The sequence below is a fragment of the Halomonas elongata genome (assembly GCF_029081005.1).
GTDB lineage: Bacteria > Pseudomonadota > Gammaproteobacteria > Pseudomonadales > Halomonadaceae > Halomonas > Halomonas elongata_B.
Genome location: NZ_JAJQTQ010000001.1, coordinates 114,601 through 171,213 on the forward strand (window position 1 = coordinate 114,601; position 56,613 = coordinate 171,213).

Annotated in this window: 50 protein-coding genes, 1 pseudogene and 1 riboswitch (2 of these 52 cut by a window edge); of the genes and pseudogenes, 19 read left to right on the forward strand and 32 right to left on the reverse strand. The window is 65.6% G+C overall.

The window, feature by feature from the left end; translation table 11 throughout:
- Window positions 1-400 carry the final stretch of a YeiH family protein gene (locus tag LU493_RS00495; protein WP_275285819.1) on the forward strand. The gene continues 593 nt to the left of window position 1, outside the view, so the window shows 400 of its 993 coding nt (coding positions 594-993); its start codon lies beyond the left edge, outside the window; its stop codon occupies window positions 398-400.
- 66 nt (window positions 401-466) lie between these two features.
- Here the strand turns inward: LU493_RS00495 and LU493_RS00500 are convergent, their stop codons facing one another.
- Together LU493_RS00500 and purE are read right to left on the reverse strand one after the other, a co-directional pair.
- Entirely contained in the window at window positions 467-1,579 is a 1,113-nt protein-coding gene (locus tag LU493_RS00500) for a 5-(carboxyamino)imidazole ribonucleotide synthase (RefSeq protein WP_275285820.1), read from the reverse strand.
- Window positions 1,580-1,587: 8 nt separating this feature from the next.
- Window positions 1,588-2,097: a 5-(carboxyamino)imidazole ribonucleotide mutase gene (purE, locus tag LU493_RS00505; RefSeq protein WP_275285821.1), complete on the reverse strand. Its 510-nt coding sequence runs from the start codon at window positions 2,095-2,097 to the stop codon at window positions 1,588-1,590.
- 286 nt (window positions 2,098-2,383) lie between these two features.
- Between purE and LU493_RS00510 the strand changes: the two genes are divergently transcribed.
- On the forward strand, window positions 2,384-3,043 hold the full coding sequence (locus LU493_RS00510; RefSeq protein WP_275285822.1) for a YbaY family lipoprotein: 660 nt from the start codon (window positions 2,384-2,386) through the stop codon (window positions 3,041-3,043).
- Between the two features lie 63 nt (window positions 3,044-3,106).
- Here the strand turns inward: LU493_RS00510 and LU493_RS00515 are convergent, their stop codons facing one another.
- The 6 genes from LU493_RS00515 to LU493_RS00540 all read right to left on the reverse strand — a co-directional run bounded on the left by LU493_RS00515 (window position 3,107) and on the right by LU493_RS00540 (window position 10,797).
- Window positions 3,107-5,113 (reverse strand): TRAP transporter permease, encoded by a 2,007-nt coding sequence (locus tag LU493_RS00515; protein WP_275285823.1) that lies wholly within the window; start codon window positions 5,111-5,113, stop codon window positions 3,107-3,109.
- A 62-nt stretch (window positions 5,114-5,175) separates the two neighbouring features.
- Window positions 5,176-5,769, reverse strand: coding sequence for a DUF1850 domain-containing protein (locus LU493_RS00520; RefSeq protein WP_275286011.1), 594 nt, complete (start codon window positions 5,767-5,769; stop codon window positions 5,176-5,178).
- Window positions 5,769-6,731 carry a TAXI family TRAP transporter solute-binding subunit gene (locus LU493_RS00525; RefSeq protein ID WP_275285824.1) on the reverse strand — a complete coding sequence of 321 codons (963 nt, stop codon included), beginning with the start codon at window positions 6,729-6,731 and terminating at the stop codon, window positions 5,769-5,771. The genes LU493_RS00520 and LU493_RS00525 overlap by 1 nt, the downstream gene beginning before the upstream one ends.
- 214 nt (window positions 6,732-6,945) lie before the next feature.
- A complete protein-coding gene (gene lhgO, locus LU493_RS00530) occupies window positions 6,946-8,142 on the reverse strand; it encodes an L-2-hydroxyglutarate oxidase (protein WP_275285825.1) in 1,197 nt (398 codons plus the stop codon).
- 105 nt (window positions 8,143-8,247) lie between these two features.
- Complete coding sequence (glaH, locus tag LU493_RS00535) at window positions 8,248-9,219, reverse strand: glutarate dioxygenase GlaH (RefSeq protein WP_275285826.1); 972 nt, start codon at window positions 9,217-9,219, stop codon at window positions 8,248-8,250.
- A 156-nt stretch (window positions 9,220-9,375) separates the two neighbouring features.
- Window positions 9,376-10,797 carry an APC family permease gene (locus LU493_RS00540; RefSeq protein ID WP_275286012.1) on the reverse strand — a complete coding sequence of 474 codons (1,422 nt, stop codon included), beginning with the start codon at window positions 10,795-10,797 and terminating at the stop codon, window positions 9,376-9,378.
- A gap of 266 nt (window positions 10,798-11,063) precedes the next feature.
- Here LU493_RS00540 and LU493_RS00545 point away from each other — a divergent pair, with 266 nt between their 5' ends.
- Together LU493_RS00545 and LU493_RS00550 are read left to right on the forward strand one after the other, a co-directional pair.
- The gene (locus LU493_RS00545; RefSeq protein ID WP_275285827.1) at window positions 11,064-11,342 is read left to right on the forward strand and encodes an XRE family transcriptional regulator; all 279 of its coding nucleotides are present in this window, start codon (window positions 11,064-11,066) and stop codon (window positions 11,340-11,342) included.
- A 115-nt stretch (window positions 11,343-11,457) separates the two neighbouring features.
- Window positions 11,458-12,141 carry a hypothetical protein gene (locus LU493_RS00550; protein ID WP_275285828.1) on the forward strand — a complete coding sequence of 228 codons (684 nt, stop codon included), beginning with the start codon at window positions 11,458-11,460 and terminating at the stop codon, window positions 12,139-12,141.
- Window positions 12,142-12,147: 6 nt separating this feature from the next.
- On the opposite strand, the gene ilvD is transcribed toward LU493_RS00550, so the two are convergent.
- The 4 genes from ilvD to LU493_RS00570 form a co-directional block, all read right to left on the reverse strand.
- Entirely contained in the window at window positions 12,148-13,836 is a 1,689-nt protein-coding gene (ilvD, locus tag LU493_RS00555; RefSeq protein ID WP_275285829.1) for a dihydroxy-acid dehydratase, read from the reverse strand.
- Window positions 13,837-13,922: 86 nt separating this feature from the next.
- A complete protein-coding gene (locus LU493_RS00560; protein ID WP_275285830.1) occupies window positions 13,923-14,627 on the reverse strand; it encodes a TenA family protein in 705 nt (234 codons plus the stop codon).
- Window positions 14,624-16,030, reverse strand: coding sequence for a sodium:solute symporter family transporter (locus LU493_RS00565; protein WP_275285831.1), 1,407 nt, complete (start codon window positions 16,028-16,030; stop codon window positions 14,624-14,626). The genes LU493_RS00560 and LU493_RS00565 overlap by 4 nt, the downstream gene beginning before the upstream one ends.
- A riboswitch (TPP riboswitch) is annotated at window positions 16,020-16,129 on the reverse strand. Its footprint overlaps the gene before it by 11 nt.
- A gap of 159 nt (window positions 16,130-16,288) precedes the next feature.
- Entirely contained in the window at window positions 16,289-17,500 is a 1,212-nt protein-coding gene (locus LU493_RS00570) for an amino acid deaminase (RefSeq protein WP_275285832.1), read from the reverse strand.
- Window positions 17,501-17,816: 316 nt separating this feature from the next.
- On the opposite strand from LU493_RS00570, the gene LU493_RS00575 reads away from it, so the two are divergent.
- From LU493_RS00575 to LU493_RS00590, 4 genes are all read left to right on the forward strand, one after another.
- Window positions 17,817-18,680, forward strand: coding sequence for a MurR/RpiR family transcriptional regulator (locus LU493_RS00575; protein WP_275285833.1), 864 nt, complete (start codon window positions 17,817-17,819; stop codon window positions 18,678-18,680).
- 2 nt (window positions 18,681-18,682) lie between these two features.
- Window positions 18,683-20,164, forward strand: a complete 1,482-nt coding sequence (locus LU493_RS00580) for an N-acyl-D-amino-acid deacylase family protein (protein WP_275285834.1) — start codon at window positions 18,683-18,685, stop codon at window positions 20,162-20,164.
- On the forward strand, window positions 20,161-20,553 hold the full coding sequence (locus LU493_RS00585; RefSeq protein WP_275285835.1) for a RidA family protein: 393 nt from the start codon (window positions 20,161-20,163) through the stop codon (window positions 20,551-20,553). The genes LU493_RS00580 and LU493_RS00585 overlap by 4 nt, the downstream gene beginning before the upstream one ends.
- 179 nt (window positions 20,554-20,732) lie before the next feature.
- The gene (locus tag LU493_RS00590; protein WP_275285836.1) at window positions 20,733-22,229 is read left to right on the forward strand and encodes a sodium:solute symporter family protein; all 1,497 of its coding nucleotides are present in this window, start codon (window positions 20,733-20,735) and stop codon (window positions 22,227-22,229) included.
- An 80-nt stretch (window positions 22,230-22,309) separates the two neighbouring features.
- On the opposite strand, the gene LU493_RS00595 is transcribed toward LU493_RS00590, so the two are convergent.
- Window positions 22,310-23,809, reverse strand: coding sequence for a CoA-acylating methylmalonate-semialdehyde dehydrogenase (locus LU493_RS00595; protein WP_275285837.1), 1,500 nt, complete (start codon window positions 23,807-23,809; stop codon window positions 22,310-22,312).
- A 159-nt stretch (window positions 23,810-23,968) separates the two neighbouring features.
- Between LU493_RS00595 and LU493_RS00600 the strand changes: the two genes are divergently transcribed.
- Window positions 23,969-24,916 carry a LysR family transcriptional regulator gene (locus LU493_RS00600; protein WP_275285838.1) on the forward strand — a complete coding sequence of 316 codons (948 nt, stop codon included), beginning with the start codon at window positions 23,969-23,971 and terminating at the stop codon, window positions 24,914-24,916.
- Between the two features lie 223 nt (window positions 24,917-25,139).
- On the forward strand, window positions 25,140-27,359 hold the full coding sequence (gene katG / locus LU493_RS00605) for a catalase/peroxidase HPI (RefSeq protein WP_275285839.1): 2,220 nt from the start codon (window positions 25,140-25,142) through the stop codon (window positions 27,357-27,359).
- Window positions 27,360-27,496: 137 nt separating this feature from the next.
- Here katG and LU493_RS00610 read toward each other — a convergent pair whose 3' ends face one another.
- The 6 genes from LU493_RS00610 to kynU all read right to left on the reverse strand — a co-directional run bounded on the left by LU493_RS00610 (window position 27,497) and on the right by kynU (window position 35,144).
- A complete protein-coding gene (locus LU493_RS00610; RefSeq protein ID WP_275285840.1) occupies window positions 27,497-28,366 on the reverse strand; it encodes an MBL fold metallo-hydrolase in 870 nt (289 codons plus the stop codon).
- A gap of 86 nt (window positions 28,367-28,452) precedes the next feature.
- Complete coding sequence (locus tag LU493_RS00615; RefSeq protein ID WP_275285841.1) at window positions 28,453-29,931, reverse strand: protein adenylyltransferase SelO; 1,479 nt, start codon at window positions 29,929-29,931, stop codon at window positions 28,453-28,455.
- Window positions 29,932-30,298: 367 nt separating this feature from the next.
- Entirely contained in the window at window positions 30,299-31,636 is a 1,338-nt protein-coding gene (locus LU493_RS00620) for a DUF2252 domain-containing protein (protein WP_275285842.1), read from the reverse strand.
- Between the two features lie 83 nt (window positions 31,637-31,719).
- The gene (locus tag LU493_RS00625; RefSeq protein ID WP_275285843.1) at window positions 31,720-33,069 is read right to left on the reverse strand and encodes a sodium-dependent transporter; all 1,350 of its coding nucleotides are present in this window, start codon (window positions 33,067-33,069) and stop codon (window positions 31,720-31,722) included.
- Window positions 33,070-33,137: 68 nt separating this feature from the next.
- Window positions 33,138-33,899: an alpha/beta hydrolase gene (locus LU493_RS00630; RefSeq protein WP_275285844.1), complete on the reverse strand. Its 762-nt coding sequence runs from the start codon at window positions 33,897-33,899 to the stop codon at window positions 33,138-33,140.
- Window positions 33,900-33,914: 15 nt separating this feature from the next.
- Window positions 33,915-35,144, reverse strand: a complete 1,230-nt coding sequence (gene kynU / locus LU493_RS00635) for a kynureninase (RefSeq protein WP_275285845.1) — start codon at window positions 35,142-35,144, stop codon at window positions 33,915-33,917.
- A 136-nt stretch (window positions 35,145-35,280) separates the two neighbouring features.
- On the opposite strand from kynU, the gene LU493_RS00640 reads away from it, so the two are divergent.
- Complete coding sequence (locus tag LU493_RS00640) at window positions 35,281-35,751, forward strand: Lrp/AsnC family transcriptional regulator (RefSeq protein WP_275285846.1); 471 nt, start codon at window positions 35,281-35,283, stop codon at window positions 35,749-35,751.
- Between the two features lie 27 nt (window positions 35,752-35,778).
- Here the strand turns inward: LU493_RS00640 and LU493_RS00645 are convergent, their stop codons facing one another.
- The 10 genes from LU493_RS00645 to antA all read right to left on the reverse strand — a co-directional run bounded on the left by LU493_RS00645 (window position 35,779) and on the right by antA (window position 45,361).
- The gene (locus LU493_RS00645; protein ID WP_275285847.1) at window positions 35,779-36,948 is read right to left on the reverse strand and encodes an alpha/beta hydrolase; all 1,170 of its coding nucleotides are present in this window, start codon (window positions 36,946-36,948) and stop codon (window positions 35,779-35,781) included.
- Window positions 36,949-36,953: 5 nt separating this feature from the next.
- The gene (locus LU493_RS00650) at window positions 36,954-38,216 is read right to left on the reverse strand and encodes a TRAP transporter large permease (RefSeq protein ID WP_275285848.1); all 1,263 of its coding nucleotides are present in this window, start codon (window positions 38,214-38,216) and stop codon (window positions 36,954-36,956) included.
- Entirely contained in the window at window positions 38,213-38,761 is a 549-nt protein-coding gene (locus LU493_RS00655) for a TRAP transporter small permease (RefSeq protein ID WP_275285849.1), read from the reverse strand. The genes LU493_RS00650 and LU493_RS00655 overlap by 4 nt, the downstream gene beginning before the upstream one ends.
- A 56-nt stretch (window positions 38,762-38,817) precedes the next feature.
- Window positions 38,818-39,801 (reverse strand): TRAP transporter substrate-binding protein, encoded by a 984-nt coding sequence (locus tag LU493_RS00660; RefSeq protein ID WP_275285850.1) that lies wholly within the window; start codon window positions 39,799-39,801, stop codon window positions 38,818-38,820.
- 73 nt (window positions 39,802-39,874) lie between these two features.
- Window positions 39,875-40,849 (reverse strand): catechol 1,2-dioxygenase, encoded by a 975-nt coding sequence (gene catA / locus LU493_RS00665; RefSeq protein ID WP_275285851.1) that lies wholly within the window; start codon window positions 40,847-40,849, stop codon window positions 39,875-39,877.
- Between the two features lie 65 nt (window positions 40,850-40,914).
- Window positions 40,915-41,205, reverse strand: coding sequence for a muconolactone Delta-isomerase (catC, locus tag LU493_RS00670; RefSeq protein ID WP_275285852.1), 291 nt, complete (start codon window positions 41,203-41,205; stop codon window positions 40,915-40,917).
- A 28-nt stretch (window positions 41,206-41,233) separates the two neighbouring features.
- Entirely contained in the window at window positions 41,234-42,358 is a 1,125-nt protein-coding gene (locus tag LU493_RS00675) for a muconate/chloromuconate family cycloisomerase (RefSeq protein ID WP_275285853.1), read from the reverse strand.
- 88 nt (window positions 42,359-42,446) lie between these two features.
- Complete coding sequence (gene antC, locus LU493_RS00680; RefSeq protein ID WP_275285854.1) at window positions 42,447-43,463, reverse strand: anthranilate 1,2-dioxygenase electron transfer component AntC; 1,017 nt, start codon at window positions 43,461-43,463, stop codon at window positions 42,447-42,449.
- A gap of 20 nt (window positions 43,464-43,483) precedes the next feature.
- Entirely contained in the window at window positions 43,484-43,969 is a 486-nt protein-coding gene (gene antB / locus LU493_RS00685; protein ID WP_275285855.1) for an anthranilate 1,2-dioxygenase small subunit, read from the reverse strand.
- 3 nt (window positions 43,970-43,972) lie between these two features.
- Window positions 43,973-45,361: an anthranilate 1,2-dioxygenase large subunit gene (antA, locus tag LU493_RS00690; protein WP_275285856.1), complete on the reverse strand. Its 1,389-nt coding sequence runs from the start codon at window positions 45,359-45,361 to the stop codon at window positions 43,973-43,975.
- A 352-nt stretch (window positions 45,362-45,713) separates the two neighbouring features.
- Between antA and LU493_RS00695 the strand changes: the two genes are divergently transcribed.
- From LU493_RS00695 to LU493_RS00705, 3 genes are all read left to right on the forward strand, one after another.
- Window positions 45,714-46,712: an AraC family transcriptional regulator gene (locus LU493_RS00695; RefSeq protein WP_275285857.1), complete on the forward strand. Its 999-nt coding sequence runs from the start codon at window positions 45,714-45,716 to the stop codon at window positions 46,710-46,712.
- Between the two features lie 117 nt (window positions 46,713-46,829).
- Window positions 46,830-48,233, forward strand: coding sequence for an AlkA N-terminal domain-containing protein (locus LU493_RS00700; RefSeq protein WP_275285858.1), 1,404 nt, complete (start codon window positions 46,830-46,832; stop codon window positions 48,231-48,233).
- Window positions 48,230-48,718, forward strand: a complete 489-nt coding sequence (locus LU493_RS00705; protein WP_275285859.1) for a methylated-DNA--[protein]-cysteine S-methyltransferase — start codon at window positions 48,230-48,232, stop codon at window positions 48,716-48,718. The genes LU493_RS00700 and LU493_RS00705 overlap by 4 nt, the downstream gene beginning before the upstream one ends.
- A gap of 236 nt (window positions 48,719-48,954) precedes the next feature.
- Here LU493_RS00705 and LU493_RS00710 read toward each other — a convergent pair whose 3' ends face one another.
- Window positions 48,955-49,629 (reverse strand): GntR family transcriptional regulator, encoded by a 675-nt coding sequence (locus LU493_RS00710; RefSeq protein ID WP_275285860.1) that lies wholly within the window; start codon window positions 49,627-49,629, stop codon window positions 48,955-48,957.
- 145 nt (window positions 49,630-49,774) lie between these two features.
- On the opposite strand from LU493_RS00710, the pseudogene dctP reads away from it, so the two are divergent.
- The 5 genes and pseudogenes from dctP (at window position 49,775) to LU493_RS00735 (ending at window position 55,586) form a co-directional block, all read left to right on the forward strand.
- Window positions 49,775-50,779 (forward strand): annotated as a pseudogene (dctP, locus tag LU493_RS00715) (TRAP transporter substrate-binding protein DctP).
- Between the two features lie 66 nt (window positions 50,780-50,845).
- Window positions 50,846-51,367, forward strand: coding sequence for a TRAP transporter small permease subunit (locus LU493_RS00720; RefSeq protein WP_275285861.1), 522 nt, complete (start codon window positions 50,846-50,848; stop codon window positions 51,365-51,367).
- A gap of 1 nt (window position 51,368) precedes the next feature.
- The gene (locus LU493_RS00725) at window positions 51,369-52,703 is read left to right on the forward strand and encodes a TRAP transporter large permease (protein WP_275285862.1); all 1,335 of its coding nucleotides are present in this window, start codon (window positions 51,369-51,371) and stop codon (window positions 52,701-52,703) included.
- 13 nt (window positions 52,704-52,716) lie between these two features.
- On the forward strand, window positions 52,717-54,072 hold the full coding sequence (locus LU493_RS00730; protein ID WP_275285863.1) for a malonyl-CoA decarboxylase: 1,356 nt from the start codon (window positions 52,717-52,719) through the stop codon (window positions 54,070-54,072).
- Entirely contained in the window at window positions 54,069-55,586 is a 1,518-nt protein-coding gene (locus tag LU493_RS00735; RefSeq protein ID WP_275285864.1) for a malonate--CoA ligase, read from the forward strand. The genes LU493_RS00730 and LU493_RS00735 overlap by 4 nt, the downstream gene beginning before the upstream one ends.
- Before the next feature lie 73 nt (window positions 55,587-55,659).
- Here the strand turns inward: LU493_RS00735 and LU493_RS00740 are convergent, their stop codons facing one another.
- A complete protein-coding gene (locus LU493_RS00740; protein WP_275285865.1) occupies window positions 55,660-56,148 on the reverse strand; it encodes a metallophosphoesterase family protein in 489 nt (162 codons plus the stop codon).
- 57 nt (window positions 56,149-56,205) lie between these two features.
- Window positions 56,206-56,613, reverse strand: partial view of a TetR/AcrR family transcriptional regulator gene (locus LU493_RS00745; RefSeq protein ID WP_275285866.1) — the 3' portion only. Its footprint extends 183 nt past the window's final position; 408 of the gene's 591 nt are visible here — the last part of the coding sequence; the start codon falls outside the window, past its right edge; its stop codon occupies window positions 56,206-56,208.

A 56,613-nucleotide genomic window follows, 5' to 3' on the forward strand; every position in this document is an offset into this window, starting at 1 on the left:
CGAAGCGGTGGGTCCCGAGGCACTGGCCAATGCGGTGATCGTCAAGCTGGTGAGAGTCATGCTGCTGGTGCCCTTCCTGCTGATCGTCGGTCAGTGGTGGCTGCGCCGCCACGCACCCGCCGAGGGCAAGATAGGCGGTGGCCTGGTCATTCCCTGGTTTGCCTTCGGCTTCATGGCCATGGTGGTGTTCAACAGCCTGGTCACCCTGCCTCCGCTTCTGCACGACACCCTGGTGCTGGCCGGCCAGGTCGCGCTGACCATGGCCATGGCCGCCCTGGGCTTCGAGACGCGGCTGGAGAAGCTGCGCGCCCTGGGTGTCCGCCCCTTCATCCTGGCACTGACCCTGTTCTTGCTGTTGATCGGAGGGGGGTGGCTGGCCAGCAATCTGGTCATGCGTTGAAGTATCTAGGTTAGAAGTGGGCTTACCCCCTGCGCCCACTTCCATTGAAAGCTTGAAAATGCTCTCTTACTCGAAACTGAAACGCGGCGTCGGTGCTTCGGGGAGCAGAGCCGCGCAGGCCCGTACCTTGTCCAGCAAGGCCTCGTGGGTCGGCGCCACCAGGTTGACGTGCCCCAGCTTGCGACCGGGGCGCTCGCTCTTGTCGTAACGATGCAGGTGAGCATCCTCGATCTCGAGCAGCCGCGCCGGCTCGCCTTCCTGGCCGATGACGTTGACCATGCAGGAGGGCATCCGGGCGGCGGTGTCACCAAGCGGCAGTCCCTGGATGGCGCGCAGGTGATTCTCGAACTGGCTGGTCACCGCGCCATCCATGGTCCAGTGGCCGGAGTTGTGCACCCGGGGCGCCATCTCGTTGGCCAGCAGCCCGCCGTCGGGCATCTGAAAGAGTTCCAGGGTCAGCACGCCGACGTAATCGAGCTCATCGAGCAGCGCCCGGATATAGCCATCGGCGGTGTCCTGAATGGCGGCGTCGAGATCCGGCATGGGCGCCAGCGAATAGCGCAGGATGCCGTCCACGTGCAGGTTCTCGGCCATCGGATAGAAGACCACCTGACCGTCGCGCCCCCGCACGGCGATGATCGATACCTCACGCACGAAGTCGACGAAGGCCTCGACGATCAACCGCGGATGATGGATGGATCGCCAGGCCTCGGCCGCATCGGCCGGGTCCTTGATCACCGCCTGGCCCTTGCCGTCGTAGCCTTCGGTAACCGACTTGGCGACGACCGGCGCTCCCAGCTCGCGTACCGCATCTTCCAGTTCCTCGGCGCTCTCCACCAGACGATAGGCCGGAGTGGGAATCGCCAGGCGGTCGAACAACGCCTTCTCCTCAGCGCGATGCTGGCAGATTCGGATCGCCTCGCTGGAGGGATGAACCGGCTTGTGCTCCTCGATGGCCTGGACCAGCGGCACCGGCAGATGCTCGAACTCATAGGTGACCAGGTCGACCTTGGCCAGGAAGTCGGCCAGATGTTTCTGGTCGGTATCCACCATGACATCACCGATGCCCGCGCTGGGATGGCCGGTGGTGTCGAGGAAAGTAAAACGATTGGCCAGCGGATACCCCGCCAGGGCCAGCATCCGGCCCAGTTGGCCGGCTCCCAGTACACCGATATTCATGGTTTGCCTCACTGTGAGTCGGGACGCGGATCGGGGTTATCCAGCACCTTGCGAGTCTGTTCGGCGCGGAAAGCCTCTACTGCCTCGCGCACCGAAGCCTCCTGCAAGCCGACGATCTGTGCGGCCATCAGCCCCGCATTGGTGGCGCCGGCCTTGCCGATCGCCAGGGTGCCCACGGAAACACCCCCGGGCATCTGCACGATCGACAACAGCGAATCCAGCCCCTTCAGCGACTTGGACTCCACCGGCACGCCCAGCACCGGTAACGCCGTCTGGGAGGCCACCATGCCCGGCAGATGGGCCGCACCTCCGGCACCGGCGATGATCACCTGAAGGCCACGCTCGGCGGCGGACTTGGCGTAATCGAACAGCAGATCGGGGGTACGATGGGCCGAGACCACTCGGGTCTCGCAGGCCACCCCCAGGCGCTCGAGCATCTCGACGGCATGTTCCATGACGGGCCAGTCGGACTGCGACCCCATGATCACGCCGACACGCGGCGACTCGTTTGCTGGCATCCAGGGCTCCTCGCTAAAGGACATTCGCAAAAGGGCTTTCACAAACCCTCTTCACAAAACAATGACACGCCGAATGGCGAAGCCATTCGACACATGGAAAAGTGGAAGCTAACCATTCTAACAGAGCCGCACCGCGCCTACCTCTCCCCGTTTCGTCGGGTACTGGGAAGCGGCGTTGTCACCACGGAGCGACAGCGGATTTCACGCTGCATGCGAACTTGATTGTTAATATCAAGTCACAAAGTCGGCCCCAGCAACCCATTTTTCCCCGTTACGGAGCATACCCATGAAACGTCCCCTGCTATTGATCGCCGCCCTGACAGGGACCCTGATCCTGGCCGGTTGCGACGACGCCAAGGAGGCCGAGCAGGATAACGCCGAGAACGCCCAGGCCGAACAGGCCGATGCCTCGAACCAGGAGGCCCAGAGCGAGGCGTCCGCCACCCGTACCCTCGAGGGCGTGCTGGAGTTCTCCGCGACCGACGTGCCGCTCCCCGACGGGGCCGACGTCATGATCAGCCTGCGCGACATCTCCCGGGCCGATGCCCCGGCGACCACCATCGCCGAGACCAGCGTCACACCCGGCAACGAGGATCCGGTAGAGTTCCGTCTCGACTACGACACTGCCGATGTGGCCCCCGGACACACTCATGGCCTGCGCGCGGCGCTGCATGGCGACGAGGGCGAATTGCTCTGGACCACGACCTCCCGTCACACCGTCGAGGTCGGCCCCGACGCCAAGCAGGGACCGATCACCCTGGTCCTGGAGCCGGTGAACACCACCCCGGATGGCGCCAGCCTGCAGGAAGCCCAGCAGGACATGCTGCAGGAGGAAGCGGAAAATGCCGATGCCCAGGGCGGCACCGCCGATTCACTGAACGAGGTCAACGAACAGGCCACCGACATGCAGGAACCGGCCCCCGAGGGCGAGTCCGGCACGCCGTGACCAACGCTCATGCAAGGCCCCCGCTCGAGCGGGGCCTTGTCATTCTCGGAGCACCGAAAACCGCTACCCTGTGACGGCCGCCTGGCGTCGACTGGCCAGCCAGTTGCCGATGATCGCCACGACCATCACCGCCGCCCCGATGACCTCGGCCATCAGGTTCGGGTAGAAGACGGCGACCATCGCCGGCAGCAGCACCAGGCGCACCGGCACCGACATGCGCGTGAACAGGAAACCTTCCAGCGCCGCGGCGAAGGCGCCCAGTGCCAGGAAGCCGGTCAGCGCCGTCCATACCAGCAACGGCAGCGGCCCGCCCATGATGATCTCCGGGTTGTAGACCATGAATAGCGGGATCAGATAGAGCCCCTTGGCGAACTTCCAGGCCTGAAAGCCCGTATCCATGGGCTTGCTGCCCGCGATCGCCGCCCCGGCGAAGCCGGCCAGGGCGATGGGCGGCGTGACGTTGGAATCCTGGGAGTACCAGAACACCACCAGGTGAGCGATCAGCAGCGGCACACCGAACTCGGCGGTCAATGCCGGTCCCACCAGCACGATCAGCACGATGTAGCTGGCGGTCACCGGCAGTCCCATGCCCAGCACCAAGCTGGCCAGCAGCACCATGACCAGCGCCAGCAACAAGTGGCCGTTGGAGAAGGCCATCATCATCGCCGAGAACTTCAGGCCCAGACCGGTGAGCCCTACCACGCCGACGATGATCCCGGCCACGGCACAGGCCATGGACACTGCCACGGCATTGCGCGCGCCTAGCTCGAGCCCCTCGAGTACCTTGAGTGCTCCGTTGCGCACGGCGAGCTTCAGGGCGCTCGCCGTGACCGGCTGCCCCTTCTTCGGCGCCACGAAGACCATCCAGATGACAAAGCGCAGGGCCGCCACTGTCAGCATGGTCAGGATGGCGTAATAGCCGACCCGCATTGGCGACAGATTCATCACCAGCAGCCACACCAGAACCGCCAGCGGCAGCAGGAAGTGCCACCCGGCCCCCATCACGTCGCGCATCTGCGGCAGCTCGTCCTTGCTCATGCCCTGCATGCCCTGTTTCAAGGCGATGATGTGCACGAACAGATAGACGGTGGCGAAATACATGATCGCCGGCAGGATGCTGACCTTGACCACATCCAGATAGGGCATGCGGGTATATTCGGCGATCAGGAAAGCCCCCGCCCCCATCAGCGGCGGCATGATCTGTCCGCCGGTGGACGCCGCCGCCTCGATGCCACCGGCCTGATGCGGTCGGTAGCCCAGACGCTTCATCAGCGGGATGGTGAAAGCGCCAGTGGTGACCACATTGGCGATAGCGCTGCCCGATATCGAGCCCATGCCGGCCGAGGCGATGACCGCCGCCTTGGCCGGGCCGCCGCGCTGCCGACCGGTGGCGGCATAGGCCAGATCGATGAAGAACTTGCCGGCACCGGTGATCTCGAGAAAGGCACCGAACAGTACGAAGATGAAGATGTAGGTGGCCGCCACTCCCATGGGCAGGCCGAAGATACCCTCCTGCCCCAGGTAGAGCTGTCCGACCAGGCGGTCCAGGCTGTAGCCACGGTGCTCGAGAATGCCGGGCAACCACTCGCCGAGCCAGGGCAGTTCGCCACGCGACCCGGCGAAGGCGTAGAGAATGGCGATCATGCCGATCACCGTCATGCCGAGCCCCACCGCACGACGACTCGCCTCGAGCACGGTAATGGTGGTGATGCAGCCGACCATGATATCGGTCTGGGTCCAGAACCCGGCCCGATTGATGATCTCATCGAGATACAGCACCAGGTATCCCCCGGTGATCACCGCACCGGCGAAGAAGGCCAGGTCGATCAGTCCCCCGACCACGCCTCTGGGCCGTTTCGCGCCGAACACGGGGAACATCAGGAAGGCCAGCATCATGATCAGCGCCAGGTGAATGCTGCGCTGGTAGAAGAGCCCCAGCGGTTCGATACCGGCGGAGTAGAGCTGGAACAGCGACAGCACCACGGCCACCAGGCTGATCAGCCAGAGCACGGGCCGCGAGTGCCTGGCCTGGCTGCCGGGAATGACGGGAGAATTACCCGAATCGCTCATGAAAGAGTCTCTCGCAACGACAGATGATGCATCGCCCGATCCCGCAGAGCGATGCGATGGTGTCACGGGTTGGTCGTCAGGCCGATGGTCACGCGCTCGTTGGCGGCGAGTTCGCTGAGGCTGATCACTACCGGACCCTCTCCGGCAGGGATGTCGCCATCGATGTCGCAACCCCGCCCCCGTGAGCGCTCGACCAGGGTACGCAGGCTCGGCTCTCCATGGTGCACCAGCCGATGATCGACACGCCTGGAACCGACGCGCAGTCGGTAGCGATCGCCGGGAACCGGCTCATCGATGTCCTCGATCCAGTAACCGCCCCGGCCGTCGGAGACCTGGCGCCCGCGCCCGGGGATGTGATCGAGCCCGGCGGCGAAGTCCGGCAGATGACTGCGCTCCAGCACCATATGACCACCATCATTGCGGTAGCAATCGTGCACGGCGAAGCCTTCCACCGAATGCTTCCAGGCCAGGCACCAGCCGGCCCCTTCCGGCATCGGCAGGTTCACCAGTGCCCGTCCATCGGCGTCGGTTACCCGCAACCCATGGTCCGGGCAACCGGCCAGCGCCGGCAACGGCACCAGCATCCATGCCAGCCACAGCAACAGGGCGGACCCTCGAGCCCGCCCCAATATCAAGCGCAACGATCGAGACGTCATCACGGACGTTGACGATCCTCGATCTCGACCCCTTGCTCCTCGTAGTAGCGCAATGCACCCGGATGGAAGGCAATGGGCGTGGAGTCGACGCTGAATTTCACGGTGGTGTCATTGGCCGCCGGATGGATGGCGATCAACTGATCGGTGTGCTCGAACAGCGTCTTGGTGACCTGGTAGGCCAGTTCCTCGTCCATTTCGGCATTGGTCGCCAGAATGTTGGGAATGCCGATCGTCTGCACCGGCTCCTCCATGCCTTCGTAGAGATCGGCGCGCAGTTCATAGGGCGCGAACACCGGGACCTCTTCCCGGGCGTTGGCGACTTGCTCGTCGCTCAGGCCGATCAGGCGGATGTCGCGAGTGGTGGCCAGGTTCATGATCGAACTGGTAGGAGGCCCCACGCTCCAGAAGCCGGCATCGATATCGCCGTCGCGGATGGCATCGGCGGTCTCGTTGAAGTTGAGGCGGCGCGCTTCGAAATCGTCGTAACTGATGCCGTTGGACTCCAGCACGGCCCGGGCATTGAGCTCGGTGCCACTTCCCGGCGCTCCCACCGAGACGATCTTGCCCTCGAGATCCGCCAGGGACTCGATGCCGGAATCCGCCATGGTCACGATCTGCACGGCATTGGGATACACGGAGGCCAGGGCCCGAATGTTCTCGAGCTGGCGATCCTCGAAATCCCCGGTTCCGGTATAGGCCTGATAGACGGTATCGGCCAGGGCCAGGGCCATGTCGGAATCGCCACGCCAGACCAGTCCCATGTTTTCTACCGAGGCGCCCGTCACCTCAGCCACGGCATCATAGCCATCGACATGTTCCTTGATCAGCTCGGCCAGGCCACCGCCGTAGGGATAATAAGTGCCGCCGGTACCGCCGGTGGCAATGGACAGCTGCTGCTGGGCGACTGCGGCGGGCGCGGCCACCAGCAGCGAAGCCGCCAGAGCATACTTGAGAGCGCGCATGAATAACCTCCGTTGCGATTCGAACATCGTTGTCGTTATCGACGGCATCGGCCGCCTCGGAAAACGCTCAGGTCTTGTGCGAAACGTCGACGAGCACAGGGACTTTTCGTACAGACCCTAGCAGCCCCCCGGCAGAGGGGCTAGCCACCATTTCCACGCTTCTGCGGCCAGCAGGCAAGTCTTCCAAGGTCGTAGTCGCACGCTCGCCACTCGCTCAGCCCGTCACCTGCTCCTTGAGTTTCTCGACAATATGGCCGCCGATGGGCAGCGCCGAGGTGGCCGCCGGCGACGGGGCATTGCCCACATTGAGCGTGCGCGGCGTACTGACGAACAGGAAGTCGTCGACCAGCTTGCCGTCCCGGGACACCGCCTGGGCCCGCACGCCGGCCGGATACGGCCCCAGATCGTCCAGGGTCAGGCTCGGACAGTACTTGCGCACGAGCTCCAGATACCCGCGCTTGTGCAGCGAATTCTTCATCTCGGCGAGTCCCGGCCACAGGTTCCTGCCCAGTACCCTGAGGATACCGGGATCGGCGGCCATGCCAGCGAGATCGCGCAGCGAGACGTCCCGCCGACGATAGCCCTCGCGCTTGAAGGCCAGCACGGCATTGGGCCCCACGGTGACCGAGCCGTCGATCATGCGGGTCAGGTGCACGCCGAGAAACGGCATGGAAGGGTCGGGAATCGGATAGATCAGATGGTTGACGATGTCATTGTGGCGTTCGGGGAGTCGGTAGTACTCGCCGCGGAAGGGGCAGATGGTGAAGCCCGGGTCCTGGCCCAGCATGCGGATCACGCGATCGGCCATCAGCCCCGAGCAGGTCACCAGGTAGCGACCGGTGAACGCGCCCTGCGAGGTCGTCACCACCACTTCCCGGCGTCGCTCCTCCAGGGCGGTCACCTCGGCATCATAGCGAATCTCGCCGCCCAGCCGCTCGAACTCGGCGGCCATGGCACGCGTTACGGCGGCGTAGTCGACGATACCGCTGGATGGCACGAAGATGCCGCCGATGCCGGTGATATTGGGTTCTCGCTCGCGCAGCGCCTCGCCGCTCAGCCACTCGCGCTCCAGCCCATTGGCCGCGGTGCGTTCCCAGAGCGCCTCCATGCGCTGCTTTTCCAGCTCGCTGGTGGCCACCAGCAGCTTGCCGCAGATGTCGTACTCGACGCCGTGGACGTCGCAGAATTCCCGGGTGGCCCGATTGCCCGCCAGGCAGAAACGCGCCTTGAGGCTGCCCGGTGTGTAATAGACGCCGGCATGGATCACGCCGCTGTTGTGGCCAGTCTGGTGACGCGCCGGCGCTTCTTCCTTCTCCACGAGCAGCATGCGCCGATCCGGATAGGCCTGCTTGAGCTGCATGGCGGTGGACATGCCGAGGATGCCGCCGCCGAGGATGATGAAGTCGTGCATCGCCTGCCTCATGCGTTGAAGGTGCGAATGCCACGCCGGGACCGGCGTGGCATCAGGATCGGCCCGCTCGCCGTATGGTCGAGCGGTCACATGCCGTGCGGCCCCTCAGGCCTCGCGCGCCGTGGCGGCATGGGTGAAGTAGCCACGCTGGCGCATCAGTTCGCGACGCAACTCGGGGTGTGGCGTGAAGCGGTCCCGCCCATGCAGCCAGAAGTGATTGTTGATCAACAGGAAGCTACCGACCGGATTGGGCACGGACAAGGTGCCGGCACTGCTCTCCAGCGATTCGGACATGTCGGCTAGCCAATTGCCCTCCTCGAAGTCCCGGGGCTGCACGAACTGATCGATGTAGGACATGATCGGCCTCCCCTCGCGGTCCGTGTCGAACACCGCATGATGGACGTCCCTGGCGATATTCTTGCTGGGCGGCGCGGCCCAGCGCATCCGACGGTGAGCCAGCGGATGCCGGTAGAATCGCTCGAGGTCTTCCCAGTCATCCAGGTGCAGCAGCAGGGAGTCGCCGCCCGCCATGTTGCGTTCGTCGATCTTCATCATCAGCACATAATCGGTGTTCTGCTCGACGAAGGTGCCATCGTTGTGCAGTTCCATCACCCGATGCGGCTGACGCAGGTAGCTGTCCGACTCATCGACGTTCTTTACCACGAAGCGAGCATAGAACTGGCCGCTCATGGCATCGAAGTTGGAGCGCCCCATCAGGTGCGCCACGGCGGTGGCGAACTTGACCATGTCATCGGCCTGTTCGACGTCATCGAGCCCCTCGGGCACGACCTGCAGGCCACCGGTCGCACGATCGACCAGGGTGTTCACCAGTACCGGCTGCAGGGTATTTCCGCACAGGTCGTCCAGGATCTTCGCCACCCGGAAACGCAGCATGGACTTGTACTCCAGTGCCTGCATCGGCCACTCGGCCACCGCTTCGACGAAGGCCTCCACTACCTCGCGAGAGAAGGTCATGCTCAGCAGGCGCGGCGACGGCGAGGAAGGAGACAGGGTGAAACCCTGGATATCGGTGGGCAACGGCATGGCGGTAGCAGGAATCCGGGTGAGTGCGGTCATCGTCATCTCCATGGTCTCGAGCATTGATGACGAAAAAATATCTACATTTTTTATTTTTGTCAAAATTATTCCGCTCTCACAGAGTTCACCTTCCGGGGATACAACGCAAGACCCCGGCCGATGGCCGGGGTCGAGAAGAAAGGGATGAGGTGCACATCAGGTCGACGACTCGCCATCCAGTTCGCGGCGCATCATGGTGTCGCTGTACGCCACGCCATAGCGACGTCGCGACCAGGCATACAAGGCCAGCCCAAGCAGCGTCCAGACGGCGAAGATACCCCATTCCACCATCGACAGTGCCGACGGACTGCCGGGCAGGTAGAGCCCGATCAACGCGATGGAGAGCAACACCGAGAGAGCACCGACGGTCTTGCCCCGGCGCACACGAAATGGACGCTCCAATTCGGGTTCTCGACGGCGCAGCACGACGAAGGACAGCGCGACGAACAGGTAGGCGATGACGATGCCCAGACCACCGGCTACTACCAGCCAGACCAGCGCCGGCCGACCGAAGAAGGGAGCGATGGCCGACAGCAGCCCCATGACCAGGATAGCGTTGGTCGGTGTACGGTGCCTGGGATGCAGCTTGGCGAGAAACGCCGGCAGCATGCCGGCGTGCGCCAGAGCATAGATAGCTCGAGACCCCCCGATATAGAAGGCGTTCCAACTGGTGATGATGCCGGCGATCCCCGCCAGGATCATGAGGTTCCCCGCCCAGGGGGCCTGAAAGACCGCCTGCATGGCATCGGGTACCGCCAGCGAGCTCTCGGCCAGTGCCGGGGAATCGAGCATCAAGGCAGTCCCGAGGATGATGAGGGCATACCAGAAGACGGCCAGGATCACCGAGATCATCAGCACGCGACCGATCTCCCGAAATGGCAGGTTGATCTCTTCAGCAGCCTGGGGGATCACGTCAAAGCCGACGAACATGAACGGCACCATGATGATCACCGCCATGATGCCGCCGATCACGCCCTCCTCCACGTTGAACAGCGGGTCCATAGTGGCGGCGTTACCTTCGAACAGGGCTCCAGTGATGAACATGATACCCACTACCAGGATCAGCAGCGTCACGACCTTCTGTACCAGGGCCGCCGTACGTACACCGATATAGTTGATCCATGTCATCACCACCGAGCCGGCTACACCAACCGCCACCCAGGTCGCGTTGACGTCCCAACCAGCGATGGTCCACATCCGCCCCACCGCATAATTCGGGAAGAGATGCTCCACCACGGTCGGCAAGGCCACGGCTTCGAAGGAGACGACGCTGACATAGCCCAGTGTGATCGCCCAGGTACAAAGAAAGGACGCGAAGTGGCCCAAGGCCCGATAACTGTAGACATGCTCTCCCCCCACCTGAGGCATCGCCGAAGCCAGTTCTGCATAAGTCAGCCCCACCAGGACGATCACGGCGCCCCCCAGCAGGAAGGCGACGATGGCCCCCAGGCTACCGGCCGACTGGATCCAGTTTCCGGTCATCACGATCCAGCCCCAGCCGATCATCGCGCCGAACGCCAGAGCCAGCACATCCTTGCGTGCCAATACCCGTGTCAGTCGTGTCGTGTCATCATGCATACGTCGATTGTCCATCTTGTTGTCGGCTGTTCGTATCGTTCACTTTATAAATCGCCGTAAAAAATAAACAACATTCACGCCTGGCACAAGACAACACGGGCCGTCGTTTCCTCCCTCTTTTGTCGTAGAAGCTTGCCGCCGTATCCCCCCTTCGCCCTGTCGGCCGACTTCCCCTCGGTGACCTTCCAAATCGGGCTTGCGAGACACTGGCGAAAGTGGGAAAAAGGTTGCATCCTGTAGCGGTCGACCCGTCCCACTGGAGCATCATGAGCACGGCAAGCCATACCTTCGAGACGGATCCCAGCGATCCTCCTCCACGAAGATGCCCTGACCTCGACGTCAGGGACCTTGAACAACGCACGCGCCTCATGCGCATCATTACTCGGCTGATCGCCGTATCGGACCTCGGCAGCCGCGATATCGCCCGCCGCGCCGGCCTGCCAATGCAGAAGATCAGCGACCTCCTCGCCGGGCGCCTGGAGCAGCTGACGCTCGACGAGCTGCAAAGCCTGCGGCGGACCATCGACCCCGAACTCACGTCCTGACGACGCATGCGCGGCGGCGGCCTTGTTGTGCCACCGCCGCCCGCTTTCGCAATCCCCACAACCAGGCTGTCCCAGACAACCAGCCTGCAACGATCAGCGATACAGGGAGTGCCCCATGCGATACCTCGCTACCGGCCTGCTGGCCACCGGGCTTGTCATGGCCGCTTCGTCCCCCGCGATGGCCGATGGCAGTGCCAAGCTGGAAGCCCAATCGGACCAGGGCGGCGTCACCATGGACGTCCGCTGGGCCGGCGATAACCTGCGGATGGATTTCCCCGACCAGTCACAGGCCGGATTCATGCTGCTGCGCGACGGCAAGGGCTATATGGTCAGCCAGATGCAGGGGCAGACCATGATCATGGACATGGCCAAGCTGAAGGACATGGCCGAAAACATGGGCGGGGGTGAGGTCGAGACCATGACCGGCCAGCAGGCCAGCCAGGTGGACGCCCTCGAATCCACGGGCGACAGCGAATCCATCGCCGGCCTCGAGGGCGAGGTCTACCGGCTCCAGTGGACCGACAAGAGCGGCACTGCGCACGACGACGAGATCGTGCTCAGCGATGATGGCCAGGTGCGGGAACTGATGTCGGCCTTCCACGACTATCAGCGCACCATGACCGGTGAGCCCGACCCCATCGCCACGACGCTGGAAGAACGCGGACTTGGCATGCTGCGCTTCGGTGACCGCTTCCGGCTGGCCGAGCTATCCGACGCCTCCCCGGCGCCGGATATCTTCGAGTTGCCCGAGAACGCCAAGACCTTCGAGGACATGATGCGCTCGGCCGTCTCGGAATAACGCGGTTCACTCCAGTCGGTCGGTCACCGCGCCCATCGAGGCCGAACTGACGACCCGGGCATACTTGGCCAGGGCACCACGGGTATAACGTGGCTCGGGACGCTGCCAGGCGGCGCGACGACGCGCCAGCTCATCATCGTCCAGGGCCACGTCGATGGTGTTGGCCTCGGCATCGATGGTGATGCGGTCGCCATCCTCCAGCAGCGCCAGCGGGCCACCGTCGAAGGCCTCGGGCGTGACGTGGCCGACCACGAAACCGTGGCTGCCGCCGGAGAAGCGCCCATCGGTGATCAAGGCCACCTGATCGCCGAGGCCCCGCCCCATGATCGCCGAGGTCGGCGTCAGCATCTCGCGCATGCCCGGCCCGCCGCGTGGCCCTTCATAACGAATGACCACCACGTCGCCGGCCACCACGACGCCATCGTTGATACGCGCCTGGGCTTCTTCTTCCGAACCGAATACCCGCGCCGTGCCGGTGAAGTGCGTCCCCTCCTTGCCGGTGATCTTGGCCACCGCGCCTTCCGGCGCCAGATTGCCGTAGAGAATGCGCAGGTGGCTCTCGTCCTTGAGCGGGGCCTCCAGCGGGGCAATGATCGACTGTCCATCGGGATAGGGCGCCACCTCGGCCAGGTTCTCGGCCAGCGTCTTGCCCGTCACCGTCAGGCAGTCGCCATGCAGCAGGCCGGCATCGAGCAAGGTCTTCATCAACGGCAGGATACCGCCGATGGCGACCAGCTCGCTCATCATGTAATGGCCGCTGGGACGCAGGTCGGCGAGCACCGGCACCCGACGGCCGATGGCGGTGAAGTCATCGAGGCTCAACGACACGCCGATGGTGTCCGCCATGGCAATCAGGTGCAGCACGGCATTGGTCGAGCCGCCCAGCGCGATCACCACCGTGATGGCATTCTCGAAGGCCTCGCGGGTCATGATGTCCGAAGGCTTGATGTCGTGCTCGAGCAGCTTGAGCACGGCCTCTCCCGCCGCCTGGCTATCGCCGCGCTTCTCGTCCGACACGGCGTTCTGGGCGGAGCTGCCCGGCAGGCTCATGCCCAGCGCCTCGATGGCCGAAGCCATGGTGTTGGCGGTGTACATGCCGCCGCAGGCGCCAGGGCCGGGAATCGCCGTTTCCTCGATGCGCTTCACGTCGATGAGGTCGAGATCGCCACGGCTGTGGGCCCCCATGGCCTCGAACACCGAGACCAGATCGGTATGGTCGGCGCCGGGCATGATGGTCCCGCCATAGACGAAGACGCTGGGACGATTCAGTCGGGCCAGCCCCATCAGGCATCCCGGCATGTTCTTGTCGCAGCCGCCCAGCGCCACCAGGCCGTCGAAGCCCTCGCAGCCGGCCACCGTCTCGATGGAGTCGGCGATCACCTCCCGCGACACCAGCGAATACTTCATGCCCTCGGTACCGTTGGCGATGCCATCGGAAATGGTGATGGTATTGAAGACCACCCCCTTGCCACCGGCCGCATCGGCGCCGGCACTGGCCCGGTCGGCCAGCTCGGCGAGATGGCTGTTGCAGGGCGTGACCTGGCTCCAGGTCGAGGCGATGCCCACCTGCGGCTTGCTGAAGTCGTCATCGGAAAAACCGACCGCGCGCAACATGGCGCGGCTGGCCGACTTGCCGATGCCATCCACCACCGGGGCGGAATATCGGCGACGTGAGTCACTTGGTGTATCGCTCATGCGGGCTCTCCTCGGGTCGCTAGTCTGACCTTCAGAGGGTGGCTGGCCGCGCCCGCCATGACAACCCGGTCGAGCCGACGCCCGGTTCAGCGACGAGGATGGACGGCGTCGTGGAACGCCAGCTCCTTGGCCACCGTCTCGCGGAAGCGCTCGGCCATCCGCAAGAAGTCGGCGTCATCGAGTCCGGCCGCCTCTTCGTCCAGGCGACGGCGCAGCCAGTCGACGAAGGCCTGGAAATCCGGGTTGTCGTGCAGGTCGATCCACTCGTTCATCAACGGATGCAGGCCCTCGGCGCGGGAGACTCGGGTCGCCCAATCCAGGTAGAGCCATTCGGTGACCACCAGGACCGCCAGCATCTCGGCATAGCGCCCTTCGCCGGAAGGCGCGCTTCCCATGCCGGTATCGCGAAGCAGCTTCCGGAAGTCGCGAGTCGCCGGCAGGTACTCGGCCCGGGCCGACACCCCGAAGGCTTCGAAGGTCCGCTGGAAGGTGCTGTTCTCGTCACTGGTCAGCATGCCCATGAACTGCCCCAGCACCACGCGGTCTTCCATGTTCGGCGCATGGCCGATGGCATGGCCGATCAAGGCGGTGAAGGGATCCACGAACCCGTAGTCCTGCACCATGTAGGCGGCGAAACGCCCGCCCTCCAGACATCCGGAAGCCAGATCGTCGAACAGCGGGTGGTGCACGGTCTCGGACCAGTCGGGCTCGCTGATCTCGCGCAGCCAGTCGGTGATGCGGGGAGCCTCCTGGCCCGCGGCCCATGTCTGCCAGTTGGTGCGCGACGTCATGGCGTGTCTCCTTCGCTCGTCAGGGGGGTACGTGTGGCGGGCCGGAAGCCGGCGACCAGCAGGCTGACCAGAGTGGAAGCCACCAGGGCACCGAGGAACGGCGGCAGCGTCGGCACGCCCCCCGGGAAACTCGCCGCCAGGAGGCCAGCCATCGGTTCACCCTGGCTCACCCAGCCCGGCAGCACCGCGCCCAGCAGGCCGGCGACCCCGCCGGCCACCGCGGCCAGCGGGCCCATGCGACGCCACAGCCCCAGCAGTACCGGCACCACGATGGCCGCGCACAGCAGATCGGCGACCAGGAACAGGCGCAATACGGACAGCCCCTGCAGGGCGATCACCACCACCGGGACCATCAAGGCCACGGTGACCAGCCGCGCGGTTCCGATGGACAATCCGCGACGCCCGGAACCCGCCACCACCAGCGAGGCGATGGCGTTCTGCAGGGTATCCACACTCGACGCCACCAGGGTGACGGCCAGCACCAGTGCCGGCACGCCGAGCCAGCTCGGCGCCTCGGTCAGCAGGGCGAAGAAGGGAATCGGCGGCTCGCCCAATGGCAACCCCTGCATGGCGGCCAGCATGCCGAGGCCACCGATCGCCATGATCACCACCAGAACACTGCCACCACCCAGCAGGGCGCCTCGTCCCAGCGCCTGACTCGTCTCGGCCGCCCAGATGCGTTGCCAATAGCCCTGGTGGAAGAGATTGGCCGCCGTCACCGCGATGACCAGGGTCAACGCCACCGATAGCGCCCCGCCGGTGGGCGTGGACGGCATCGTCGCCTCCGCCGGCAACGGCGGCAGGCGCCATACGGACACCCCGGCAACCAGCACCAGCAATCCGAGCAGCAACCAGGCCTGCCAGCGATCCGTGGCCAGGCTGGCACGCAGGCCGCCCAGTACCGTATACACCAGGGTAACGACGGCCACGCCGATCACCACCAGCGACGGCGGCACCTCGGACAGCAAGGAGGCGATCGCGCCGATGGCCGTCAGCTCGGCGGCCAGGAAACACGCCATGTAGAGGATCGAGACCAGCGCGACCCAGCGCCGCACGCCGGCGCCATAGCAGGCCTCGGCGAACTCGCCGATGCTGCGCCCCTCGGGCAGGTGCCGACGAATCACCGGGCCATACAGCCCCAGCACGACGAAGGGCAGCGCCGAGCCGACGGCATAGCCGGCCAGCGCCACCGGCCCCACGAAAGCGCCGATTTCCGGCGGCGCAAAGAGAATCCAGGCCCCCATGCTCGAGGCCAGAAAGGAAAGACCGATCGACTGGGCGCCCTGGGAGTTCCGGGCGGTCACATAGTCATCGAGGGGGCCATCGGCCCGGCGGGCCCGCAGGCCCAGGTAGGCAAAACACAGCAGCGCCGCGCCAAGCACGGCTGACGTCAGGTAAGGCATGTCGCGCTTCCTCCGCCGGCATGAACCGGATCAGGTTCCAGGGTCAGCGTCACGCGCTCTCTCAGTCCCGTCGATGACGAGACTCCCCTGGCGACAGTGGATGAATTGTGAGGGAAACGGCGCCGAACGCGACGTTTCCACGGCAGCCCGAAAAGGCCACCCGACAGCATGCCACACTCGTCGCCAGAAGACGAATGCCCCGGGGCGCCTGGACCTTTTCCTGGAAGTCAGCGAGCGCAGACACTTTTCGTACAGACACTAAAATGCCGTTTCGAGCATCTCGGTCACGGTCAGCCGCTCATCGACCAGACAGATCCGCCGCCACTTGTCGAAGGTCAGGCAGGGATGCGAGGCGCCGAAGGCCACCACATCGCCGATCCGGACATCGTCGGCGTCTTCGGGCAAGCGGATGAAGGCATGCTGGTCCATCAGCTTGGTGATCTCCCAGCCCTCGACGCTCAGCACCTCGTCCACCGAGCCGCCTTCCCGATAGCGCCGCAGCGGCTCGGGAAGATGATCGAAGCCGATATCGCGCTTGCCGAGCGCGACGATCGCCAACCCAGGTTCCGGCAATGACTGCACCTGGGCGAAGACCTCGAGCGCCGGCCGCAATCCCTCGTGCAGATCGGGCCGTCGCGACAGCACGCCGCGCTGGGCCTGGCGATAGATGCCGTGATCGTGCACCACATAGCAGCCAGGACGAATCACCGGCGTGAAGCGTCGACGCAGCTCGGCCGTATCGAAGGCCTCGGCGATCAGGTCGTACCAGGCCGATCCCGACGCGGTGATGATCGGCATGTCCACGGCGAGCCGACCCTCGTCATCCAGGCAGCGGGCCGCCTCGACCAGCCGAGTGGCATAATCGCGAATCGCCGGCACCGGATCCTCGGCATGCACCACGCCCTCGTAGCCCTCCATGCCGGCCAATGCCAGGCCCGGCTCGGCATCGACGACCCGGGCCAGTTCCCTGACCGCCTCCACGGAGCGGCAGCCGGTACGACCGCCCTCGACGCCCAGTTCGATCAGCACCTTGAGGGTCAAGCCACGTTCGGCGAAGAAACGCCCCAGGTCCTGCACGTTGGCTTCGCTATCGACCACGCAATGGAAGTCGGCGCCCGCCTCGAGCAATTCGGCGATGATCGCCATGTTGGCATGGCCCACCAACTGGTTGGCCATCAGCACTCGCACGACGCCACTGGCGAAGGCCGCACGACACTGCGGCGCGGTGGCCAGGGTGATGCCCCAGGCGCCGGCCTCGAGCTGGCGACGGAACAGCGCGGGCGTCATGGTGGTCTTGCCGTGCGGCGCCAGCTGGGCACCATGCGACTCGGCGAAACGCTGCATCCACGTCAGGTTATGCGCCAGCGGTGCCGCCTGTATCGCCGCCGCCGGCAGGCTCACGCCCCCCAGCAGCGAACGCCCGCCTTCCGGGGTTCCCTTGTCGCCCATCTTCGATGCCGTCTCGCGCATTTCGTCACTCCTCGTCCTGGGGTCTCGGCCTTGTGCCACCGCCTTGCCGACGGCCCCTCTGATAAAAACTTTCACAAATATTGATTTATTGTTAGAAAATACCATACCTTGTTCGACAGGCAACCACTGGCCCTTATCCAAGGAAACGCTGAATAAATCGCCGAGCGTAGTGAAGCGCAAGGCGCATGGAGCACAGAAAGCGAGACATAACAGTTGGTTAGGCGAGCTTTCGAGCACCACGCAACACAGCGATTGGCACGCGCAGGCATTTAAGCAGTGTTTCCCTAGGCCTTTCATCACACGCCAGGAGACAGCGGTGACTCAGGACATCGACATCCTGTCACGCATCACCAGCGATTTCGCCGGCTTGCGTGACGCCGAAAAGAAGGTCGCCGAATTGATCTTCGCCGATATCGATTTCGTCAGCGAGGCCAGCATTGGCGCCATCGCCGAACGCGCCGACGTCAGCGATGCCAGCGTGACCCGCTTCGCCCGGGCGGTGGGGTGCCAGAATGTACGCGATCTCAAGCGGCGACTGACGCGCGCCCTGGCGGCCGGACGACGCTTCATCCAGGATGCCGGTGATACCGACGGACTCGGTGCCGTCTACGACATCGCGACCCAGACGCTCGACGTCAATCGCGAACTGATGGAACAGGCCGACGTCGCCGGTGCCATCGAACTGCTCGACGGCGCCCGCCAGATCCTGGTTTTCGGCGCCGGCGGCGGCTCCACCATGCTGGCCCAGGAACTGCAGTTCCGACTGGTCAGGCTGGGATATGCCATCAGTGCCTATCCGCAGTCGCTGCTGCCGCGCATGGTGGCCTCGACCCTGGAACCCGACGATGTGGTGGTCACCCTCTCGGTGAGCGGTTATACGCCCGAGATCGTCGAATCGGCACAGATTGCCCGCCAGTACGGCGCGCGGGTCGTGGCGATCACCGCCAACGGTTCGCCGCTGGCCGAGACCGCCGATGTGATCCTGCCGGTGGCCGCCCGCGAGACCGACTTCATCTATCACCCCTCGGCATCACGCTATGCCGTGCTCGCCGCCATCGATGTGCTGGCTCTCGAGCTCGCCCTGCGACATCAGGACCGCTCCCGCGACAAGCTGCGCCGGCTCAAGATCACCCTCGATGCCCATCGTGGCGGCGACAACCGCCAGCCACTGGGGGACTGACCATGCATCACGACCTTCTGATCCGAGGCGCCATGGTGCTCGACGGTACCGGCGCCGCCCCCTTCCCGGCCGATATCGCGGTGAACGGCGAGCGCATCACCGCCGTGGGAAGGCTCGAGGCGGACGATGCCACGACCGTCATCGAGGCACGCGGGCGCTATCTGGCGCCGGGCTTCATCGATGTCCACACCCACGACGACACCAACGTCATCCGCACTCCCGAGATGCGACCCAAGCTGTCCCAAGGCGTGACCACGGTGGTGGTGGGCAACTGCGGTATCAGTGCCTCTCCCGTGACCCTGGACGACACGGTACCGGACCCGATGAACCTGCTGGGCGGCGTCGAGGACTTCCGCTACCCCCGTTTCGCCGATTATGCCCGGGCGGTGGATGACGCCGTCCCCTCGATCAATGTCGCCGCGCTGATCGGCCATACCAGCCTGCGCAGTCAGGTGATGGACGACTTCGCCCGTCCCGCCGAGGCGGCGGAGATCGCTGCCATGCGCCGGTCGCTGCGCGAGGCGCTGGACGACGGCGCCCTGGGCATGAGTTCGGGGCTGGCCTACCGCAACGCCTTTCACGCCCCCGACACCGAAATGCGCGCCCTGGTCGACGAAGTCGGCGCCGCCGGCGGCCTCTACACCACGCATCTGCGCGACGAGTTCGCCGGCCTGCTCGACGCCATGGACGAGGCCTACGCCACCGCCCGGCACGGCCAGGCGCCGCTGGTCATCTCGCACCTCAAGTGCGCCGGCGCCGGCAACTGGGGCAACGCTCCCCAGGCCCTGTCCAGCCTCGAACATGCCGCACGGGAGCACCGTGTGCACTGCGACTGCTACCCCTACACAGCGGGTTCCTCGACCCTCGACCTGGGGCAGGTCACCGACGAGATCGCCATCTTCATCACCTGGTCGGACCCTCACCCCGAACAGGCACGACGCCCGCTCTCCGACATCGCCGCCGACTGGAATGTCTCGCTGATGGACGCCGCGCGGGGCCTGCAGCCAGCCGGCGCCGTCTATCACAACATGAGCGAGGACGACATGCGCCGGGTGCTGACCCACCCGCTGTCGATGATCGGCTCCGACGGCCTGCCCAACGACCCGCACCCCCATCCGCGACTGTGGGGTGCCTTCCCCCGGGTCCTGGCCCGCTACAGCCGCGACCTGGGCCTGATGCCACTGGCCGAGGCGGTGCGCAAGATGACAGGCCTCTCGGCGGCACAGTTCGGCCTTACCGATCGCGGCATCATCCGCGAAGGCGCCTACGCCGACCTGACCCTCTTCGACCTGACGACGCTCGAGGACACCGCCGATTACGCCCGGCCCATCGCCGCGGCTCGCGGCATCGACCTGGTGATGGTCAACGGGGCGATCGCCTACCGCGACGGCCAATTCGCCGACCACCGCCGCGGGCGCCTGCTGCGGCGTCGGGAGCGCCTTTCCCCCACCCCCATTCATGCCATGACGGAGGACTCTCCATGACCATCAAACGCTACGGCGCCGAGGGCGGCACCGGTACCGGCGGACAGAAGCTGCCCTTTTCCCGTGCCGTCGAGGCCGGCGGCTGGCTGCGCGTTTCCGGCCAGACGCCCATGACCGACGGCGAGGTCGTCGAGGGCGGCATCGTCGACCAGACCCGCCTGGCCTTCGACAACTGCCTGGCCATCATGCGCGAGGCCGGCTATGGCGTGGAGGACGTCGTGCACGTCACCGCGGTGCTCACCGACGCGCGCTACTTCTCGTCGTTCAACAAGGTGTTCGCCGAGATCTTCAGTGACCACCCACCGGCGCGGATCTGCAGCGTCCAGGACCTGGTGGTCGACTGCAAGGTCGAGGTCGACGTCTCTTGCTACCGCGCCGACCGCGCCTGACAACGACACGCCGCACCAGCAGGCAAGGAGGAACGACCGCGACACCCAGCGACCGTGCAACGAAAAGGCGCCGTACCCCGGCAAGGGCACGGCGCCACACAGCGATAAACACAACCTTCTTACTCTTACCACTGCCTCGGTCGCGGCAACGACCGAGTCAACAATTATAAGAGGCATGTATGAGCAGTCATATCTTCCTCGGCACCTTTTTCGTCTACATCGCCCTGATGATCGGCTTCGGCTGGTGGGTCTCGCGACACAGTCGCGGCAGCGGCGATGACTTCCTGCTCGGCGGTCGCAGCGTGCCGCTGTTCCTGACCGTCGGCACCACCGTGGCGACCATGGTCGGCACCGGCTCGAGCATGGGTGCGGTAGGCTTCGGCTACACCAACGGCTGGGGCGGCGCCCTCTACGGCATCGGCGGTGCGACCGGCGTGCTGCTGCTGGCCCTGCTGTTCGCGCCGGTACGCAAGTTGCGCTTCATGACCATGAGCGAGGAGCTCGCGTACTACGTGGGCGCCAATCGTCTGGTGCGCAACCTCGTCGCCCTGCTGATCTACATCGCCTGCATCGGCTGGCTGGGCGCCCATATTCTGGGGGGCGGTCTCTACCTGGCCTGGATGGCCGATATCGATCCTGACCTGGCCAAGGTCATCGTGGCGCTTGGCTTCGGCGTCTATTGCGTGATCGGCGGCTACATGGCGGTGGTCTGGACCGACACCATTCAAGCCATCGTGCTGTTCATCGGCTTCTTCCTGATGGCCGGCCTGGCCCTGGTCGAAGTCGGCGGCTTTTCGGGGCTCACGGCAAGCATGGATGCCGGCGCCACCAGCCTGCTCGGCATCGACAAGATCGGTGGCCTGCCGGCATTGTCGCTGGCCGCGGTGATCGCCGTCGGCGTGCTCGCCACGCCTTCGTTTCGCCAGCGCATCTACTCGGGCAAGTCGGTGCGTTCGGTACGACGCTCCTTCCTGGTGACCGGCGTGCTCTATCTGGCCTTCTCGATCGTGCCGGCGATCATCGGCATGGCGACCCACGCCCTGAACCCGTCGCTGGACAACAGCAACTTCGCCTTCCCCTTCCTGGCCACCGAAGTGCTGCCGATGGGACTCGGCCTGCTGCTCCTGGTCGCCGGTCTCTCGGCGACCATGTCCAGCGCCAGCTCCGACGCCATCGCCGGGGTCTCGACGCTGATGCGTGACCTCTATGTGCTGTTCACCGGCAGGACGCCCTCGGCCCGTCACGTGGTGCTCTATTCACGCCTCGCACTGGTGGTCACCATCGGCCTGGCCCTGACCTTCGCGCTGGCCTCCGACAACGTCATCGACTACATCACCACGATGATCTCGACGGTGCTGGCCGGCATGTTCGTGTGCGGGCTGCTGGGCCGTTTCTGGCCGCGCTACAACTGGCAGGGCGCGGTGGCCTCGCTGATCACCGCCTCGGCCACGTCGCTGGCGATCACCGCCAATGCTGGCTGGAACGACTTCTGGGGCAACCCGAGCATTCCCTCGGTGCTGCTGGCAGTCGGCGGCGGCGTGCTTGTCAGCCTGCTGACCCGGGCCCCGCGCACCACTCCCGAGCAGGCACTAGCCATCCTCGACCATGAGCGGCGCCGCATGGAGGAAGCCCCCGACGCCGACCTGACGGCTTCCACGGCATCCTCCAAAGGATAAGTAGCACCTCCCATCGAGGACGACGACGGCCCCGTCTCTCGCGAGACGGGGCCGTTCGCATCGTCATCGTCGCGGCGGGATCAACTCAGCGAAATCGTGCTGTTGATGCCGCTGGAGACGTTTTCCGGTTCGAACCAACGGGCGGTGACCGTCTTGGTCTGGGTCCAGAAGGCGATCGCCTGCTTGCCGTTGGGGCCCAGATCGCCGAGCTTCGAGGCCCGGGAGCCGGTGAAGCTGAAGTAGGCCACCGGCACCGGGATCGGCACGTTGATGCCGACCTGGCCGACATCGATGTCGGTCTCGAAGCGGCGCGCTACCCAGCCGGAATTGGTGAAGATGGAGGTACCGTTGCCGTTGGGGTTGGCATTGATGACATCGATGGCTTCATCCAGGGTCTCGACCCCCACCACGCACAGCACCGGCCCGAAGATCTCCTCGCGATAGATGGTCATCTCGGCGGTCACGTCGCTGAACAGGGTCGGGCCGACGAAGTTGCCATCGGGGTAGCCCTCCACCTGATGGCCTCGCCCATCGACCAGCAGCCTGGCGCCTTCCCGCTCGCCGGTGGCGATCAAGTCTTCCACCCGCGCCTTGGCGGCCGGCGACACCAGCGGGCCGAGATCGGCATCACGCTGGGTGCCGGGGCCGACCTTCATGTTGCGTGCCCCCTCGACGATATCGTCCAGCCATGACCGCGCCTCGCCGACCAGCACCACCACGGAGTTGGCCATGCAACGCTGGCCGGCGGCGCCGAAGGCCGAGCCCAGCAAGTTGTTGATCGCCTGGCTGCGATTGGCATCGGGCATGACCACGCAATGGTTCTTGGCACCCATCATCGACTGCATCCGCTTGCCGGCAGCCGCGGCGCGGTTGTAGAGCAGCGAGCCGACATGGCTGGAGCCGATGAAGGACAGCGCCTTGATATCGGTGTGATCGGCGATCCGGTTGGCCACGTCCGGCCCGCCATGCACCACGTTGAGCACCCCGGCCGGCACGCCGGCTTCATGGGCCAGCTCTACCAGTCTCATGGTCGAGCTGGGGTCCTGCTCGGACGGCTTGAGCACGAAGGTGTTGCCGGTGGCGATGGCCAGCGGAAACATGAAGCAGGGCAGCATGATCGGGAAGTTGAAGGCGGTGATGCCGGCCCCCACGCCAAGCGGCTGGTTGAGGGTGTAGACATCCACCTCGCTGGCGGCATTCTCGGCCAGCTCGCCGAGTTGCAGCGAGGTGATCGAGCAGGCGTGCTCCACGACTTCCAGGCCGCGCCCCACCTCGCCGGCGGCGTCCGGCAGCGTCTTGCCATGCTCTTCGGTGATCAGCGCCGCCAGTTCCTCGGTGTGCTCGCGGATCAGCGCCTGCAGCTTGAGCATGATGCGCTGCCGCTTGGCCAGCGGCACCTTGCGCCAGCTCCTGAAGGCCTCCTTGGCGCTGGCCACGGCGCGATCGACCTCTTCTGCGGTGCAGAAGGGCACGCGGGCGACCACTTCCTGGGTCGCCGGATTGACCACATCGCGTACCTCCTGACTCCGAGAGGGGACGGCCTGGCCATCGATGTACAGTGGAATCTCGCGAACGGACATGGGGCATGCTCCAGTGACGATTGTGATTGTGGTGTCGTGTGCATATCGACAAGACGTCCGAATGGTTCGAGTCTAGCCAGACGTCGGATGGCGAAACAACGGGCACACAGGCACATTGCTTGTGCGCTCATGCACAACCATCGATACCCGGAGTTCCCCATGCTCGACTGGCAGGACATTCAGATATTTCTGGAGGTGGCACGCAGCCAGCGGCTCGCCGACGCCGCCCGGCGACTGGGGCTCGACCACTCCACCCTGTCGCGCCGCACCCGCCGCTTCGAGCAGCAGCTCAATACGCAGCTCTTCGAGCGTAGCACCCACGGTTACCATCTCACCGAGGCGGGCCATCGGTTGCAGGCCCACGCCGAGGAAATGGCGCGTCACGCCTTCGAGGCCGGCGAAGGTCTCACCGACCAGAATCACCGGATCAGCGGCCAGATCCGTCTCGGTGTCACGGAAGGCTTCGGCACCTGGGTGATCGCGCCGTTGCTCACCGCCTTCTGCGAGCGCCACCCGGGCGTGACCCTGGACCTCCTGGCCCTGCCCCGCGTGGTCAATCTGAGTCGTCACGAGGCCGACCTGGCGATCACCATCGAACGCCCGTCGAGCCCGGGCCTGGTGATCTCGCGACTCTGCGACTATCGCCTGCGCCTCTATGGCAGCCAGGACTACCTGACTCGCCATGACAGTCCCCGACGGCTCGCCGACCTGCGCCGACACCGGCTGATCGGCTACGTCGACGACCTGATCTTCAGCGAACAGCTCAGTTACCTCGATCCCTTGCTCGACCCGACCGTGGTCGGCCATCCCGGCCCGCACTTCGCGATGCGCGGTACCAGCGTCACGACCCAGCACAGCGCCTGCCTGCGCGGCGCCGGACTCGCCGTGCTACCCTGCTTCATGGCGTCCACCACACAGGCGCTTTCCAGCCTGCTGACCGATGACGTGGATATCGTGCGGCAATTCTGGATCACCTCGCGCCAGGAACAGCGCCGTCTCGCCCGGGTACGGCTGCTCTGGGATTTCCTGCGCGACGCCCTGGAAATCAATCGGGATTTCCTGATGGGCGAAGGCCATGAGTTGACGATCCCCCCGGCCTTTTCCTGAACCGCACGCACGATCCCCATCGACGGCCACGGACACTATTGAATGATGCTATCACTATGGTTGGAAAAGGCATTTGGCAACACCCGGACAGCAAGGAGTAGCTTGTAGATGGACGGACACGCCCTGGATGCCTCCGCTTCTCGGAGTGGAATCGACATCCATGCACAGGCCGTCCCGCACGTCGCAGTTTCACCTAAGGCAGTTATTGATCGGGGAGAAAACCATGGGCGAACAACAGAATGGCAAGGCGGCTGGCCAGTGCCCTGTGATGCACGGCAGCAACACCAACATGCGCGGCAAAGGCACGGAGAATCGTGACTGGTGGCCCAACCGGCTCAACCTGGGGATCCTCCATCAACACACCGCCAACGCGAACCCCATGGGCGAAGGGTTCAACTACGCCGAGGAATTCAAGAAACTCGACCTTTCGGCCGTCAAGCGGGACCTCACCGACCTGATGACCGACTCCCAGGACTGGTGGCCGGCCGACTTCGGCCACTACGGCGGCCTGATGATCCGCATGGCCTGGCACAGCGCCGGCACCTATCGCATGGGCGACGGCCGCGGCGGCGCCGGGGGCGGACAGCAACGCTTCGCGCCGCTCAACAGCTGGCCGGACAACGTCAACCTGGACAAGGCCCGTCGCCTGCTGTGGCCGATCAAACAGAAATACGGCAACAAGCTGTCCTGGGCCGACCTCTACGTGCTGGCCGGCAACGTGGCGCTGGAGTCCATGGGCTTCAAGACCTTCGGTTTCGCCGGCGGCCGCGAAGATACCTGGGAGCCGGAAGAAGACATCTACTGGGGCGCCGAGAAGGAATGGCTCGGCAGTGACGAACGCATCGTCGACAAGGAAAACCGGGAGCTGGAAAACCCGCTGGGCGCGACCCACATGGGTCTCATCTACGTGAATCCGGAAGGGCCCGAGGGCGAACCGGACCCGGTCAAGGCGGCCCACGACATCCGCGAGACCTTCGCCCGCATGGCGATGAACGACGAGGAAACCGTGGCGCTGATCGCCGGCGGCCACACCTTCGGCAAGACCCACGGCGCCGGGACGGAAGAGCAGGTAGGCCCCGAGCCGGAGGCGGCCCCCATCGAGATGATGGGCCTCGGCTGGAAGAGCAGCTACGGCAAGGGCATGGGCGAGGACACCATGGGCGGCGGCCCGGAGGTGATCTGGACCCAGACCCCCACTCAATGGAGCAACTCCTTCTTCGAGAACCTGTTCGGCTATGAATGGGAACTGACCAAGAGCCCGGCCGGTGCCTGGCAGTTCGTCGCCAAGGACGCCCGGGGCGATGAGGTTCCGGGACCGGAGGGCAGCTCGAAGCGTCGTCCGCCGATGATGCTGGTCACCGATCTGTCGCTGCGCTATGACCCGTCCTACGAGAAGATTTCGCGCCGCTTCTACGAGAACCCGGAAGAATTCGCCGATGCCTTCGCCCGCGCCTGGTTCAAGCTGACCCACCGTGACATGGGCCCGAAAGTCCGCTACCTCGGCCCGGAAGTACCCGACGAGGACCTGATCTGGCAAGATCCGGTACCGCCTGTGGATCATGAACTGATCGATGCCCAGGACATCGTCGAGCTCAAGCGCAAGCTGCTCGGCTCCGGCCTCACGGTTTCCGAGCTGGTATTCACCGCCTGGGCTTCCGCCAGTACCTTCCGCGGCTCCGACATGCGCGGCGGCGCCAACGGCGCCCGCATCCGCCTGGCACCGCAGAAAGACTGGGAAGCCAACCAGCCCGAACGCCTGGCCAAGGTACTCGAGACGCTGGAAGGCATTCAGGACGACTTCAATGCCGCCCAGTCAGGCAACAAGCGAGTGTCCCTGGCCGACCTCATCGTGCTCGGCGGTGCTGCCGCGATCGAGAAGGCCGCCAAGGACGCCGGACACGCCATCGACGTGCCCTTCTCGCCGGGTCGCACCGATGCCACGGACGAGCAGACCGACGCCGACTCCTTCGAGGTGCTCCGCCCCGAGGCCGACGGCTTCCGCAACTACCGTCGCACCCGGTTCGCCATTCCCGACGAGGAACTGCTGGTCGACCGTGCCCAGTTGCTGGGACTCTCCGCACCGGAGATGACCGTACTGGTCGGCGGCATGAGGGCCCTGGGCGCCAACCACGGCGACGTGGCGCATGGCATCCTCACCGATCGCCCCGGCACGCTCACCAACGATTTCTTCGTCAACCTGGTGGACATGGGCACCGACTGGCAGCCGGTCTCGTCCGAGGAAGACCTCTACGAGGGGCGCGACCGCAAGACCGGCAACGTGAAGTGGACCGCCACCCGCGTGGACCTGCTCTTCGGCGCCAATGCGCAACTGCGCGCCCTGACCGAGGTCTATGCCCAGAACGACGCCGAAGAAAAATTCGTCAAGGACTTCGTCGCGGCCTGGAACAAGGTGATGAACGCGGATCGCTTCGACCTCGCCTGAACCGTCCCGCCTTGCGCAGCCCCGCGCAGAGGCACTAAAGAAGCCGCGTCGGCCCCGGGCCGACGCGGCTTTCTTCGGCTTGATGTCTCGCAAATGGCAAGACCGGATTCCCATCGAGGCACGGCATCGATGGCGACTCAGAACGAGTCGATGGGCACCTTGAGATAGACCTTGCCATTCTCCTCTGCGGGAGGCATCTCGCCGGCGCGCATGTTGACCTGCACCGAAGGGATGATCAGCCGAGGCATTCCCAGGGTAGCATCGCGCTCGGTGCGCATCTTGACGAACGCCTCCTCGCCGATCCCCTCATGCACATGAACGTTGTGGGCGCGCTCTTCGGCCACCGTGGTCTCGTGTCGATATTCCTCGCGCTCCGGCGCCTTGTAGTCGTGGCACAGGAACAGGCGCGTCTCGTCGGGCAGCGCCAGCACCTTCTGGATGGAGCGGTACAGCGCGCGGGCATCACCTCCGGGGAAATCACAGCGTGCAGTGCCATAATCGGGCATGAACAGGGTATCGCCGACGAAGGCCGCATCGCCGATCACGTAGGTCAGGCAGGCCGGCGTGTGTCCCGGTGTGTGCAGCACGCGGCCTTCCAGGTTGCCGATGGCAAAGGTGTCGGCCTCCTCGAAGAGGCGATCGAACTGGCTACCGTCGCGCGCAAACTCGCTGCCCACATTGAACACCTTGCCGAAGACCTCCTGCACCACGGTGATATTGGCGCCGATGCCGGTCTGCCCGCCCAGCCTCTCGTGCAGATAAGGCGCCGCCGAGAGATGGTCGGCGTGAACATGGGTCTCGAGGATCCACGCCACCTCCAGGCCATTATCGCGCACGAAGGCAATGATCTCGTCGGCGGAGCGGACATCGGTACGACCGGCGGCGTAATCGAAATCGAGCACCGAGTCGAGGATCGCACACGCCTTGCTGGCGGGATCCTGTACCACGTAACTGAAGGTATTGGTGGGCTCGTCGAAGAAGACCTGGACGATGGGCTGCTGGGACATGGGATGCCTCCGTTTGCAGCAAAGAATGAGGGACACCGATGCTGGCACGTCCCGGACAGGGACCATGTGTCATCAAGCTCGAGACCTCAGGTACCGCAGAAGGTCCGCAAGACTTTCTCCTCATCGCGCGGCGGCCGGGTGTAATCGACCTCGGTGTCCGGCGTCGTATAGGGATCGGTGATCACTGCCAGCAAGGCCTCGAAGGGCCCGAAGTCGTCCTCCTCGGCGGCGGCGATGGCCTCGGCGACGCGATGGTTGCGAGGCACCACCGCTGGATTGGCGGCGTTCAGGCGTGTCACGATCTCGTCGTTCGACACGCTCTCCCGGCCCAGGCGTTCGTGCCAGCGCGGCAGCCATGTCTCGAGCTCCTCGGTCGTCTCGAAGATTTCCAACAGGCGTGGCGCCTCGGCCTGCGACTCGACGGCATCGGCCAGATGGCGAAAGGCCAGGTGGAAGTCGGCGCGCCCGGTACGCATGGCATCCAGCAGCGCCTGGGCGAGCTCGCCATCACCGTCCTCCTCGGTGGCCAAGCCAAGCTTGGCACGCATCACCTCACGCCAGCGCGCTTCGAAGCGTTCCGAGACATCACGGATGATCGGCGTGGCGCGTTCGACGGCACGCTCACCATCGCTGTCGATCAGCGGTACCAGCGTCTCGGCGAAGCGCGCGAGATTCCACTGGATGATCACCGGCTGATTGACGTAGGCATAGCGCCCCTGCTCATCGATGGAGCTGTATACCGTGCGCGGATCAAAGGTGTCCATGAAGGCACAGGGACCATAATCGATAGTCTCGCCCGAGATGGCAGTGTTGTCGGTGTTCATGACGCCATGGATGAAGCCGACGCCCATCCAGCGTGCCACCAGCTCGGCCTGACGCTCCGCCACGGCATCGAGCAGCGCCAGGTAACGCTCGCCGTCATCGGTGCGGTCGGCGAGATGCGGATAGTGACGGGCGATGGCCTCGTCGGCCAGCAGGCGCACCGCCTCGGTATCTCCCCGCGCGGCGAAGTACTGGAACGTCCCCACGCGAAGGTGGCTGGATGCCACCCGCGTCAACACCGCGCCGGGCTCGGGAATGCGGCGGAAGACGCGCTCGCCGGTCGTCACGGCGGCCAGCGCCCGGGTCGTCGGAATGCCCAGGGCCTGCATGGCCTCGCTGACCAGGTATTCGCGCAGTACCGGACCGAGCGGTGCCCGCCCGTCCCCGCCTCGAGAGAAAGGCGTGCGGCCACTGCCCTTGAGCTGGATATCGCGCGACCGACCCTGGCGATCGATCACTTCGCCCAGCAGCAGCGCCCGACCGTCGCCGAGCTGTGGCACGAAGTTGCCGAACTGGTGGCCGGCGTAGGCCATGGCCACCGGCTCGGCGCCCTCGGGCACCGTGTTGCCGGCGAATGCCTCGGCGGCCCCGTCGGCATCGAAGGCGCCGAGATCGAAGCCCAGCTCGTCGGCGAGCTCCCGGTTGAAGGCCACCAGCCGGGGGCGTTCGGCCGGTGTGGGCAGGCATTCGGCGCGCAACCGCTCGGGCAGGCGTACATAGCGCAGGGAAAAGCTCGGGAACATGACGCCTCCTGTACAGTGGGCCTCTCAGAGGGTGTCTACAAAATGCCTGCACTCGACAATACGGCGTTGAAATTGACCTCAAAATGCTCATTTACCCATTGTAAACTGCGCTTTTTCACTCAATTTCGCCTTGTCTTGCCTTCGTTCGCCTGTTTTGTAAACACCCTCTCAGGAAATGCTGAATAAATTGCCGAGCATCGTGAAGCGCAAGGCGCCCGGAGCACAGAAAGCGAGACATAACGAAGGGTTAGGCGAGCTTTCGAGCACCGCGTAACGCAGCGATTTGCATGCGCAGGCATTTATGCAGTTTTTCCCTCACACTACAAGGACAGGCGGTGCCGGCCAACATTCCCGAACACGGTGAAGATCATGCCTCCTGCGCCGACATTTCCTCGGCCTGTTCGGCCCGGCTGGCGACGAAGGTGCGATAGTCCTGAGCGACGCATTCGGCATAGCTGACCGCCAGGGTGGCGATCATGTCGGTGAAGTGATCCAGCCGCCCCTCGAGCCGTGCACAGACGCTGCGTGCGAAGCTGCCCGGATCATCCGGATACAGGGCCCGGGCACCGCGCAGGTGTTCCCGGGCGAGAATACGCCCCCAACGCTTGACCAGCTTGCGGTAGGACTTGCCGTCATCCAGCTTGTGGGTCGGAAAGTCGTCCTTGAAGGGCGAGCGCTCGCGCACCGAGAACACGGTGTCCCCGATGTGCAGCCAGCCCAGATACGGATCGGGATGTTCGGCGATGGCATGGAAGGCGGCGGCATGGCGTGCCCCTTCATGGGGAAAGGCACGACGCCAGGCCCGTTTCTCGGCGGCATTCATCAACCGCCAGCCCTCCGGCGGTGTCTGCTGCTTGATATCGAGAATCACATCGTCGTGCTCGTGATCGCGCCCGCCCTCGATCAGCGCATAGTAACGTTCCAGGCCCAGCGAGCCGGTGCCGGCATCCAGGCGCCGCGCCAGATCCTTGACCCTGAAGTGATCCTCCTCGGCCTCGGCGCGCTCGCTGCGCAGCGTCTCGCGGTATTCCCCCTCGATGGCCTTGCGCAACTGGCTGGCCAGATGCGCCGGCAGGCGAGCGAGCTTGTCCGGGCGCTCGGCGAAGCGGCGTCCTTCATCGCTCATGCGGGTCCACTTGTCCAGCATCCTGGCACGGCTGCGCTTGGCGGCGACCTTCTCGAGAAAGGGCGCGACAGGTCCCTTGGCGGTCTCCAGGGTCACGCCGTCGGGGGCTTCCCCATTCAGATGGCCGGCCAGTTCGTCGTGATAGCTCTCGGTCAGCGTCGCCAGGGCCTTGTCGATCGCCTTGCGTGACAGGCCGACGTTCTCGCGGGCATCGAGCACCAGGCTGATCGCCAGCCGCCACAGATCGTATTGGTAATCGCCGATCATGGCATCGTCGAAGTCATCCATGCCGTACCGCACGGTATCGTCGCGATGCCCGTAAGCGCCGAAGTTGTAGGCGTGGGCGTCGCCCTGCAGCCAGGTCTGGGTCTCGGGCAAACCGCCATAGAGGGCGAAGCGCCAATCATGCCAGACATCGTCCCAGTAGAGGTGATTGGTGCCCCGGAAGAACCGATAGGGTGACTCGGCCAGCTTGGCGTACTTGGCCTCGCGATCCGCCTCGGACAGCCCGGCATTGGCGGCAGTGATCGCGTCCAGCACCTGGCGGGGGCGATTATGGCGTGTCAGGGGTTGTGGCATGTGGCATCTCCCGATGATCGACGGGGACCGCCGACGCGGCCCCGTATCAGTCAAGCAAGCCCACTGCCCGCAAGCAAGCCCGGCTAGCCGGACAAGCCATTGAACAGTACCACCAGGGGCAATACCGGGCAGACGAAGCGGATGTACCAGGGCCAGAGCTTCCAGAACAGGGTGTCCTCGATCTCCGGCGCGCCCCGGCGCAGCTCCTGCAACTTGGCGTTGCGCGACAGCAGCCAGCCCACGTAGAGACACACCAGGGCGCCGATCAGCGGCATGTTGTAGGTGATGGTGACCGTAATCGCCCAGCCGAACAGCGGATCGAAGTGCATCAGGATCAGCGTGGAGATCGCGAAGATCACGGCCCCCATCAGCAGGGTCGCCCAGCGCCGCGAGACTCGACCGGTCTCGACGAGGGTCGCCACCGGCACCTCCAGCACGGGAAACATGGAGGTCAGGGCGGCGATCGCCAGCAGAGCGAAGAACAGCACCTCGAGACCGGCGCCCAGACCGCCCAGTTGGGCGAACATCGCCGGCATCACATCGAACAGCAGCGTCGAGGAACTCTGCAGTTGCCCGTTGGCGTCGAAGATGTCCACCCCCAGCTCGTCGGCCACGAACATCGAGGGCACGATCAGCAACCCGGCGATGAAGGCCACGCCCATGTCGATGAACATCACCTGGGCGCCGGTCCTGGGCAGGCTGGCCTCGCGGCTCAGGTAGGAGCCATAGATCACCATGGCGCCGACACCGATGGACAGCGAGAAGAAGGCCTGGCCCATGGCGTCCACCACCAGTTGGCCGGAGACCCGGGAGACATCCGGCACCAGGTAGGCGGCGAGCCCGGCGGTGGCTCCGGGCAGGGTCATGACCACCAGGATCAACGCCAGCATCAGCACGATCAACAACGGCATCAACCGCTTGGACCAGCGCTCGATACCCTTGTTGACCCCGGCCAGCACCACGCCGACGGTTACCAGCATGGCCAGGCTGGCCAGCCACCAATCCTTCCAGAAGCCGGCCTCGTCAAGCCGCGTCGCCCAGGTCTCCAGCCCCAGCAGGTCGAGCAGGGGCACCAGGGTGTCGCCGATCAACCAGCCGGTGACGATGGCGTAGAAAGCCTGCCCCAGACAGGCGGTGAGGATGGCCAGGACGCCGATGGCGGCGCCCAGCCGACCGGCGGTCCCGGGCCCGCCGACACGCGACATGGCCTGGATGACCCCGCTCTGGGCGTAGCGCCCCAGGGTCAGTTCGGCCATCAACGCCGGATAAGCGAGGATGAAGGCCATCACCAGGTACAGCAGCAGAAAGGCACCGCCGCCGTTGTTGGCGGCCATGGACGGAAAGCTCCAGACGTTGCCCAGGCCCACGGCGGCGCCGGCTGCAGCCATCAGGAAGCCAAAGCGGGAGGAAAACTGCGCTCTTGTCTTGTTCATGACGAAAGAAGCCATGGGAAGTCGCTGCGCGACTCCGCTGTCGTTGTTGTGGTGGTCGACTCGGCGGCCTAAAGGTGGTCGAGAATGTTGAAATGATCACAGCCCGGCAGGTCGACGAATGATGCCTCACGACCGGCGGCACGCAGCGCGGCCACGAAGTCGCGACCCTGGGATCGGAAGGCCGGCGGGTCATGCTCGGCGATCATCACCCGACTCGGCGGCAATCCGGCCAGCTCGCCGAACAGCGGGCTCAACGCCCGAGCCCGCGCTCGGTCCAGCCCCAGCGGTGCATTGACGTAGGTGTCGACCAGCGGGGTCAGGTCATAGACGCCGCTGACCAGCAGCAACTCGTCGAGGCGCATGCCGCTCTCGGCAGCCACCCGACAGGCCAGCTGCGCGCCGGCACTGTGGCCACCGAGGGTCACGGAACCGGCGCCGCCGTACTCGTCGAGCGCCGCGAGCGCCACTGCCAGCCCCCGTGCGCTCTGTTCGCTCATGGTCTCGATCGAGGCCTCCGGCGCCAGCCCGTAGCCCAGGGAAGCGAAGGCCATGCCCCGGGCCAGGTAACGCTCGGCCAGGAAGTCGGTAGCGGTGTGGTCCAGCGCCTGCCAGTAGCCGCCGTGGATGAACGCCATCAGCGGCCAGGGGCCCGCGCCCTCGGGAACGAACAGGTTCAGCCGAGCCGCCGGATCCTTACCATCATCCAGCCGGCGGGGCCGGTGACGTATCACCAGCTCGGCCCCTTCAACGGCTTGCCGGGCCAGAGTGGCCTCGTAGTCCCGAGCGAACAGGCTCGGGGAATAGTCACGATCCAGGCCCTGCTGGGTCATGGCACACGCTCCTGATCAGGTCACCGCGGAACGGACATGAAACTGCGGATCCCGGTACTCGCCGCTCTCCAGCACCTCGCGGAAGTGACGGGCCGCCTGCCAGACGTCCTCGAAGCTCAGGTAGAGCGGCGTGAAACCGAAGCGCATCAGTCCGGGCTCGCGGTAGTCGCCGATCACGCCCCGGGCGATCAGCGCCTGGACGATGGCGAAACCATTCTCGATATCCACCAGCGACACCTGACTGCCCCGCTCCCCGGTTACCGGGGTGATATCGGCGATGCCGTAGGGCTCGAGCAAGTCGGCCAGACAGTCGCGGAACAGCCCGCTCATCGCCAGGCTCTTGTCGCGCAGCGCCTGCATATCGACCTCGGCCCACATTTCCAGCGAAGCTTCCAGGGCGCTGTAGATCAGCGCCGAGTGAGTACCAGTACGAAAGCGGGTGATATCGCCGGCCGGTGCATAGTCCGCCTCGAAAGCGAAGGGCGCAGCATGCCCGTGCCAGCCGGAAAGCGGCTGCCAGCCACCGCCCTGGTGGTCGCGATGGACGTACAGGAAGGCCGGCGCCCCGGGCCCGCCGTTGAGGTACTTGTAGGTGCAGCCCACGGCATAGCGGGCACCGCAACCGTTCAGGTCCACCGGTAGCGCGCCGGCCGAGTGGGCCAGGTCCCAGACGATCTCCGCGCCATGCTCATGCGCCTGGCGGGTAATGGCCGCCATGTCGCGCAGCCGACCGGTGCGGTAATTGACCTGACTCAGCACCACCACGGCCACGCCGTCCAGGTAGTCGGCCAGCTCGGCACCCTCGGGCAGGAAGCGGTGCTCGAAGTCGCCGAAGCGGCAGAATCCCTGGGCGATGTAGCCGTCGGTCGGAAAGTTGCCGTCCTCGCTCAGCACCACACGGCGCCCGTCCGTCCGCTGGCCAGTGATGTAGCCCAGCAACTTGAAGATATTGAGCGTGATGTTGTCGGTGACCACCACCTCGCCCTCGCTCGCGCCCAGCACCGGGGCGAGCAGATTGCCGAGCCGCTCGGGGGCATCGAACCAGCCCTGATTCCAGCCCTTGATCAGCTCGTCGCGCCACTGGTCCATGGTCTCGGCGACCGCCTTCCGGGCGGCGGTCGGCTGGGCGCCCAGAGAGTTGCCGTCGAGGTAGAGCACGCCCTCCGGCAGGGTGAAGTGTGACTTGAAGCCGGCCAGGGGGTCCTGGCGGTCGAGTTCACGGGCATGGTCCAGGCTCACGCTCATGTCGAGTCTCCGGGTAGAAAAAGGGAATCACTGCTGGGCATTCTAGGAGCAGTTGGATGATGGGGGGTTGCGTTTTGCCACGGCCTGGACCACCGTCCATGCAAAATTATTGCAAAAAACCACCCAATCAAGAGAAATGACATCACTCGATCGTTTTGACCTGAAACTTCTGTATATCCTGCAGCGCGATGCCCGCCTGACGCTGGGACAACTCTCCGAGCGGGTGAACCTCTCCACCAGTCAGTGTTCGCGACGCATTGCACGACTGGAGCGCGAGGGCGTGATCCAGGGGTATTCGCTTCGCGTCTCCCCCGATGCACTGGGCCTGCAGGTCACCGCCTTCATCTTCCTCTCCATGGACAAGCGCCGCATGGCCGATCCACAGAGCGCCGTGGCCGGACTGCTGGAAAGGGACGAGGTCATCGAATGCCATACCGTCACCGGCAATCACGACTTCATCATCAAGGTGGTGGTAGGAAGCCTCGGCGCTCTGTCGAACTTCCTCGCCGAGGTCGTCAGCCCCCTGGAAGGCATCCACGACATCGCCACCCAGGTGGCCATGGATACCCTCAAGACCAACGGGCCGTTGAACACCCGAGGGAAATAACTCTCAAGACGGTCGGACGACAATCGTTCATATCATGTCAAAAGATGCTCTCTGCAGCTCGCCGTTGGCCAGGGTCTCCATCACCGAGAAATGATGGGTGCCGGGAACGCTCGAGACCTCGATACCCTCGAGACGGGCTCCCCAGCGGCGGGCCAGTTCCCGGGACTGCCAGTGGAACGCCGCGCTCTCACGCTCCCCCACGGCCAGGTGCAGGCTCAGGCCGGGATTGGGGGTGGCGAACATCGGACTCAGTGCCCGGGCCGTCTCGGCGTCCGGCAGGCCGAGCAGAGGACCGAAGCTCATGTGGCGCATCGGCTCGAGCTCGAACAGCCCGCTGACCAACAGCGCGGAGTGAAGGGGCGCGGCGGGCATGGCTGGGTCCAGGGACGACCAATCGGTGCTGGCCAGGCAGGCTCCCAGGTGCCCCCCGGCGCTGTGGCCGCAGACCTGGATCCGTGACCGATCGAAGCCATACCGCTCGGCACCGTGCCAGAGGTGGCGCAGCGCCAGGCGCACGTCCTCGACCTGATCGGCGATCGTCGCCTCGGGGCACAGCCGATAGTTGAGCAGCGCCACCGCCCAGCCGGCGTCGAGGTGACCCTCGATCAGCGACGCGTGTTCGGCCTTGTCCATGGCCTGCCAATAGCCGCCGTGGAGGAACACCAGCAGCGGCGCGTTCGGCCGCGGCGCGGGAAAGAAGTCGAAGCGCTGCAGCGGCGCCTCGCCATAAGGCAGGTCGCGGTACACCTCCCGCGAAGCCAGGACACGCTCTCCCGCGTCCCGCCAGCGCTCGAAGATCGCCAGATGCTCGGGCACGGCCGCCCGGGCGCTGTAGGTCGCATCGAGCTCGGCCGGGGTCAGGCCCTGCCAGACCGGCGTCGCCTCGGCGGCGGAAGGCGACGCCGCCGCCAGGGTGATCGCCAGGCCGATCGTCGGCGCCTGCCCAGCCTGAACCTCGACGCTCGCCGGCCGGAAACCACCGAAGACCTCGCGCCACCGACGCTCGCAGACCGGATCACGGGGATCCAGCCGGCCCCCCGGCGAGATCACGGTCAACCGTGCCATGCTGGCCGGCGAGCATTGTGAGGCCTTGAGGCGTCCGAGCAGCACCACCGCCGCATCGCGATAGGCGGCCGCCATGGCCGCCGACGAGTCGTCGTCCAGGGCCGATTCGGCCCGCAGGGTCATCATCGTCATGGTCGTCACCCGATCAACGCCAGGGTCAGCCAAGGCTGCCAGGCCAGCAGCACCAGCGCCAACAGGCTCATCAACAGGAAGGGCCACAACGCACGGAAGATCCGCATCGGCGGCACCCCGGTCATCGACGAGCCGATGTACAGCCCCGCCCCCACCGGCGGCGTCAGCAGGCCCAGCACCAGGGTCAGGCACACCACTACCCCGAACTGGTAGGCACTGACGTCGAACTGCTGCTGGGCGATGGGCAGCAGAATCGGCACCACCAGGATCAGCGCGGCGATGCCGTCGACGATCATCCCCACCAGCAGCAGGATGCCCACCACCAGCAGCAGGAAGGCGAAGGGATCGTCGGTCATCCCGGCGATCCAGGCGGCGGCCATCTGCGGCAGCTCCTCGTAGACGATCACCCAGCCGAACACCCCGGCGGCGGCGATCAGCATGATCACCAGGCCGGCATTGAAGGCGGTCCGCTTGAGGATCTCCGGCAGCCTGGCGAAGGTCAGGTCGCGATAGACGTAACGCCCGATCAGCAGCGCCGCCAGGGAGGCCAGCGCCGCCGACTCGGTGGGCGTGGCCAGCCCGGCGAGGATGCCGCCGATGATGATCAACGGGATGCTCATCGCCGGCAGGCCCATCAGCAGGAAGCGACGGGCCTGCTCGCGGCTCGGCCACCGGCCACGCGGATACTGCTGCACCAGGCCCACCGCGGCGATGGCCAGGAAGAACAGCCCGCCCATCAACAGCCCCGGGATGATGCCGGCGATGAACATGTCGGCGATCGGCACCTGGGCCATCACCCCGTAGAGCACGAACAGCATCGACGGCGGGATGATCGGCGACAGCAGCCCGCCGGCGGCGGTGATCGCCGCGGCGAAGGGCTTGTCGTAGCCCTCCTCCTCCATGGCCGGGACCATGGCCCGGGACATGATGGCGATCTGCGAGGCCGCCGAGCCGACGATGGCTGCCATCATCATGTTGGCCACCAGGTTGATATACACCAGGCCGCCGCGGAAGCCACCGACCAGGATCCGTGCCAGGTCGATCAGCCGGCGAGTCAGCCCGCCCTCGTTCATCAGCTCGCCGGCAAGCATGAACAGGGGAATTGCCAGCAGGCCATAGTTCTCGATGGCCCCATACAGCTGCTGGGGATAGGAGGCGAACAGCAGGGTGTTGCCCGAGTCGGCGATGTACCAGGCGGCGGTGAGCGCCAGCACCAGGGCGATAGGCACCGCGCCCAGCAGCAGCGCGGCGAAGACGACGAGCGTCATGCGTACCTCCTCGGCGCAGCGGCCAGGCTCCTGAGACCCTCGCCGAGATTGACCACGGCATGCAGGGCGAGCGAGACGGCGAAGATGGGCAGGCACAGCCAGACCCAGAACTTGGGAATGCCCAGCGTGCGCGAAGTCTCGGAATACATGAAGTTGAAGGTCTCCCCCTGGAAGGCCTGGATATCGAACCCCGCAGCCCAGAGGGTCGCCGGGTCGTACCAGCGCCAGCACAACACGGCCAGGAAGAGCGCGAAGAACAGCACCAGCGCATCCACGGCCAGTGCCAACAGTCTCCGCAGGCCCGCCGGCAGGGCGTCGAGCAGCAGGGTCACGGCGACGCCCTCGCGGCGCTTGAGCGTCGCCGAGGTGGTGAAGAAAGTCATCCAGATCATGGCGTGAATAGCCAGTTCGTCGGTCCAGTAGAGGGCATGGCCGAGGGCACGGGTGGCGATGTTGAGCAGGATCAGCAGGGTGACCAGCGCCGCCAGTCCCGCCGCGATGGCCCCCTCACAGCGGGCGATGCCGGACGAGAGTCGTTTGAACATGACGGTCTCCGGACGCCCCGGCGCCGGGCCGGGGCGATGGCAGGTGGACGGGCGGGTCAGTCGGCCAGCTCGGCGGCCGTCTCGCGCAGCGCGGCCAGCGACGGGGCCTTGGGCGCCCAGATCTCCTCCCACTTCTCGGTGGCCTCGGCGAAGAAGGCGGGATCGATCTCGGTGACGGTGATGTCCTGCTGGCGCAGGTCCTCCCCCCAGGCCGCGTGATGCTCCTGGAAGCGGGCCATGACGTTGTCGGCGTGCTCGGCCATGGTGGCTCGAATCAGCTCGCGATCCGCCTCGTCGAGCTGCGCCCAGACGCGTCCGGAGACCACCGCCACCATGGGGAACATCATGTGGTTGGAGATCACCAGGTTCTCGGCCTGCTCATAGAATTTGAGCAGCCGGATGGAATCGTAGTCCATGTCGATGGCATCGACCTGCCCGTTGGCCAGGGCATCGTAGACCGCGGGCAGCGGCAGCGGCGTGGGCGCGGCCCCGGCCGCGGCGTAGAAGTCGCGGATGGGGTCGAAGGGCGTGATGCGTACCTTGAGCCCGCTCAGGTCCTCGGCGGACTCGATGGGCTCACGGCTGAGAATCTGGCGCATGCCGGCCATGCCGTAACCCACGCCCACCAGGCCGGTGCGGGCCGGCATCTGCTCGAGCAGGCCGGCAGCGGTGCCGGAACGTAGCAAGGCGGCGGCGTGATCGATGTCCTCCACCAGGAAGGGGGCGTAGAGGGCGCCGAAGTCCGGGATGCGATTGGAGATTTCGGCGATGGTCAGAAAGGCCATGTCCAGGGAACCGGCCTGGAGCTGCTGGACCATCTGCGCCTCGGTACCGAGCTGCTGGGCGGGAAAGATGCTGGCGCTGTGCTCACCGTCGGAGCGCTCGGCCAGGTCGTCGGCGAAGCCCTGGGCCTCCTGGGACCAGATATGCGACTGGGGCGTGATCAGGCCGAGCCGGAAGTCACGCGCCTGGGCGGTGAAGGCGGTGACGGAAATCGAGGCCGCTACGGCGGCGGTGATCAGGGTCTTGAGCTTGTTCATGGAAGTCGCCTCTATTGTTGTCATCTGGCTGGATGTCGCCGGCCCTCGAGGGGCCGACCATCGATGCGGAGCGTTACACCCTGGCGGTGCCCGCCTGCTGGCTGGCCTGGTCCTGCGTGTCTTCCTTGGCCCGCGGGCGCTTGTGACGGTGCTGCAGGTCGTGTTCCGCGGTCGCCGACAACTCGACGTCGAACACCACCTCGGTGAACGGACCCTCGAAGCCGCGTGCCTCGATGGCGGCGGCATCCTCGATCCGCCGACCCTCGACCACCAGCTCCTCGCGGGTGGCGAAGGCGAAGTCGTCGAAGGTGTAGGGATCGCCGGCCAGGTTGATCTGGGTGGTCAGGTGCTGGTGCCCCGGGGCCGAGATGAAGTAGTGGATGTGCGCCGGGCGCTGGCCGTGGCGGCCGAGCAGGTCGAGCACCTGCTGGGTCGGGCTGTCCGGCGGGCAGCCATAGCCGGAGGGGATGATGCTGCACACTGCGTAGCGCCCCTCGGCATCGGTGATGATGGTGCGGCGCAGGTTGTACTCGCTCTGCGACGGGTCGAAGAAGGAGTAGCCGCCCTTGGAGTCAGCATGCCAGATCTCCACCTTGGCGCCGGCGACCGGGTTGCCGTCGGTGTCACGCACCTGGCCGGTCAGCCACATGGCCTCGCCGTCGGTGTCGGTGCCGTCGTCCATGCGCCCGCTACCCTGGAGCTCCGGCGCCCCGGCCACGTAAAGCGGGCCCTCGATGGTGCGCGGCGTGCCGCCGGTGCGGCCGGCCTCGGCATCCAGGGCGTCCATGCGCATGTCCAGGTAGTGGTCGAAGCCGAGCCCCGGGGCCAGCAGGCCGAACTGGGTGCCCTGGCCGAGCGCGTTGAGCACGCTAACGCTGCTCCAGAATTCCTCGGGGGTGACGTCGTAGTCGTCGATCAGCCGATACAGGTCGGAGAGCAGGCGATGCAGGATCCGCTTGGCGCGCTCGTTGCCGCCGTCCTGGTCGAAGCCGCTGACGGCCTTCAGGAAGTCCTGGACGTCAGGCGTGTCGAAGATCTTCACGGTCATGGTCGTTTCCTCGGTTGTTGTCATCTGTGTGACGGCCGGCGCGCGTGTCCGGCGTCCTCCGTGATTCAGGACTCGTCGTCGCGGATCGACGACGGATGGCGGCACAGCGGCTTGACGGCGATCTCCATGTAGGGGAACAGCGGCAGGTTGCTGATCAGGTCCTGCAGTTCGGCGTTGTCCTCGACGTCGAAGATACTGACGTTGGCGTAGCTGCCGGCGACCCGCCACAGGTGGCGCCACTTGCCGGCGCGCTGCAGCTCCTGGGCGTAGGCCTTCTCGGTCGCCTTGATCTCGGCAGCCCGCTCGGCCGGCATCTCCGGCGGCAGTTTCACGGTCATTTCCACCTGGAAGAGCATGGGCGTCTCCTTGAGATGCGGGGCGCGCTCAGTCGCGGCGCCGATAATGGTTGAGCTTGTCTTCGTCGAGGGTGATGCCGAGCCCGGGACCGACCGGCAGGTCGACACCGAACTCGTGATAGTTCAGCGGCTCGGCGACGATGTCGTCCTTGAGCAGCAGCGGGCCGAACATCTCGGTACCCCAGGTCAGCTCGCCGAGGGTCGCCCAGGCATGCAGGGAGGCGGCGGTGCCGATGGTGCCCTCGAGCATGGTGCCGCCGTACAGGCTGACGCCGGCGGCTCGGGCCACGTGGGCCAGCTCCAGCACACTGCGTGGCCCGCCGGCCTTGGCGATCTTGAGGGCGAAGGCATCGCCGAACCCGCCGGCCGCCAGGGTGAAGCCGTCACGGGCGTCATGAACCGCCTCGTCAGCCAGCATCGGCACCACGAAGCGTTGCGCCAGCCGGGTCAGGCCGGCGAACTCCCGGGCCGGGATCGGCTGCTCGATGAGATCGATGCCGGCGGCCTCCAGGGCGTCGATGCCGCGGGCTGCGGTGGCCTCGTCCCAGGCCTGGTTGACGTCGACCCGCACGCTGCCCCGGTCGCCCAGCGCCGCCTTGATCGCCGCCACATGGCGCACGTCCTGGTCCACCGGGTTGGCGCCGATCTTCAGCTTGAAGTCGCAGTGACGGCGTTCCTCGAGGCGCTGGAAGGCCTCGTCGATGTCCTTCTGGGTGTCGCCGCTGGCCAGCGTCCACAGCACCGGCAGGTGATCGCACCGGGCCCCACCCAGCAGTTCCGCCACCGACAGGCCGCAGCGCTTGCCCTCGGCGTCGAGCAAGGCGGTCTCGAGCCCCGACTTGGCGAAACTGTTGCCGCGGGCATGGCGGTCAAGGCGCGCCCGCAGGGCGTTGAGATTATGGGACGGCTGGCCGATCAGCAGCGGCGCCAGGTAGGTGTCGATGGTCTGCTTGATGCCCTCGGGGCTCTCCGGGCCGTAGCTCAGACCACCGATGGTGGTGGCCTCGCCCAGACCCTCGGTGCCATCGGACAACCGCAGGCGAATGATGACCATCGTCTGGCAAGCCATGGTGGTCATCGACAGCTTGTGCGGCCGAATGGTCGGCAGGTCGACCAGCAGGGTCTCGACCTCGTGGATCAGGATGTCGGACATGAGTGTCTCCAGGCGGCTCGCCTCGGGGCGCCGCTTGCATGCAATGAAAGTCGCTGGGGCCATGCGAGACGCCCCCCGGCGGTGGCGGTCAGCTCGAGACGAACTTCTCGAAGAACACCCGGTGCTCGCCGACCTCGCGCTCCTCGAGCCACTGTTTCGAAGCCTCGATCATCGGCGGCGGCCCGCACAGGTAGGTGTCGAAGGGCTGGGCCAGGAAGTCCAGATCGAACAGGTCGCAGACCACGCCCTTCTTGCCCTGCCAGGCCTCGGAGGGGTTCATCACCACGGTTTCATAAGCGAAATCCGGCAACGTCTCGGTGAAGCGGTCCAGGCGATCGAGCTCGCTGAGATCGGCCTCCTGAGTCACGCCGTAACACAAGCGGATCGGCTGGTCGGTCTCGCCCGATTCCTCGAGTCGCTCCAGCATGCCGAGGAAAGCCGAGAGCCCAGTGCCGCCGGCCACCATCAGCAGGGGACGCTCCACCTCGCGCAGGTAGAAGGCGCCCAGCGGGGCTTCCAGAGAGATGGCATCGCCCGCCTTGGCGCTCTCGCGCAGGTAGTCGCTCATCACCCCGCTGGGCAGCAGGCGAATCAGGAAGCGTAACTTGCCGTCCTTCACCGACGAGGTGGCGAAGGAGTAGGCCCGCCATTCGTCGGAGCCCGGCACCTCGAGGCGCGCGTACTGCCCGGGCAGGTACTGCAACGCCTGGGCGGGATCTTCCAGGGTGATCTCCAGGATGGCGGCGGCATCGGACACCTGCTCCACGGCGCTCACGGTGGCCTCGTGAACCTCGGTGGCCACGCTGCACACGCTGGAGTCCACGTCGAAGTAGAAGGACGCGTGGCTGGAGAGCAGGCGGGTCTGGCAGGCCAGCACATGGCCCTCGGCGACTTCCTCCTCGCTGAGGGCTTCCTCGTCGATGTACTCGACGTCGACCTCGCCGGCCTCGCGCCGGCAGCGGCAGGTCCCGCAGACGCCCTCCCGGCAGTCCACCGGCAGATTGACCCCGTGACGCTGGGCGGCGTCCATCAGCAGCTCGTTGTCGTCGACCTTGACGAAGCGCGTGGTGCCGTCGCGAAAGACGATGGCAGCTGTGTTATGCATGACTCGCCCTCCAGCGAAACTCAGACGTGGTAGAAATCCAGCACGGAATCGATCTTGTCGTTGAGCAGCACGCTGTGCTTGCGCAGGACCTTCCAGCCGTCGCCATCGCCACGCAGGGTGTAGTCGGCGGTGCCGAAGAAGTGGCCGCTCTCGCCGAAGCGATAGAAATGGGTCACCCAGTTGACCCGCACCTGGACGATGCCATCGCCCTGCTCGGTAAAGCGCACGTTGTCGATCAGGTGCAGGGTGCGCGGCAACGGCGTGGAGGCCGCGGACTTGCCGGTGCGCAGGCGGAAGATTCGATCCTCGATGCCGGTGCGGTCGGCGTAGTACATCAACGACATCTCGCGCTTGGGATCGCGGGTGACCTCGTCCTCGTTCTTCCACTGCGGGATGTGGAACTCGCACTCCGGCGCGAACTGGTCGAGGTAGCCGTCCCAATCGCGGTCATCGCAGAGCTCGGCCAGGCGATACATGAACTGCTCGATGGATTGCTGAAGAGTCATGGCTTACACCTCCTGGAGCTTGAGTGCTTTCTTTTCGAGGCCCTCGAGCAGCAGCCGCTGCCAGGTGCCGTGCTGGTTGACGTAGAGCCCTTCGTGGGTGAACTCGGTGCCGGTGATCACCGGTTTGATGCCCAGCACCTGGCTGTTGTGAGTCTCGCCGTACTGCCAGTCCTGGTGACCCCGGGAGATGTCGCTCCAGCGGGAGGCGCGGGCCTGAAAGCCGCGCTGCTGCTCGCGGAACTCCACCAGGTCGTCGGGCGTGCCCATGCCGGAGACGTTGAAGAAGTCCTCGAACTGGCGAATGCGGTTCTCGCGATCGGCGTCTGATTCGCCCTTCACGCCCAGGCAGAGGCTGATGACCTCGGTCTTGTTCCAGGCCACCGGACGCACGATGCGCAACTGCGAGCTGATCTGGTCCATGAAGAACAGGCTCGGGTAGATATTCAGATTGCGCAGGCGATGCATGGTCCACTCGGCGCGCTCCCGGGGGTGCTTTTCGAGCATGCGCGGCATCACGGTGGCGTAGCCGGGACGCACCTGGGGGTTGGGCATGTCGCTGAACAGCAGGCTGTGGCCGTTGGCGAAGGAGAACCAGCCGTCGTCGGTGTCCTTGTCGCCGGCGCCGAGCTTGCTGTAGTCGAGGGTGTCGCCGTTGTCGCCGTGCTTCTGCGCCTCGAGCTCGCGGCGATGCTTCACGGTGGAGACGTAGTTGTAGTGCACGGTGCTGACGTGATAGCCATCCAGGCCGTTCTCGTTCTGCAGCTTCCAGTTGCCGTTGAAGGTGTAGGTGGACTTGCCCGGCAGCACCTCCAACTCACCGTCCTCGGCCTGCTCGACCATCATGTCGAAGAACAGCCGGGTATCGCCGAGGAAGTCCTCGAGGCTATCGGTGCCCTCGGCATCCAGGCTGATGAACACGAAGCCACGGTAGCTCTCGATGCGGGCCTGCTTGAGGCCACGGCTCAACTTGTCGAAGTCCGCCGGGTACTCGCTCGGCGCCTTGACCTTCACCAGGCGGCCGTCGGACTTGTAGCACCAGGCGTGGAAGGGACAGGTGTAGGTGGACTGGTTGCCACACTCGGTACGCACCAGGGTCGCGCCACGGTGCTGGCAGGTGTTGGCCAGGGCCCGCAGCTCACCCTTGCCGTCGCGCGCGATGATCATCGGCTGGCGACCGGCCTGCATGGTGATGAAGTCGTTGTTGTTCGGGATCTGGCTCTCGTGGCAGGCGAAGATCCACTGCTTCTCGAAGATGAGTTCCATCTCCAGGTCGAACAGAGCCTCGTCGGTGAACATCTCCCGGGCCATCTGGTAGACGCCGTTATCGGGGCGGAAATCGAGACAGTTCTCGACGAATTGCTGCCACTCGGGGATAGAGCGTTGTGCTGTCATCGGTCATCACCGTCTTGTTGCTTGTCGTGGTGTGACCCAACTTAAGCAGGCTCCCGTCTCGCCACTATTCGATTCTTTGGGCAACGCTATGCACTTTTTCGGCGTCGTCCCTCCTCCCCGCCTGCCAGGCCGTCCCGAGACGGATAGACTTTGGTCGCAACATCGGTGAAAAGCCGCTCTCCCCTCGTCCCAGGCGGATCGAGATATGGCATAAAGGTGCTATACTCCAACAACAAAGTTCGCAATACGTACTTTATACCGACAAGCGAACATATCAGCCTCCGATGCTGGGCCCGACATATCCAACGAGAAGCCGTGACCAGCGGCCAGGCCCCGGAGGCGAGGAGACCGTATGACACTGGCGCCCCAAACGTCGCCCCGCCAGCGGATCGCTACCCTGATCCACGAGCCCGACGACGCCTGCCGCTGGATGCGCGGCATCAACGGCCCGCACGAGCTCGAAGTCCCGAGGCCGCGTGAACTGGCCTTCCGTCACGAGGGCACCGCGCTCGGCAACGTGGCCCTCGGCATCATCGAGTACGCGACCCGGGTCAACATCCGAGTCGACGACCTCGCCCACAGCTACAGCATCAGTCTGCCGCTGTCCGGCGAACAGCACATCGAATACGCGCGACAGGAATTCGCCTCGGACACCCGGGTGGGGGCGATCATCTCCCCGAATCAGCCGCTGCACCTGAACATCGGCGACGACTGCCGCAAGCAACTGGTGCGCCTGTCCCGCGAGGCCGTGCATCACCGCCTCGGCCAACTGCTCGGCCGCAAGGTGACGTCACCGGTGGTCTTCGACCCGCGGATGCCGCTCGAGGGCCATCTCGGCGACTGGTGGAAGACCGTCGCCCACCTGCAAGACCTGCTCGGCGCGGAGGGCTCGCTGTGCGACCTGCCGGAAGTCTGGGGCAACTTCGAGAGCAGCCTGATCACCAGCCTGCTCTACGCCCAGCCCCACAATTACTCGGGAGAACTGCTCGGCCGCCAGCAGGAGCGTCCGGGCTACCTCGACCAGCTCGACGCGATGATGCGCGAGTCCCTCGACCAGCCGCTCACGCTGGAAGATCTCGAGAGGCTCTCCGGCGTCTCCCGGGAGCGCCTCTACCAGGACTTCCATGCCCACTTCGGTGCCGCGCCCATCGCGCACTTCCGCAACCTGCGCTTCGACTGGGTGAAGCGTCGCCTGGAGCATGCCGGTCCGCGGGAGAGCGTCTCCAGCATCGCCATGGACTGCGGCTTCCTGCAGCTCGGCCGCTTCTCCAGGGACTACCAGAAGCGCTTCGGCGAGCGACCTTCCCAGGTACTCGGCCGCCATCGCCGGGACGGCATCGTGCATCACTGACTCGGTAAGCAGGTCGACTAGACTTCCGATTCCGGCTAGTTTCCTCGCCACGCCGCGATACACTCGTGGAATGATCCTCGGATGTATCATGGGGTAGAGGAAGTGAGACACGCTGCCATGCTGGACCCTGCCCAGTGCCGCCAGGCTCGTCTGGCTCGGGATGCCCGCTTCGACGGACGTTTCGTGGTCGCCGTGACCACCACCGGTATCTACTGTCGTCCGATCTGTCCGGCGACGCCACCCCATGAACGCAACGTGCGCTATTACGAGAGCGCCCTGGCCGCCTCGCAGGACGGCTTCCGCCCTTGCCTGCGCTGCCGGCCGGACAGCGCGCCGGATTCGCCCGCCTGGCGAGGTACGCACACCACCTTCGAGCGGGCCCTGCGGCTGATCGACGAGGGTACCCTGAGCGAGGCGCCCTTGAGCACGCTCTGCGACCGCCTGGGCATCGGCGAGCGCTACCTGCGCCAGCTGTTCCAGCAACGCCTCGGCGTTTCCCCCAAGGCCTATGCCCTGCATCGCCAATGCCTGTTCGCCAAGCAGTTGCTGCACCAGACGACGCTGCCGATCACCGAGGTCGCCTATGCCAGCGGCTTTCGCAGCCTGAGACGTTTCAACGATGCCTTTGGCCGTCACATCGGCCTGGCTCCCCGGGAATTGCGCCGCCGCGGTGACGATGGCGGCGACGCCCTGATGCTGACGCTCGCCTACCGACCGCCCTATGCCTGGTCCCCCCTGCACGACTTCCACCGGCACCGCGCCATCGACGGCCTGGAGTGGGTCGGCGAGCATCATTACGGGCGCCACGTTCGCTGGCGTCATGCCAGGGGCTGGTTCACCGCCGAACACCATCCCGAACGCCACGCTTTCAGGGTACGGCTGGCGCTGGACGATCTCGCCGTCCTGGCGCCGGTGGTGCGGCGGATTCGCCGATGCCTCGACCTGGATGCCGACACCGAGGCCATCGAAGCCCATCTCGGTCGCGTCGTGCCTGGACTACCGCTGACCGAAGGGCTGCGCCTGCCCGGCATCTGGTCACCGTTCGAAGCCGGCGTGCGAGCGATCCTCGGCCAGCAGGTCTCCATCGTCGCCGCCCGCCGGCTGGTCGGTACCCTGGTCGCCCGACTAGGCGAGCCGACCGAGACCGGCCATCATTTCCCCACGCCCGAGGACGTTGCCGTCAGCGAGCTCGATTTCCTGCGCATGCCCGGCGCCCGCAAGGCGACCCTGCAACGCTTCGCGAGCTGGTACGCTGGTGCCGAGTCGGGCGATGATCCGCTCCAGTGGACGGCCCTCAAGGGCATCGGCCCCTGGACGGCGCACTACGCCGCCATGCGCGGCACCGGGCACCCCGACATCTGGCTGGAGGGCGACGCCGGGGTACGGCGAGCCCTCGGCCACCTGGGCGGTGTCGATCCGGCCAGCGCCGCGCCCTGGCGCAGCTACCTGACCCTTCAGCTATGGTCTCAGGAACCGGCACCCGACAACCTGGAACCGAACGTCATGGAGGCGACCCGATGACCGATGCCCTCGACTACTACCAGCCACCGGAAAGCGATGCCCTCGGCCTGCTGCGACTGAGCGCCACGGCCTCGGGCCTCACCGAGATCGCCTTCGTCCTGGAAGAGGACGAACCGTCCCGACCCAACGCCCACACCGAGCAGGCCCGGGCCCAGCTCGCCGAATACTTCGCCGGCACTCGCCAGGCCTTCGATCTGCCGCTCGCCCCCGAGGGCACCGACTTCCAGCGGCGCGTCTGGGAGGCGCTCACCACCATCCCCTACGGGCAGACGCGCAACTACGCCGAGATCGCCGAGCAGCTTCGCTGCAAGGGCGGTCAGCGCGCGGTGGGCGCCGCCAACGGCAAGAACCCCATCGCCATCGTCGTGCCCTGCCACCGGGTGATCGGCAGCGACGGCCGGCTCACCGGCTATGCCGGCGGCATCGGCCGCAAGCAGTGGCTGCTGGCGCATGAAGCCGGCGAGGTGCCCTTTCAACTGGCCTGAAGGGAGAGGCACTGGCTTCCCTCAGAGGGTGTTTACAAAAGTCACGAGCGACGGCCAGGCCAGGCGAAATCAGCCGACAAATCGTCAGGATTGACGATTTGGGCAGCTCTGCTGCTCGAAGAGCGAGTGACAAGGATGTCACGAGTCAGAACGCGGAGTTTACGAGCTGGTAAATGAGCATTTTGAGGCTGATTTCAACGCCGCATGGGCGAGCGCAGTAGTTTGTAAACACCCTCTCAGACGGTTTCTTCCTGAAAGGCACCTAGCCGGCGCACGCTGGCGACGAAGTCGCTGAACCGTTCCCCCTGGATGAGCACGTGATCGCGTAGCGCGTGCTCGGCCCGCTCGGCATCTCCCGCCTCGATGGCATCGACGATCTCGCGATGCTCGTCCAGCGAGCTGCCCATGCGCTGGCGTACCTGCAGTTGCAGGCGCCGATAGGGCTTGAGCCGCTGCTTCAACTGGCGTGCCTCGCTGTCCAGGAAACCGTTGTGGCTGGCCCGATAGATGCAGTCGTGAAAGGCCGCGTTCTCGTAATAGTATTCGTCGGGATCACCCGCCCGGGCCGACGCCTCGCATCGCGCCAGGGCCTCGCGCAGTGCCGCCAGCTCCTCGTCGCTGATCCGCCGCGCGGCCAGACGGCCGCACATGCCCTCCAGCTCGGCCATCACCTCGAACATCTCGATCAATTGATCGATGCCCACCTTGGCCACGAAGGTTCCCTTCTTCGGCGAGACCGTGACCAGTCCGCTGGCCACCAGTTGCTGAATCGCCTCGCGAACCGGCGTGCGCGAGACCTCGAACTCGCGTCCCAGGGCCTCCGGGTCCAGGCGTTCTCCCGGGGCGCGCCGCCCATTGATGATGTCGTCTTCCAGTGCATCCCGAAGTCGCTGCGTATTCGACCGTTTCATGGCCTGGGTTCCTCCCTTCACGCGCTTGCCTCACCCCTTGGTCTAATATCCTGAATTTGACACTGGTATTTCAATAGGTCTATTGAAGTATACATCAGCGTAGCTGATACACACTTCATACAAGAACAATCTCGATGGAGACGCCATGAAACGCTCATACATGCCACCCCTGGTGGCCAGCCTGGCCCTCGCCACTCTCGTTGCCAGTTCCTCCGCGTCCGCCCAGACGGTACTTCGCGCCTCCCACCAGTTCCCCGGTGGACAAGGCGACGTGCGTGACGAGATGGTCCAGTTGATGGCCGAGAAAGTCGCCGACGCCGATGTGGGACTGGAGGTCGAGGTCTATCCCGGGCAATCGCTGTTCAAGGCACGCGAGCAGTGGTCCGCCCTGACCCGCGGCCGGCTCGACATCACCGCGCTGCCGCTCGACTACGCCAGCGGCCGCCACCCGGAGTTCTCCGCCACCCTGATGCCCGGCCTGGTGCGTAACCACGAGCATGCGCAACGGCTGAACGACTCCGAGTTCATGGGCATGATCAAGGACGTCATCCAGGAAGGCGGCGCCCGGGTGCTGGCCGATGCCTGGCTGGCCGGCGGCTTCGCCTCCAGCGACCGCTGCATCACCTCGCCGGATACCGTCGACGGTCAGAACTTCCGTGCCGCCGGCCCGGCCTTCGAGCAGATGCTCGAAGCCGCGGGGGCATCGATCACGTCCATGCCCTCCTCGGATATCTACACCGCCATGCAGACCGGCGTGCTGGATGCCGCCAACACCTCGTCGATGTCCTTCGTCTCCTACCGCATCTACGAGCAGGTCGAGTGTCTGACCGAGCCCGGCGAGCACGCTCTGTGATTCATGTACGAGCCGATCCTGATCTCCGAACAGAGCTGGCAGGAGCTCGATGAGTCGCAGCAACAGGCGCTGACGGAGGCCGGCCAAGCCGCCGAGGAATTCTTCGCCGAAAAAGCGGCCGGCCTGGATCAGCAGATGGTCGATGTCTTCGAAGAGAATGGCGTCGAGGTCGTGAGCATGAGCGAAGAGGATTACAACGCCTGGCTGGAGGTCGCCAAGCAGAGCGCCTACCAGAACTTCGCCGAGGACGTCCCCGATGGGCAGGCCCTCATCGACGCCGCCCTGGCCGTCGATTGATCCGGTTCTTCTCCGCCACCGACACCGGCTCGACAGCGCCGGTGTCCCTGACTCCGGGAGGACGACATGGCCATGGCCAACTCTTCATCCTTCGCCAGACGCCTGCCCCTCGTCGATCTTTACATTCGCCTGATGGACAGCGTCTCCCGCTACGCGGCCTACCTGGCCGCCGCCATGTTCATCGCCGGCGTGTTCTCGGTCTGTCACATGGTCTTCGTGCGCTACGTGCTCGGCATGAGTACCAGTTGGCAGACGGAGTTCACCGTCTTCTCCGTCACCGCCGCCATGCTGATGGGCAGCGCCTATGTACTGATGACCGGCGGCCACGTCGCCATCACCCTGCTGCCCGATCTGGTGGGCGGCGTGACCCGCAGGATCATGCAGTGGGTGGCTTCGCTGTTCGGCCTGGGTTTCTGTGCGGCCCTGAGCTACGGCTCCTGGATCTACCTGGCCGAGGCCTGGCATGGCCAGTGGACCACCGGGACGGTATGGAATCCGCCCCTCTGGCCGGCCCTGGTGCCGGCGGCCGTGGGGACCAGCCTGCTGACCCTGCAGTACATCGCCGAACTACTGCGTGGGGAGGCCTGACATGGATCCAGTGACGCTTGGCATCATCGTCGCCGTCGCGCTCATCGCCTTGATGGCCATCGGCACCCCCATCGCCTTCGCCCTGGGCGGCGTCTCGCTGCTCGCGCTACTCTACGATCGCGGCCTGCCCGAGCTGACCTACTTCGGCGAAACCTTCTATCACAGCATCGCGGTTTTCGGCTTCGTGGCCATTCCCATGTTCATCATGATGGGGGCGGCCGTGGCCTCCTCGCCCACCGGCCGCGATCTGTATCGCTCGCTTGACCTGTGGATGGGCCGCCTGCCGGCAGGCCTGGCGGTTTCCAACATCGGAGCCTGCTCGATCTTCGCCGCCCTCTCCGGCTCCTCCCCCGCCACCTGCGCGGCCATCGGCAAGATGGGCATCCCCGAGATGCGCGCTCGTGGCTACCCGGACGGCGTCGCCGCCGGCTGCATCGCCGCCGGGGGCACCCTGGGCATCCTGATCCCACCCTCGGTGACCATGATCATCTACGGTATCGCCAGCGAGACCTCCATCGGCCGGCTGTTCATTGCCGGCATCGTGCCGGGCTTCATGCTGGCGGGCCTGTTCATGGCCTGGACGATCATCGCCTGCAAGCTGGCCGGCGGCTACGCCAACCCGATGGCCCAGGGCGCCGACAAGCTGAAGGCGACCGTCAAGGCCAACGCCGACACCAATATCAAGGCATTGATCCGGGTTCTGCCCTTCCTCGCCGTGGTAGCGGGCATCCTGTTCGCGCTCTACGGCGGGGTCGCGACACCCTCCGAGGCAGCCGGCGTCGGCGCCTTCCTGTGCCTGGCACTGGCCATTCTCATCTACCGCATGTGGCAGATCGGCCCCATCAAGCTGATCATGCGCGACTCCCTGCGTGAAAGCGTGATGATCATGCTGGTGATCGCCTGTGCCGAGATCTTCGCCTACGCGCTGTCCTCGCTGTTCATCACCCAGACCGTGGCCGGCGCCATCGCCGACCTGGAGGTCAATCGCTGGGTCCTGATGGGCATCATCAATGTCTTCCTGCTGGTGGCCGGCTTCTTCCTGCCGCCGGTGGCGGTGATCGTGATGACCGCGCCGATCCTGCTGCCGATCATCCTGGCCGCCAACTTCGACCCTTACTGGTTCGCCGTGGTGCTGACCATCAACCTGGAGATCGGCCTGATCACGCCGCCGGTCGGCCTCAACCTCTTCATCATCAAGGGCATCGCGCCAGACATTTCGCTGCGCAATATCCTCCTGGGCAGCCTGCCCTACGCCCTGTGCATGGTGCTGGCGATCGTCCTGCTGTGTTTCTTCCCGGGCCTTGCCCTGTGGCTACCCGACCTGATCATGGGCTGAAGGAGTCGACGTCATGAACATGACCTTCCTGCAGGAGATGTTCAACAACATCACCCAGCGCGACGCGCTACTGCGCCGGCGCCACGGGTACAACACCAACCCCGACCACGCCGATCTGGTGGGCGCCTGCCGCGCCCTGCTGGAAAGCGATGGCGAGGCCTCGAGCATCGCCCTGGCCAGCCGCGCCCTGGCCATGTACGAACGACTGGACGGCACCCAGCGTCGACTTTTCTTCGCCCGGCTCGCCGAGGAGTTCGCCGCCGACCCGACGCGCATCGATCAGGCCTACGCCACCTATCGCGAGACGCGCGACAACGCCACCCTGAACACCCTGTTCGCGGCCTGCGAACCACGACGCCAGGAACTGTTCCGGCGGCTCAACCTGGCCAGCGACGGCACCTACCAACTGGTTCGCATGCGCGAGGACCTGCTCGCCCTGCGCCGCGAACATCCCGAGCTGACAGGCATCGACGCCGACTTCGCCCACCTCTTCGCCTCCTGGTTCAATCGCGGCTTCCTGATGCTCAAGCGCATCGACTGGAATACACCGGCCTCGCTGCTCGAGCGCATCATCCACTATGAGGCGGTGCACGAGATCCATGACTGGAACGACCTCCGTCGTCGACTCGATACCCGCGACCGACGCTGCTTCGCCTTCTTCCACCCCGCCATCGGCGACGAGCCCCTGATCTTCGTCGAAGTGGCGCTATGCAAGGGCCTGCCGGACCACATCCAGCCGATCCTGGCGGGAGAAGACAGCGAGGTGGAGAGCCCCGAGGATGCCGACACCGCCGCCTTCTTCGGCATCAGCAACTGCCAGACCGGCCTGCGCGGCATTTCCTTCGGCAACTTCCTGATCAAGCAGGTGGTACAGGAGCTCAAGCAGGAACTGCCCCAGCTCAAGCACTTCGTCACCCTCTCGCCGGTACCGGGCTTCGCCCGATGGCTGGAAGCGCAACGCGACGACGACAGTACCTCCGAGACGCAACGCGAGGCGCTCGACGCCATGGACGAGCCGGGCTGGCACCGGGACCCCGAACGCGCCGAAGCCCTCAAGGCCGTCGTACGGCCGATGGCCGCCCGTTACCTGGCGCAGGAGAAGAACGACCGGGGCCTGCCGCTCAATCCGGTGGCCCGCTTCCACCTCGGCAACGGCGCCGAACTCCACCGCATCAACTGGCTCGGCGACGTCTCCGCCAAGGGACTCGAGCAGGCCGCCGGTCTGATGGTCAATTACCTCTACGTCCTCAACGACATCGAACGCAACCACGAGAACTACACCGCCAACGCCACCGTGGCCTGCTCGAGCGAGGTTCGCGACCTCGCCCGCAAGGCCAGGAAACAGCAGGCCAAGGGAGAGCCGAGATGAGCCGCAACCTCTTCGAGACATTCGCCAGCCGCATGCAGGAACGCGGCGACGCCGACTTCATCACCACCCGCGAGGGGCGACGCTACTCCTACGCCGACGCCCTCGCCGAAAGCGCGCGTCTGGCCGGCGCCCTGAGCGCGCTGGGCGTCTCACCAGGCGACCGGGTCGCCGTCCAGGTCGACAAGAGCCCCGAGGTCATCCTGCTCTACCTGGCGTGCCTGCGCGTCGGCAGCGTCTATCTGCCCCTCAACACCGGCTATACCGGCGACGAGATCCGCTACTTCCTGGGTGACGCCGAGCCCGCCCTGTTCGTCTGCCGTCCCCAGGTCCATGAGGCGGCCAGCGCCATCGCCGCCGAGACTGGCTGCCCCGCGGTGGCCACCCTGGGCGCCGATGCCGACGGCAGCCTGCTGGAGGAGGCCGCGAACGCCACGCCGCGCGACGAGGTAGTGCCACGAGAGGCCGACGACCTGGCCGCCATTCTCTACACGTCCGGTACCACCGGGCGTTCCAAGGGCGCCATGTTGACCCACCGCAACCTCGCTTCCAACGCCGAGACCCTGGTGGATGCCTGGCGCTTCGATGCGCAGGACCGGCTGATCCACGCCCTGCCGATCTTCCATACCCACGGGCTGTTCGTGGCCTGCAACGTCACCCTGATGGCCGGCTCCAGCGTGCTGTTCCTGCCGAAGTTCGACGCCGAGGTGATCTTCGAGGAATTGCCCCGCGGCACGGTGATGATGGGAGTGCCGACCTTCTACACCCGACTGGTGGCCGACGAGCGCCTCACCCCGGAAGTCACCGCCAACATGCGCCTGTTCGTCTCCGGCTCGGCGCCGCTCACCGCCGAGACCCACGAGGCCTTCGAGGCCAGGACCGGTCACGCCATCCTCGAGCGCTACGGCATGACCGAAACCAACATGAACCTCTCCAACCCCTACGACGGCGATCGCCGTGCCGGCACCGTGGGCCACCCGTTGCCCGGCGTAGAGATCCGCATCACCGACCGCGAGACCGGCAAGGAAGTGCCCGCAGGCGAGATCGGCATGCTTCAGGTGCGCGGCCCCAACGTCTTCATCGGCTACTGGCGGATGCCCGAGAAGACCCGCGAGGAACTGCTGGAGGATGGCTTCTTCATCACCGGCGACCTGGCCATGATCGACGACCGGGGCTATGTACAGATCGTCGGCCGGGACAAGGACCTGGTGATCTCCGGCGGCTACAACGTCTATCCCAAGGAAGTCGAGCAGGTGATCGACGAACTCGAGGGAGTACGGGAATCGGCGGTGATCGGCCTGCCCCACCCGGACTTCGGCGAAGGCGTCACGGCGGCGGTGGTCTGCGAGCCGGGCGCCAGCCTCGATGAAGCGAGCGTGCTCGACCACCTCCAGGGCCGCCTGGCCAGGTTCAAGCAGCCCAAGCGGATCTTCTTCGTCGACGCCCTTCCCCGCAACACCATGGGCAAGGTACAGAAGAACGAGCTGCGCCAGCGCTTCGACGCCACCTACCGCTGAACTGGCCCCTGCCCCATGACGGCATCGCGATGGCGGTGCCCGTCATCGACTCCCCCTCACGCCCGAGGAAAGCTCACACCGGCAGATGCAGGATGGCGCCGCGCAGGGCCGACTCGTCAACCCATAGCTGGCCCAGGGTCAGCGGCAGCGAGAAGCGGCGCCGGCCGGCGCCACCGGGATTGAACAGCAACCGGCCATCGCGCCACTCGTTGCGCGCCTTGTGGGAATGGCCATGGAGCACGGCATCGCAGGGCGTCTCGGCATCGAAATCGGCGATGTCGTGCACCAGGTGAAACCGCCAGCCGTTGACCATCAGATCCCGGCGCCAGGGCAACCGCTCGGCCCAGGCCGCGGTGTCGACGTTGCCGCGCACGGTGTGGACCGGCGCCAGCTCACCCAGCCGATCGAGGATCGCCTCGTCCCCTTCCCGGCTGCCCACGTCGCCGAGATGCAGGATCAGCCCGCAACCCTCGAGCATCGCCAGCGCCTCGTCGCGCAGCGTGCCGTGGGTATCAGCGATCACGCCAATCGGAGCATCGATCTCGAAACGTTCGGTGTCCATGCGCCTGGCTCCCATGATTCGATTGCTGGCCCCATGGCGGCGCCGACTGCTACGTGCTCAGGGCTGCATCCAGTCCGCCGCGCCCTCTCGGTCCAATGGCCGAGCATCCAGTGCCAGCAGCGGCGCCAGCGCTGCCCAGGCATCATCCACAGCGTCCGGACCAAACATATAAGCATTGACGATCAGGCCGTCCAGCGTCACTTGAACGAGGCGCGCCAGCCGTGGCGCGGGCATACCTTCTTGCTCGGCGAGAATCTCCTCCACCAGCGCCATCACCTCGATCTTGTGGCGTTGCGAGAGTGCCAGCAGAGAGGCCGGCTCCCGAGCATATTCCTCGATCGCCTTGATGAACATGCAACCGTGGAAGTCCGCGGAGGCGAACCAGCGTGCATGCCAGTCGAAGACGGCGCGAAGGCGCTCCCGGGGTGTCGTCTGGGCGGCCACGGTTTCCCTGAGGGAGGTCAT

What these genes read in the sequence shown, in the direction of transcription:
- antA (WP_275285856.1), bottom strand. Translation starts at nt 45,361, where the DNA reads ATGACAGCACAACGCTCTATCCCCGAGTGGCAGCAATTCGTCGAGAAC.
- LU493_RS00650 (WP_275285848.1), bottom strand. Translation starts at nt 38,216, where the DNA reads ATGACGCTCGTCGTCTTCGCCGCGCTGCTGCTGGGCGCGGTGCCTATC.
- LU493_RS00710 (WP_275285860.1), bottom strand. Translation starts at nt 49,629, where the DNA reads ATGAAACGGTCGAATACGCAGCGACTTCGGGATGCACTGGAAGACGAC.
- LU493_RS00570 (WP_275285832.1), bottom strand. Translation starts at nt 17,500, where the DNA reads ATGCGCGAGACGGCATCGAAGATGGGCGACAAGGGAACCCCGGAAGGC.
- kynU (WP_275285845.1), bottom strand. Translation starts at nt 35,144, where the DNA reads ATGAGCGTGAGCCTGGACCATGCCCGTGAACTCGACCGCCAGGACCCC.
- LU493_RS00615 (WP_275285841.1), bottom strand. Translation starts at nt 29,931, where the DNA reads ATGTTCCCGAGCTTTTCCCTGCGCTATGTACGCCTGCCCGAGCGGTTG.
- lhgO (WP_275285825.1), bottom strand. Translation starts at nt 8,142, where the DNA reads ATGCACGACTTCATCATCCTCGGCGGCGGCATCCTCGGCATGTCCACC.
- LU493_RS00740 (WP_275285865.1), bottom strand. Translation starts at nt 56,148, where the DNA reads ATGGACACCGAACGTTTCGAGATCGATGCTCCGATTGGCGTGATCGCT.
- LU493_RS00550 (WP_275285828.1), top strand. Translation starts at nt 11,458, where the DNA reads ATGCGATACCTCGCTACCGGCCTGCTGGCCACCGGGCTTGTCATGGCC.
- LU493_RS00695 (WP_275285857.1), top strand. Translation starts at nt 45,714, where the DNA reads ATGACACTGGCGCCCCAAACGTCGCCCCGCCAGCGGATCGCTACCCTG.
- LU493_RS00595 (WP_275285837.1), bottom strand. Translation starts at nt 23,809, where the DNA reads ATGTCCGTTCGCGAGATTCCACTGTACATCGATGGCCAGGCCGTCCCC.
- LU493_RS00545 (WP_275285827.1), top strand. Translation starts at nt 11,064, where the DNA reads ATGAGCACGGCAAGCCATACCTTCGAGACGGATCCCAGCGATCCTCCT.
- ilvD (WP_275285829.1), bottom strand. Translation starts at nt 13,836, where the DNA reads ATGAGCGATACACCAAGTGACTCACGTCGCCGATATTCCGCCCCGGTG.
- LU493_RS00510 (WP_275285822.1), top strand. Translation starts at nt 2,384, where the DNA reads ATGAAACGTCCCCTGCTATTGATCGCCGCCCTGACAGGGACCCTGATC.
- LU493_RS00515 (WP_275285823.1), bottom strand. Translation starts at nt 5,113, where the DNA reads ATGAGCGATTCGGGTAATTCTCCCGTCATTCCCGGCAGCCAGGCCAGG.
- LU493_RS00525 (WP_275285824.1), bottom strand. Translation starts at nt 6,731, where the DNA reads ATGCGCGCTCTCAAGTATGCTCTGGCGGCTTCGCTGCTGGTGGCCGCG.
- LU493_RS00655 (WP_275285849.1), bottom strand. Translation starts at nt 38,761, where the DNA reads ATGTTCAAACGACTCTCGTCCGGCATCGCCCGCTGTGAGGGGGCCATC.
- LU493_RS00660 (WP_275285850.1), bottom strand. Translation starts at nt 39,801, where the DNA reads ATGAACAAGCTCAAGACCCTGATCACCGCCGCCGTAGCGGCCTCGATT.
- LU493_RS00540 (WP_275286012.1), bottom strand. Translation starts at nt 10,797, where the DNA reads ATGCATGATGACACGACACGACTGACACGGGTATTGGCACGCAAGGAT.
- LU493_RS00610 (WP_275285840.1), bottom strand. Translation starts at nt 28,366, where the DNA reads ATGTCCCAGCAGCCCATCGTCCAGGTCTTCTTCGACGAGCCCACCAAT.
- LU493_RS00520 (WP_275286011.1), bottom strand. Translation starts at nt 5,769, where the DNA reads ATGACGTCTCGATCGTTGCGCTTGATATTGGGGCGGGCTCGAGGGTCC.
- catA (WP_275285851.1), bottom strand. Translation starts at nt 40,849, where the DNA reads ATGACCGTGAAGATCTTCGACACGCCTGACGTCCAGGACTTCCTGAAG.
- LU493_RS00640 (WP_275285846.1), top strand. Translation starts at nt 35,281, where the DNA reads ATGACATCACTCGATCGTTTTGACCTGAAACTTCTGTATATCCTGCAG.
- LU493_RS00585 (WP_275285835.1), top strand. Translation starts at nt 20,161, where the DNA reads ATGACCATCAAACGCTACGGCGCCGAGGGCGGCACCGGTACCGGCGGA.
- antB (WP_275285855.1), bottom strand. Translation starts at nt 43,969, where the DNA reads ATGACTCTTCAGCAATCCATCGAGCAGTTCATGTATCGCCTGGCCGAG.
- purE (WP_275285821.1), bottom strand. Translation starts at nt 2,097, where the DNA reads ATGCCAGCAAACGAGTCGCCGCGTGTCGGCGTGATCATGGGGTCGCAG.
- LU493_RS00645 (WP_275285847.1), bottom strand. Translation starts at nt 36,948, where the DNA reads ATGACGATGATGACCCTGCGGGCCGAATCGGCCCTGGACGACGACTCG.
- glaH (WP_275285826.1), bottom strand. Translation starts at nt 9,219, where the DNA reads ATGACCGCACTCACCCGGATTCCTGCTACCGCCATGCCGTTGCCCACC.
- LU493_RS00720 (WP_275285861.1), top strand. Translation starts at nt 50,846, where the DNA reads ATGGCCATGGCCAACTCTTCATCCTTCGCCAGACGCCTGCCCCTCGTC.
- LU493_RS00675 (WP_275285853.1), bottom strand. Translation starts at nt 42,358, where the DNA reads ATGTCCGACATCCTGATCCACGAGGTCGAGACCCTGCTGGTCGACCTG.
- LU493_RS00725 (WP_275285862.1), top strand. Translation starts at nt 51,369, where the DNA reads ATGGATCCAGTGACGCTTGGCATCATCGTCGCCGTCGCGCTCATCGCC.
- LU493_RS00580 (WP_275285834.1), top strand. Translation starts at nt 18,683, where the DNA reads ATGCATCACGACCTTCTGATCCGAGGCGCCATGGTGCTCGACGGTACC.
- LU493_RS00590 (WP_275285836.1), top strand. Translation starts at nt 20,733, where the DNA reads ATGAGCAGTCATATCTTCCTCGGCACCTTTTTCGTCTACATCGCCCTG.
- katG (WP_275285839.1), top strand. Translation starts at nt 25,140, where the DNA reads ATGGGCGAACAACAGAATGGCAAGGCGGCTGGCCAGTGCCCTGTGATG.
- LU493_RS00565 (WP_275285831.1), bottom strand. Translation starts at nt 16,030, where the DNA reads ATGCCTTACCTGACGTCAGCCGTGCTTGGCGCGGCGCTGCTGTGTTTT.
- LU493_RS00500 (WP_275285820.1), bottom strand. Translation starts at nt 1,579, where the DNA reads ATGAATATCGGTGTACTGGGAGCCGGCCAACTGGGCCGGATGCTGGCC.
- antC (WP_275285854.1), bottom strand. Translation starts at nt 43,463, where the DNA reads ATGCATAACACAGCTGCCATCGTCTTTCGCGACGGCACCACGCGCTTC.
- catC (WP_275285852.1), bottom strand. Translation starts at nt 41,205, where the DNA reads ATGCTCTTCCAGGTGGAAATGACCGTGAAACTGCCGCCGGAGATGCCG.
- LU493_RS00600 (WP_275285838.1), top strand. Translation starts at nt 23,969, where the DNA reads ATGCTCGACTGGCAGGACATTCAGATATTTCTGGAGGTGGCACGCAGC.
- LU493_RS00625 (WP_275285843.1), bottom strand. Translation starts at nt 33,069, where the DNA reads ATGAACAAGACAAGAGCGCAGTTTTCCTCCCGCTTTGGCTTCCTGATG.
- LU493_RS00630 (WP_275285844.1), bottom strand. Translation starts at nt 33,899, where the DNA reads ATGACCCAGCAGGGCCTGGATCGTGACTATTCCCCGAGCCTGTTCGCT.
- LU493_RS00560 (WP_275285830.1), bottom strand. Translation starts at nt 14,627, where the DNA reads ATGACGTCGCGCACCAACTGGCAGACATGGGCCGCGGGCCAGGAGGCT.
- LU493_RS00735 (WP_275285864.1), top strand. Translation starts at nt 54,069, where the DNA reads ATGAGCCGCAACCTCTTCGAGACATTCGCCAGCCGCATGCAGGAACGC.
- LU493_RS00730 (WP_275285863.1), top strand. Translation starts at nt 52,717, where the DNA reads ATGAACATGACCTTCCTGCAGGAGATGTTCAACAACATCACCCAGCGC.
- LU493_RS00705 (WP_275285859.1), top strand. Translation starts at nt 48,230, where the DNA reads ATGACCGATGCCCTCGACTACTACCAGCCACCGGAAAGCGATGCCCTC.
- LU493_RS00700 (WP_275285858.1), top strand. Translation starts at nt 46,830, where the DNA reads ATGCTGGACCCTGCCCAGTGCCGCCAGGCTCGTCTGGCTCGGGATGCC.
- LU493_RS00620 (WP_275285842.1), bottom strand. Translation starts at nt 31,636, where the DNA reads ATGCCACAACCCCTGACACGCCATAATCGCCCCCGCCAGGTGCTGGAC.